The sequence below is a fragment of the Terriglobia bacterium genome (genome assembly GCA_020072565.1).
GTDB lineage: Bacteria > Acidobacteriota > UBA6911 > UBA6911 > UBA6911 > JAFNAG01.
In genome coordinates, this window is record JAIQGI010000023.1 from 1 (window position 1) to 57,671 (window position 57,671).

Below are 57,671 nucleotides of genomic sequence, written 5' to 3' on the forward strand. Positions count from 1 at the left end.
TCCAAATCACGTGATACTTGATGTCGTAGACCGCGTGCGCGCTGTGCCTGTATTCGACCATGCCCCCATTCTATTATATTTGAGCTGAAAGCTGACCGCCTGAAAGGCGGTGGGCTTAGACCTGGCGGACTGAGCTAAACCGCGAAGACGGCAGGAGAGCCTGTTTTGTTGGTTGTTTTGGTGTCTTTGCCGTCATTTTTTCTGCACAATGCCCGGGGTGGGGTGGGATTATTTGGCTTAAGCACTGCCGCGCCAGGCAGTTCGAAGCTAGTTTTTCGCGAGGGGTCATGAACGAGAGGGATCGCTTCCGGCGTTTGCTCTGCGGAGAAACAGTGGATCGGCCTCCGCTGCTGGAAGAAGGGGTACGTGACGAGGTATTGGAGTTGTGGCGCGACCAAGGCATGCCTGCGGGCCGAACACACCTGGAAGTCTTTGGATTGACACCTCATGAAAACGTGGGGCCGGACCTGACTTTTCATCCGAACTACTTCGGCCGGATCATGAGCCTTTCCGTTCAGGATTACCGCCGCGCCTTCCATATCTCGCGTAAGCGATTTCCTGAGGATTGGACCGAAACTGTGCGGCGACTCGAAAATCGCGACCACATAGTCTGCGTCTGGGCATATCGGGGCTTCTTCCAGGCGTTGGGGGTGGAGGACTGGCCGACGCTCAAACAGGTTCTGCACGCTGTGATCAAGAATCCGGCCGGAGTGCGGGACCGGATGGAAATGTACGGCGACTTCTGCGCGCGCATGCTGGATATGGCCCTGCGCGGGATCGACCCGGAGTTCATTTACTTGAGCGAGCCGATCTCGGACAACAAGGGACCGCTGATTTCGCCTGCCATGTTTGAAGAGTTCGTGATGCCTGCCTTAGCAAGGATAATCGCTGTTGCCAGAGAGCACCGATGCGAGCACTTCCTCGCCAGCACCTACGGGAACACATCCAGACTGTTTCCCTCTATGCTCGAAGCCGGTGTCACCATGCTGTGGATTTCAGAGGCAGCCGAGATTCCAGAGCTTGACTACCGCAACCTCCGGCATCAATTCGGCCCGCGCCTCGGGCTGATCGGCGGCATCCCACTGAGCATTCTCCGGTCTGCCGCTTCTGAACCAATGAAAGATCGTTTGCGTGAAATCGTCATTCCTTTGATGCAATCCGGCCGCTACATCCCTCTTGCCGGCGGACGGATCCGCGAAGATATCCCCTGGGCAGTTTATCAATCCTATCGCGAGTGTCTGGCCGAATGTATGCAGTGCGGCATGGATAAGGAGCGTGGATCGGCCGCCGAGACGCGAAGAGGCCAAGAAGCCGACAAAGCATAGATTTTTTGGCATCTTCGCGTATTGGCGGCTCGGCTTTTACGATGTATGCTGGGCGCACTTGGCATCGGTGCCTGTAGACGCAAACCTGAATTACGGTAGGAGGTGTGATGCAATTTGCCCCGGAAGCCACCGAAACCAACGCCCTCCCTGAAAACGCCTACACCCCGCTGAAAGCAGGCGCGGTTTACGAACCCATGGTCCCGGCGAAGGCTCTGCTCCACGAAATAACCTGGCGCTCCGCCGGATGGGGAGTCTTCTTCTGTGTAGTCTTTACCGTTGCCTCCGCGTATTCCGGCCTCAAAGTGGGACAGGTCATGGAGGCCGCCATTCCCATCTCCATCCTGGCCATCGGGCTTGCCCGTGTGTACCGGCGCCGCTCAAGCGTGCTGGAGAACGTGATCGTGACCGGAATCGGCGGTGTTTCCGGCAGCGTCGTGGCGGGTGCGATCTTTACGCTCCCGGCGCTCTACATCCTCAAGCTGGATCCCCATCCGGTGCAGACGATCTTCATCTGCCTCGCCGGCGGCTGCCTGGGTGTGCTTTTCCTGATCCCTCTCCGGCGCTACTTCGTTCGCGAAATGCACGGGCAGTTTCCCTATCCGGAAGCCACGGCCATCACCGAGGTGCTCGTCACCGGCGAAAAAGGCGGCTCACAGGCGCGCCTGCTGCTCGAAGCCACCGCCATTTCCGCCGTTTATGATTTTTTTGTGACCACGTTCCAGGTCTGGAAAGAGTATGTGAATTTTCAGTTCATCGGTACGGTGCGCACCCTGGCCGAGCGCGCCAAGATGGTCTTCAGCTTCGACGCCATCAGCTTTATTCTCGGGCTCGGTTATGTCATGGGGCTGCGCTCCTCGATGGTGCTTTGTGCCGGGGGCGTATTGGCCAATTTTGTCCTGGTGCCCCTGATATGGATGATCGGCCGGGAATTCCCGGAGATCGCCGTCTATCCGGCAACCACCCCGATCGCCCAGATGACGGCGACTCAGATTTTCCGCGGCTATGTCCGGTTCGTCGGCGTGGGGGCGATTGCCACGGCAGGCATATTCGGCATCATCAAGTCTCTGAAAGTCGTCGCTGGTTCGTTTGCCATCGCGGTGCGCGCCTTTCGCCGCGGCGAGGAGAGAGCGCTGCAGAGAACGGACCGGGACATCACGGTCATGACCATTCTCATCGGGATTGTTCTGAGCGCACTCGCCGAAGCCGTTTTCCTGGGCAACCTCGGCACTTCGATTCCGATCGTCGTCGCCGGCCTGATCCTGTCTCTGGTCTTTTCTTTCTTTTTTGCATCGGTGGCTGCCAATGCCATTGCCACGACCGCCAGGAATCCGGTTTCCGGCATGACCATGCTGACGATCATCATCTCGTCGGTGGTCCTTTTGAAGTTCGGGCTCTCCGGCGCCACCGGCATGTTTTTTGTAATGGCGATTGCGGGCATGGTCTGCACGGCGCTGTCCGTGTCGGGCCAGACGATTACAGACCTCAAAACCGGCTACTGGCTCGGGTCAACACCTGCGGCGCAGGAGAAGGTGAAGTTCCTCGGCGTCATCGCCGCCTCGGTTGCCGCGGGCCTGACCATCGTTCTGCTGGCACGGGCCTATCAGTTTGGCGAGGCGGCAACCGGTGACGCTCGTGCGGTGCTGGCATCGCCCCAGGCTTCCATCATGAAAGCACTCGTGGAGGGATTCATGAGCCGCCAGCCTGTGGCCTACCTCCTGTTCGGCGCGGGCGCCATGACGGCGCTCCTGATGGAAATGCTGGGCGCGCCCGCCCTCGTGTTTGCTCTCGGAATGTACCTGCCGCTCGAGTTGAATACCCCGGCCCTCGTAGGAGGTTTTCTTGCGCACTGGGTCGGAAAGAGATCCGAGAGGATCGGTGGTCGTCGTGGTTCCACCATCCGCGAGCGGGGCGTGATCATCGCTTCGGGCCTCATGGCCGGAGGCGCCCTCGGAGGCGTTTTCGGTGCCGCCTTCCGCCTCTTCCCCTGGTACGCGGAGGATAAGATCAAGACACCGTTCTACGACAATGAGATCTGGTCGCAGTGCATTTCGGCGCTTCTGTTTGTCGGTCTGTGCCTCTACCTGTGGTTCAATTCAATGCGCCGCATGAAGGAAGAATAGGAACCTATAAAGAGATTGAAGACACCTCAACTCTCCGCGGTCTCAGCGAACTCTGCGTTGAGGTTTTTCGACAGCCCTGTGCAATTACTGCTGATTGCCGGACTGAATCGGATCCAGGCGGACCGTTACCGTACCGACGCTGGTCTTCCCGTTCACGGTCAGTTTTACCGCGTATGTTCCCGGCTCCGCCATGGGCGACCCGGCGCCTACAAAACCACCGAAACCGCCGCCGAAGCCTCCGCCCCGGCCCCCTCCTCCCAAGAGCGGGCCGACACTGCGCTGAACCTCCATTACCTTTCTGTAGTTCGTCCCGAACTTGTCAAGTCGCGTCAGGGATCTCATCAGCAGATCTCTTTGTTCCGGTGTCAGGTCTTTCCTCTGGCTGGCCGCCTCCAGTTGTTTCCGGAGAGGGCCCGCAATTTGCTGCACTGACGTCTGGGATGGATCGAAGCGGAAATCCCAGGCAATGCGGGTAATCCCAGGCCCTTCCTCATCCAGGATATATGTCGTCTTGCGTTGCCCTGAGATATCGGTGATCTCAACGGTGGCTGGGCTTTCCGGCTTGTTTTTCAAATAAAAGTGAACCAGGGCACCCTGAGGCGGATTCTCACCTCTGAAGAACAGATCCCCGCGGCCATAGCCTCCCCGTCGGATGGTGAGCCAGCGCGTGCCGGAGCGCTTGTTGTCAAAGAGATAGGAATCGGAATCGGCGACCTTGTCCATTTGCTCGAGGGCGGAGATGTCATCCATGACCCAGATGCCACGTCCGTGGGTCGCGGCAATCAAGTCATTGTCCCTCGGGTGGATCAGGAGGTCATGAAACGCGACGGTGGGCATGTTCAGGGAGAGATTGGTCCAGGTCTTGCCGCCGTCGATCGAGAAAAAGACGGCGAACTCGGTGCCGAGGAAAAGCAGGTTCTTATTCTTCGGGTCCTCACGGATTACGTAAACCGGGCCGTGGTCGGGCAGGTTCCCGGCAATGTTTGTCCAGGTTTTGCCGTAGTCGGCCGTTTTGAAAACATAGGGTTTGAAATCGTCGCTGCGGTGGCCATCGAAGGTCAGATAGCAGGTTCCTTCATTGAAATGAGAGGATTCGACGCTGCTTACCCAAAGGCCTTTGGGGACACCCGTAACGTTATCCCGCACATTGGACCAAGTGGCCCCGCTGGTGCGCGTCAGCTGGACGTTGCCGTCATCGGTGCCCACCCAGATGAGCCCCGGTGTGAGCGGAGATTCAGAGACAGTGATGATCGTGCAATGCGTTTCAGCGCCGGTAGTTTCCGAAGTCAATCCTCCATTCGGCCTGCCGTATTTTTCGGAATCATTGGTGGTCAGATCGGGGCTGACAATCTGCCAGTGATCCCCCCTGTCATAGGACCGGAAAAGATGATTTCCGCCGATATAGATCGTCCGGGGATTATGTGGGGAAATCAGAATCGGCGTGCTCCAGTTGAAACGAAGAGGCGATCCGCCCCTCCCGCCCCGGCCGCCCTGCACTTGCGCGGGAGCTCCTGCCGGGTAGTAGTCATTATAGTTTACGATGTTGTTCGTTCCTCTCGGGCTGATGCCTCGCGATTCGCGTGTTTCCACGTTGGTTCTCTGGGCGCTTCCGCCCTGGCTTTCGCCGTAGACCGTACGCCAATCGATCGGGTCGTTTTGAGTATGAAACCCATCGCCGCCGCCGATGTTGAACCAGAAATCGCTCAGAATCACCCCTTCCCGGGACATGGATGGCCCGCCCCAGGTGCCGTTGTCCTGCAGTCCGCCATAGACATAGTAAGGATCCCTCATGTCGGCGCTGACGGCGTAAAACTGACCCAGGCAGAGATTGTCATAAAACACCCAGGTCTTGCCGTGATCATAGGTCAGTGCCGCACCTCCATCCTGCCCCACATAGAAACGGTTCTTGTTCGTCGGATCAAACCACATGGTGTGGAAATCAGGATGCAGGCCTTCTATGGGTTTGAATGTTTTGCCTTTGTCTTCGGAATAAGAAAGGCTCGTGGCCGCCACATAGACAAGCTTGTCGTCCAATGGATTGAGGTAAATATGGCTGTAATAAAACGGGCGGCTGTTCATCCGGTTCATGAACACCCAGGATTCACCACCGTCCTCGGAGCGGTAGATTCCGGAGCCGAGCTTGGTCATGTCGGCATAGTCGGGATTGTCTTGCGCCTGACCATCCTGGGAACGAGTCCGGGGCGGCTGGAAACTGTGTTCCAAAATGATTTCCAGCACCTTGGAATTAGCACGGGCAATGGCGATACCGATCCTTCCGATATCACCCGTGGGGAGGCCCTTGGTGAGTTTTTTCCAGGTCTTTCCCCCATCGATGGTCTTGAAGATGCCCCCGTTCGGCCCGCCGGAATCGAACCTCCAGGGCTGGCGCAACCTCTGCCAGTGAGCGACATAAAGAACGTTAGGATTGGAGGAATCCATGGCCAGGTCTATCGCACCCGTCTTGCCATCGTCGGGCAGACCGCCGGTCAGTTTCTGCCAGGTCTTGCCGCCGTCGAGGGTCTTGAACAGACCGCGTTCCCCCGTATACCCCCAGAGGTGACCGACAGCCGCCACATAAACAACATTCGGATCCGTGGGATGAGTGACGATCCGTCCGATGGTTTGCGTGGTTTCCAGCCCCATGCGGGTAAACGTCTTGCCGCCATCAGTGGACTTGTACACGCCGTCTCCCCAGGCGACGCTGTTCCTGGGGCATTCCTCGCCGGTGCCAACCCAGATGATGTTCGGATCTTTCTGAAAAAAGGCGGTGTCGCCGATCGATGCCGAGCCATACCTGTCGAAAATCGGCTCCCAGGTCGTGCCGGCATTGGTCGACTTCCAGACCCCGCCGGAGGCCCCAGCCAGCAGAACCGTGGCAAAATCATTGTCCAACGCCTTGATATCTGAAATGCGACCCTGCATGTTGGACGGCCCGATGTTGCGCCACTTGAAGCCATTAGTCAGATTCTGGTCTTGGATTTGGCCGCCTACGGAACCTGACAGGACGACCACAATGACCGTGGCCAACATGATCGGGACAATATTCCTGCCGTTGATCTTCATCGATAGTCTCCATCCAAAGATTATGAGGTCGATGCCCCGTTTGCCGGGCGGTGGAGCAACTGGAGATTCTTGCAGGGGCTGCCATCCTCACCTGGAGCGAGAATCGCCGGAACGTCCACGATCTTCGCCGGCAACCGGATCAGGCGCCATTATTGAAAGGGTCGTTGCGGCAATTCAATCAAAAAATGGCACGCCGCATGAAAACTGCCTCGGGCCTTAACAGCTTGACGCAGGCTATTTGAGAATGAGCCGTCACCAGACCGTCCAAAACAAGCCTCCGAAAATCAGGATGGCGACAAGTGCCACACCGGTTTCCAGCCCATCACGCCAGAGGATCGTCCGACGGATCTTCTCCAGCCGCATCCTTACCGTGGTGTGCGCACGGGTACTTTCTTCCCGACGACGAGCCTGTCGAGGCTTTCTTTTCCGTCGTCAGTGGGATCGTACTTGTGGGCGATTTCGCTGGTATCGAGATGAAGTGGTGGCGGGCTTCACCCGTCCCCGCCAGTTTCGGCGAAGATAGCGGTCGAGTCGCGAGCAGTGCTCCCCGACGTGCTCCTGCGCTTTCTGTTGTCACCCGGGCATCCAGCAGAGCCGGGCCCCGGGAGCTATGGGGCGGTCTTCTTTGCTTCAAGGCGTGTGATGTCTCCTCCCTCCCGTTTGCTCTGCCACACTGCCCAGCCGATGGCGGCAGCGCAGACCAATATGACAACGAGACCGATGAGGCGATGGACGAAGGGATTCCCTGCCGGTGAAGCATGGGGTACCGATACGTTGTAAGCCAGGATGAGTCCCAATGCCAGCAGGCTGACCATATTCATCACTTTGATCAGCGGGTTGATGGCGGGCCCGGCGGTGTCTTTCAGGGGATCACCGACGGTGTCACCGGTCACGGCTGCTTTGTGCGCATCCGAGCCTTTGCCGCCGTAAATCCCATCCTCAATCATCTTTTTCGCATTATCCCAGGCTCCGCCGGCATCTGCCATGAACACCGCGAGCAGTTGTCCCACGAGAATCATGCCGCCCAGGAACCCGCCAAGCGCATACGGGCCAAGCAGGAAGCCCACCAGGATTGGGGTGAGAATTGCCAGCAGACCCGGACCGATGAGTTCCTTCTGCGCCGTGTTGGTGCAGATATTGACGACACGGCCATAGTCGGGTTTCTTGGTGCCCGCCCAGATTGCAGCGTCACGGAACTGCTCCCGGCACTCCTTGACGATGTAATAGGCTGCCCGGCCCACGGCCCGGATCAGCATGCTGCTGAACAGAAACGGCACCGCGCCGCCAATCAGGAACCCGATAAAGACCATTGGCTCTGCAACCGTAAGCTTGCCGGCTACAGCGAAATACTGGTCGACGCGCATCTGGCTGATCTTATCTTCGCTGCCGACGGCGATCACCGCGATGAAACTGGCGAAAAGCGACACAGCGGCAATGACCGCCGAGCCGATCGCGATTCCCTTGGTCTCCGCCTTGGTGGTGTTGCCGACAGCATCAAGGTCGGCAAGAATCTGCCGCGCGCGCTTGTAGCTGCCGGGGCTGCGGCGGTCCATCTCCTGGGCGTCGTACCCCATTTCTCCGATGCCGTTGGCGTTATCCGCGACGGGGCCGAACACATCCATCGAAATGGTGTTGCCGGTGAGGGTCAGCATCCCGATGCCGGCCATCGCAACTCCATAGGCGACGAAGAGAGGAGGGGTGCCGACATAGCAGAGCACCGAAAGCAGGATGGCGCCCGCGATGACGAGGATCATCGCCACTGTGGCCTCATAACCGACGGCAAAACCCTGAATGATGTTGGTGGCGTGCCCGGTCTGGCACGACTTGGCAAGACTCTTGACGGGGGCATGAGTCGTGTGTGTGTAGTAGCTCGTCACCTTGTTGAGGACGATCGCAAGAAAAACGCCGATGAGGCACGTCAATGCCGGACGCAAATCTAGGCCTGCGATGCCGAGATTCGCAAAATAACGGAGCTGCAAGGGGTCGCCGTTTGGAAATCCCGCCTTGGCCATCGGGTTCATCGCCAGATAACTGCTGTCGAAGTGAAGATACATGAAACCGAGGCCGCAGAATCCGAGCACACTGATCATGGAACCGATCCAGAACCCCCGGTGCACGCTGCGGAGAGCAGTGTCGGAGGTATCGTGCGGACCTGCTTTTACCGTATAGGTGCTGATGATGGAGCCGAGGACGCCGATACCGCGCACGAGCAACGGGAAAATGACTCCTTTGTGCCCGAAGCTCGCCATGCCCAGGATCATGGCGGCGACGATCGTCACCTCATAGCTCTCGAAAATGTCCGCGGCCATACCGGCACAATCGCCGACATTGTCACCCACGTTGTCCGCAATGGTCGCGGCATTGCGCGGGTCGTCTTCGGGAATGTCCTTCTCAATCTTCCCCACGAGATCCGCTCCGACATCGGCGGCTTTGGTGTAGATGCCGCCGCCGACGCGCATGAACAATGCGAGCAGGGTTCCGCCGAAGCCGAAGCCGAGGAGCGCTTCGTATGCTTTGTCACCGAAGATCAAGAATATCGTTGTGCCGCCGAGCAATCCCAACCCGTCGGTCAGCATGCCGGTGATCGTTCCCGTGCGGTAGCCCAGCTGCATTGCTTCGCCGTAGCTGCGTGTGGCGGCAGCGGCGACACGCAGGTTTCCGGTTGTCGCCAGTCGCATCCCGACAAACCCCACCGTCCAACTGAACAGGGCACCGACGAGAAACGCGCAGGCTCTTCCCCACCGGAAAGCATTTTCAGCGCCGGGATAGGTAATGAAAAGCAGGATGGTCAAAAGGATGATCAATGGACCGATACGGCGAAACTGGGCCGCAAGATAGGCATTCGCTCCTTCGCGCACCGCAGCGGTAATCTCCTGCATCTTCGGCGTGCCGCGATCCGCGCGCGTGACCTGTTTGACGAGAAGCACCGCATAGAGCAACCCGGAAATCGCAATCGCCAGAACCGTCATCAAACACGCGATTTCCATCGGGGAGTACTTTGGATCGGTGAAGAGGGAAAATGGAATGAACCGTTTCACCTCATCTGGCGCTGAAGCCGAGGTCTGGGCCGAAACCGACCGCCAGACGTAGGCGGCGGCGAAAATAACCATCATCGCCAGGAGATAGCTTCTCCGAAGCCGCGACTGTGGGAGAAAGAGCTGTTTCAGACTTTTCATAGGAATTTTCAGACTCCAGTGCTGTGGATAGAAGCTTGCGCTCTCATTGAGCGATGATGTGTCCCACGCCCACGTAACGCCCCAATAACTTCGGTTCCAACCGTGATCCTCTGAGAGATTCGGACCGGTAACAGAGCAAATAAGATTGTGCGTCCTGAATAATCTGATCAGTCCGGCAGCCTCGGGATTTCCGGCCGCCGGCAGTCAGTATCGGTTTGAAGTTACCCATTCCCATAAATATCTGTGATTACCGGGTATCAAGACCACCCTATCGGCATCTCCACATCAAAAAAATGCTTCATTTTATGAAAAGGTCAAGGCCCTTGTCAATCCGACCTTATTGCAGCCTGCGATTTGGACGGTGAGAAAAAGCAAGCCACGAATGACCCGAAGAAGACGAATGGGGTCCGGGCAAGCGCATCCGCCGTCGCTGCGGAGTCGCATGTCGAGGCACGTTCGCGATGCGTTGACGAATTTGACCTTGCGGTGAGCGGCCTGAAGGGCGGTTACGGAGGCCTATGCGGAAGATTTGCCTGGTCGGGGAGGGGATCTGAGGAATAAGGCGGCTTTAGTCGACGCGGAACGCCCTCAAGGATTTGCGGAGTTTCGACTCGTGGGTTTCCAGAATGGACAATACTTCCCGGGGATCGCATCCAGATTGTGAAGCGATTTCCTCTACGCTCTTTCCCGCATAATGAACCTGCATAAAGATGCGCCTGGGGAGGTCAGCCCACGAGCGGATTTCTTCCATAATAGCCTCATACAAAAGGTAGCGCGTGTTGCCAAGACTCAATGCGTTGGCTGCCATATCGTCCCCCGATCCTGCCGGTCTTTCATCCTGCCTCCACACATTAGACGTAAGATGTCGGAAAAAAGTTGTCTGCCTCTGCTGCGAAAATAGACAAATCGGTATCGGAACCGGTTTCGGGATCGGGATCGGTCCCGATACCGACGCTCACCAACCGGATAACATGAGCTTTTTATTCGTCACAGGGTGCGCCCCGGCGCGTACGGGACTGGTCCCTAACAAGCAAATAGAGTCGACCATTTCCGGGCGCAGGATACTGGCAGATGCCGCCAGCTCCAAACCCGAATCCAGCAATCAGCATAAAACTGTTCTTGACAACAGTGAAATCATTATGATATCGTTTCAATATCATAGGAGGCTTTTCCATGATGCGGGAAAAGGAAATCAAGGGCATTAACGGTTTCTTGATGTTGTTGGTACTGCTGGTTGTACTGGCGCTTTCGATTGTGATGCTTGTGAGTGGGATACGGAATCTGGATACCCTCTCGATCATCCTGTCGCTTGCGGTGCTGGTAGCGACGGTCGTTTGCCTGTTCGGGTTGACGGCGGTAAATCCCAACGAGGCGAAGGTGGTCCAACTCTTTGGGAGATACAAGGGCTCGCTCAAACAGCAGGGCTTCTTGTGGGTAAATCCGCTCACCAACCGCCGCAAGGTGTCTTTGCGGGTGCGCAATTTCGAGAGCACCAAGCTGAAGGTAAACGATCATGACGGCAATCCGATCGAGATAGCGGCGGTTGTCGTCTGGCGTGTTGTGGAAACTGCAGAAGCGGTTTTTGAAGTAGACGACTATGAGCATTTTGTGCACGTGCAGAGCGAGGCGGCGGTACGCATCCTGGCCACATCGTATCCATACGATGCTCACCAGGACGGGCAGATTTCGTTGCGGATGTCAGTGGCGGAAATCTCCCACAAGCTCCGCGATGAAATCCACGAGCGCCTGGCAAAAGCCGGCGTGGAGGTGATCGAGGCGCGCATCAGTCATCTGGCCTATGCACCTGAGATCGCCAGTGCGATGCTGCGGCGGCAACAGGCGAGTGCGATCATCGCAGCGCGCCAGAAGATCGTCGAGGGCGCCGTGGGAATGGTCGAGATGGCGCTGGACCAGTTAAGTGCGAAGCAGGTCGTGCAGCTCGACGAGGAGCGGAAGGCAGCGATGGTGAGCAACCTGCTTGTTGTCCTGTGCAGCGATCGTGATGCGCAACCGGTTGTCAACACCGGCACGCTGTATCAATAGAGTCGGGAGTGGTTCTCCGGCTGGAAACAACATGGCACCACGAAAGACATTCCTGCTCCGGCTCGATCCGGCGACGCACGAAGCCTTGCAGCGCTGGGCCGATGCCGAGATGCGCAGCCTGAATGCGCAGATCGAGTTCCTGCTGCGCATTGCCCTTCGGCAGGCGGGACGATTGCGGCCGGAGATAGCAGTCCCGCCCGGCGGAGACGAACCGGAACGGCTTCACGGCCCTAAGGGGTAGGCGATATGAAATCTCAGATCCTGCTCATGCAGCCGCAGCACAACTGGACTCCTCCGAACGGGCTCGACCATGCGCGGCCGCGCGCGGTCGTGCTGACCGCCGGGGGCAAGGTGGTGCTGGTGCTTGCGGTCCTCCTTTTGGCAGGAGGCATCACGGCAGGTGTTGCCCTCGGCATTGCTGCAAGCCGGGGTGCGCAGGAAGCTCGCCTGCTGCAGCGGGAAGGGCAAATCGCCGATGGTGTGGTCACCAGGGTTTGGCGCGCAGGCGATGAGGACAGGCAACCTTGGATTTCGTACCGCTTTGACTTCCGGGGGCGGTACTATAACCGGAATGTCGAAGTCCCGCTTGGGATCTGGAAAGAGTTGCGGGCCGGCTCCCCTATCCGGATTCGGTTTGCTCCATCACGCCCCGATCTAAATCATCCTGCGAGACTGGGCCTGGAGCGGATACCGCCCGCGGTCCCGTTCTTGGTGGCTTGCTCGTTGATGATATCGAGCCCGCTCCTCCTGCTCCTAATCCGGCGCCAACGGCGTCTGCTGGCCGAAGGCCGGCCGGCGCCGGGTATTGTCACCAGACATGGCGAGATGCAGCGTGGATCACACGGGGAAAAGCGCGGCGTGAAGTACCACTACGAATTCAGCCTGCTGAGCGGGGCCATCGCCCGCGGATCCGCCGGGCCGGTGAAAATTCCACCCGCGGTCGGCAGCAGGATCACGGTCCTGTATGATCCGGAAAATCCACGCCGGAGCGTGCCGTACCCGTTCCCATCGCCTCTGGTCAAATTGATGCACTAACGCGCTATCATATAACCATGGAAAATAAACTGGTTGAAGCTTTGCGTGCGGGGAAGCTGGCGGCCGTAAGGGCAGCAATCAAGGAAAAAGTGGCGACAAGCAGGGCCGCACGCCGATCGGGATCGCCCGGAAATCAGAGCGGGAACAACTGGTCGACATGATGCTGGCATGAGAGATCGATATCTCGAGTTGCGCATACTTCGCCCCACCCTGCAAGCGCATATCCACCCATGACCGCGTATTCGATTTGAGCCACGACCGGGCCAGACTCCCTTAATCCCGCACGAAGTGCGGCACTTCCGCGGGGAGCTCAATGGAAAGCTCCACCACGCCGGAAAACTTCCCGCCGCGCTGCCACGGGATCTGGCAGATCATCTTTTTCACCCCCGCCTTTTCAATGGTGTAAACGCTGGCCTTCGGGTGCTGCAGCAATTGCTGCAGTTTGGTGCGAGAGGGCTCGGGGTGGCAGTCCAGCGCACTCTTTCCGACCAGCTTCATCCCACCGTCCGCGGCAAAGGTCGCAGCCGACTTATCGTTCATTTCCAGGATGACGCCTTTGGCATCCAGAACCGTAATCGCAACGGGGAACTCTTTCACCCAAGGATGGTTCGTCATTACTTGGCCTATCGGGAGGGCTCCCCGGGGTCGCCCCCGAGGCACCTCCAAAATAAAAAATTGATGTCTTCAAGAAATCCGCGGTAATTCTTGCTGTGCCCGGGCATAGTCCTCAGGCACGCCAATGTCGATGAAATAGCCGTCGTGGACAAATCCCGCGATGGTGATTTCATCGGCCATCTTTTCGAGAAAATCGGTCTCAAGGGAGAACTCTTCCGGAAATACAAAGCGCTCAATCCCCTGCCGATTCAGCAGATAGACGCCACCGTTTATCAACCCTGCGGCGGTTTTTTTCTTCTCCCGGAACCCTGTGATCCGGCCGTCGTCGAGAGCCACCGTGCCGTAGCGCTCGAAGTTCCGCAGCGGCTTGAGAGCCAAGGTGAGGTCAGCGCGCATGGACCGATGAAACTCATAGAAGCGTGGGAGATCGACGTCAAAAAATGTGTCTCCGTTAAACACGAACACGTCATTCCGGGAAGTCATCTTCAGAGCTTTCCACACTGCTCCGCCTGTCCCCAACGGGCGGTCTTCCACGCAATAGCGAATCGCCATCGTGCCCCGGCGTTCGCCGAAATGCTCTTTGATGAGCTCATGCAGGTGACCGGTTGCCAGGATCGTCCTGGCAACCCCGTTCTGCGCCATCCGGTCCAGGAGAATTTCCAGGAAAGGGCGGCCGCCCACATCCACCATGACCTTGGGCCGGTCCGACGCCACGGAACGGATCCTGGTTCCCAATCCTCCCGCAAGAACAATCGCTTCAAACTCCGGCATGCCGGCCAATTAGCTCCATGTCTGTCAGAATCTGCAAAAAGCAGTCATAAGTCACAAGCAATGAGTGATGAGTCAATGCCGCTTCTGACAGTTCGAATGAAAGATACTCATCACTCATGACTCAGTCAAAGGCGCCATTTCCGGTTCGCCAGGCCGTGACCCCCTCTTTGGTGAAATGAAAATCCATCACTTCACCGCCATTGCGGCCAAGGGCATTTACCAGAGCCAACCGCCGGCAGGGGGGGACTACGAACATCATGTAGCCGCCACCGCCTGCGCCGCTGACTTTGCCGGATACGGCTCCGGCCGCCAGAGCGCATTGTGCGATCTGCTCGATATGGTCGTTGGATATGCCATGGGCCATTCTCTTTTTCGCCTGCCAGGAGGTCCCGAGAATTTCGGCAAATCGCCGGATATCCCCGAAGAGAATGGCTTCCTTCATGCGCCGGACATCGGCTTTCATGGCATGCATGGCCTCAACTGAGGGTTCGGATCCGGTTTGGGTATTTTTTATCTGCTCGTCGATGATGCGGGCGCTCTCCCGGGATAATCCGGTAAAATATAGGACCAGCGATGCCTCCAATTCGTTGAGAATCCAGTCCTTGACACGCAACGGATTCACAATCACGCGGTCATCGGCGTAAAACTCGATCAGGTTGACTCCACCGAATGCGGCGGCATACTGGTCCTGTTTACCTCCGGCAAGAGCCAGATCCATCCGTTCGACGACGAAGGCGCAGTGGGCAATATCGTATTCGCCCAGCGGCAGGCGCAGCCACTCGGCGAAGGCGCCCACCATGGCAACAACCAGAGTAGAAGAGGCGCCGAGTCCCGACCCCGGCGGCGCATCCGACCAGGAGGTCAGTGAAAATGAGAGTGGATTCCCGGCATTGTGCTCCCTGACGATCCGATTGTAGACGCTCTTGTGCAATTTGAGGGGCCCCGTAGGGGCGAGGATCGATTCAGCATCCATGCTTTCCCGCACCTCCAAATCCATCGCCTCAATCGTGATCTTGCCGTCGTTGCGCGGTTCAATCGTGCAGTGGGCGTAACGATCGATGGTCGCGTTGAGCACGGCGCCGCCGAAGAGGTCACAATAGGGAGACACATCGGTTCCCCCTCCGGCAAGTCCTAAGCGAAGAGGAGCACGAGATCTAATTGCCACAATCATCCTCCCACGATCAATGTTGCTGCTGTTTCGAGAATAACTGGTGTAACCTGATTGGCTGAAGCCTGTCCCCACTGAATCCAACTCTCAGCCAAGGTTCAAACAAATGTGCATGCGGTTTGAACGCTCTAAAAGCCCTGTCACAGATTTCCCTGAACATCGGCGGTCTTGCGGAGTGCCGTTGCCTTGACAAATGAACTCTGTATGTTTTCGAGGGTGAAGTGGCGCGCCACATAAGTGCGCTCTCGCTTTGATATCTCCCTGAGGCGAAAGTCGTCGTTATACAGGCAGATAATCGCTTCCGCCAAAGGCACCCGGTGTTGGACTGGATCGAGGATTTCCTCTACCCCAGGCATTCCTTCCACACCCCATTCCGTGCTTACCACGGGGACTCCATGGGCCATGGCCTCCACGGTTTTCCCTTTTACGCCGGCACCATAGCGGAGCGGTATCACTACCAGCCTCGAGGTACGGTAGAGCTCTGTGAGTCGCTCGTCGCTGACGAATCCGAGCACTTTCACGTCGTCCGATGCCAGCGCCAGTATCTCCCGCGGAGGGCCTGACCCGGCAATGTTGAAGACCACGCCGGGCAACTGTTTTTGAACCGCCGGCCAGATCTCACCTACGAACCACAGCACCCCGTCTCCGTTGGGCGGGTGGGAGAAACCGCCGACAAATAGAATGCCGTTACGCTCCGAAGTGTTGAACTCCCACTCCGGGTCCACATCAACCGAATAAGGGGGAACATAGAGCACATCCACAGCCGGGCACAGGCCGCGGATGATGCCGACCTCGATGTCGCTGCAGGAGAAGATCGCATCCATCCGGTTCATGAGCCGCTGCTCTTCTGTCTTCCCTTTCTCGGCGCGCACCTTCAGGGAAGGATCGTTCTGCAGCCCAGCCAATTGCAGCTCGCGCAGGTAGTGCAGGTCGTGGACATAGTAGAAAATGCGCGCTTTGGTGTGGGCCCGGACGGCGCGAAGGTATTTGGGCGCTATATGGGGCCGGCTCAAGAAGACATAGTCCAACCAACGTCCGTTCTCGGCAAGCCACTCCGGCCAATGGTCGGCAAACCACGGGCCGGTCAACACCTCGACACCGGCTTGCTGGAGGATCTCGGTATAGGGCTGGTGCGGATAGAAGTTGTCTCCCATGAACTTCACGTTCATCCCCATTTTGAGGAATGCCTGCACAAAGGACCAGATGGTGCGACTCCCGGCATCCCTGTCGAAATGGGGGACGTAGTGATCGATGATCAGGATCGATTTGCGTCCGGCTGAGCGGTCGCGGGCCTGGAAAATGTTGGTCCCGTTCGGGAAATGTTTCGCCAGCACATCAGCCCACTTCTCTTTCAGAATCCCGGTGTTACTGATTTGATGCGCCTTGGTGCGCTGAGAGACATTAGTTCCGTGGGAAACGCCCTCGAAGTGGACCACCACCGACAGGGGTTGATAGACGACCTTGAAGCCCCGCTTCCGCACCTCGAAGGCCAAATCCGAGTCCTCGCAATAAGCCGGGACGTACTGATCATCGAATCCCCCGATCTCATTCCAGAGGTCGCGCCTGATCATGAAGCTTGCACCCGACACGTAATCGACTTCTTTGACATAGTTGAAGGCGGGCAGGGAGGCATCCTGGCCGCGGCCGAAGTTCCAGCCGGTGGCGTCGGCCCAGATGATCCCGCCGGCCTCCTGAATCCGGCCATCGGGGAAGATTAACTTCGAGCCGACCATACCGGCGGCGGGGTCCCGGTCGAGCACCGAAACCAGAGCCTGAATTGCGCCCGGCTGGAGTTCGGTGTCGTTGTTGAGGAAGTAGAGGTATCGGGCCCGGGCACGGCCGGCGGCCCAGTTGCAGTTACGCAAAAACCCGCGATTTTTCCCGTCGCGCAAAATGTCGATCCCGATCAGCAGTTCCTCAGCCTGCACGGTTGTATCCGTGGAGCCGTCATCTGCCAGGATTACTTCGCAGGCCACTCCGGCCATGGTCTGCTGGATACTCTTCAGGCATCGATAGGTGTGAACCCACTGGTTGAACGCCGGGATGATGACCGATACTTTGGGGTGTTCTTCCCTGATAAACTCGATGCGGGCAAATTCAGCGGGCCTGTCATTACCGAGGAGATCATCCCTGGAGGCCTGACTCCCGCTCTCCCGGGCAATTGCTGAACCATTTTCCCTATTGTGAGGCGCGCTCGGAGCTTTATCGACGGACCACGGCGATTTTCCTCGAATCAACTGCACCAGGGCCCTCACGCCGGCCTTCGACAAGCTGAAAATCCGCCTTAAAAACCGCCTGCGGCCGCTTCCAAGGGGCAACAGGGCGTCTCGTAATCGCCAATAGCGGGAGGCGACCTTCCAGAAGTCGCTCTGTTTGATGAGCTCCAGTTCCGTCCGCAACAAAGCCAGCTCGGCTTCCCTGCTTTTAATGATGTTTAACTGAGACTGATTCTGGGCATTGAGTATCGTGAGCCTTGCGTCGAAAGCCTCAGCCTCACCTTTGTAATAATTGAGTGCTTTGCCAATGCTGTCGATATGCTGTTCAAGCGACAGAGCCCACGAGTTCTTCGATGCCACCTCATCTTGAAGTTCGAGGATCCGTTCCCGCTTTCCTTCGAGGTCTTGTTCAAGCGACGAAGCCCATGAGTTCTTTGCCTCTACGTCCTGTTGAAGTTCGCGGATCCGCTCCCACAATCTCTCCAACTTCTGTTCCTGGTCAATTACGACCGAAGAAATATCAACTTTGTCCACAAACTCCGTGGACCCGCACACTGCCACGACATATTTGGGAGAGAAACGGGCACGGTCCGAAAGCCTCAGGTTCTCCAGACGCCGGGAGACGGGCTTTTGGAGAGCTGACGAGACGAACCAACTCTGCCCGAAAAGGATCACTCGCGGGAAAGTCCGACTGAGAAAGGACTGGAATTCATCGACATAGAATTCCTTTTTGTGATACCGGTTGTGCTGATTGGCATCGTCGGAATAAACGGCCTTGTTGGGGGTCGAGATGACAAGCAGTCCTTCTCTCTTCAGTACACGCTGCGCCTCACGCAAAAATGCGGCCTGAAGTTGTGGTTCCAGATGCTCGATCACCTCGAAGGAAACCACTACGTCGAAGGTGCCGTCTTCAAAAGGCAAAGCGTCCACCGATCCCACCTGAAATTCCAGATTCTGCCGCCCGTAGGTGGCGCGGGCATGTTCGACGGCATCTCGAGAGATATCGATGCCCACTACCCGGGCAGCGGTCTCAGCCATTAAGTGGACGCCGTACCCCTCGCCGCTTCCGGCGTCGAGTACGATTTTCCCCCGGACGAGGTCTGTGACAGAGTGGTATCTCTGCTGGTGCTCGACCGCAATCTCGTCGAGAGGATCGGCTTGTTGGGGAATAAACCGTTCACCGGAGCAATCCACTGCTGCCTCCAACAAACAAAAATCGCCCGACCCTTAACGCCCTCTATAGCATCCGCTGCCGCGGAATCACCAGCCAGCATGTCGGGGGCTTTTGTATTTCTATCCCCGAGGCGCAAGGGAAGCAAGGCGAAACTGGGGAGGGCGGAACCATATGTGCTTCCAGCCTTCTCACATCTTTGTTAAGATAATCCGCTCATGCAGCGATGCTGTCCCGTAGCTAAACGTCGGAGTTGAAGAATATGGCGAAAGTGGCAGTGACGGGCGGAGCCGGATTCATCGGTTCCAACCTCGCGGAACACCTCCTGAACCAGGGGCATCAGGTGGGGATCGTAGATGATTTCAGTACCGGGCGGGAACAGAATCTCGCCGGATGGGCGGATCGGGTCCCCGATCGAGTCCAGGTTTACCGGTTTGACATAAACAAGACCGGGCGTCTGCGGAAGGCATTCGAGGGCGTGCAATATGTCTTCCACCAGGCCGCAATCCCGTCGGTTCCCCGCTCCATTGCAGATCCTCAGGCGAGCAATCTGGCCAACATCAGCGGCACGCTCTCGGTGCTCGTCGCTGCACGTGACGCCGGCGTGAAACGCGTGGTCGTGGCTTCTTCCTCATCTATTTACGGGGATGACCAGGGCCTGCCCAAGACGGAGACGCGCACGGGGCGTGCTTTGTCCCCCTATGCGTTGAGCAAGGTCGTATCCGAGGAGTACTGCCGGCTCTTCCACGAGCTCTACGGACTCGAGACCGTCTGTCTTCGGTACTTCAACGTTTTCGGCCCACGCCAGGATCCGAAATCGGAATACGCTGCGGTGATTCCGCGTTTTGCCACACGGCTTCTTGCCGGTGTGCCGCCGGTCATTTACGGCGACGGCGAACAAACCAGGGACTTCACCTACGTCAGCAACGTGGTCGATGCCAACTGGGTCGCGGCAACGCATCCGAAAGCTCCAGGCGAGGTATTCAATATCGGGTGCGGAACGCGGACGAGCCTGAACCAGCTCGTGAACGAGATGAGCCGAATCCTGAACACCAGCTCTAAACCGACGTTCGAACCCGCACGGCAGGGCGACGTACGGCACTCCGTCGCGGATGTAGCCAAGGCGGAGAGGGTGCTCGATTACACGCCTGCCGTCTCGCTGAGGGAAGGCCTGGTCAAAGTCATTGACTGGTATCGTGTTCACAGAAAGCTCTGAAACTCAGCGGCCACCTTCGATGATGTCGTTTTTGTTTGTGGACACCGAACCCGTCTGGAGGGGCGGGCAGGATCAGCTGCTCACGCTTCTCCGGGGGCTGATCGTGCGTGGCCACCGGCTGCATCTGATCTGCCACCCGCAGACGCTCCTCGAGGAGCGCGCCCGCGAGGCCGGCGTCACCGTTCATCCCCTCACGATCCGGAGCGAGGCCGGTCTGGTATCCTTTGTTCCCTTGCTGGCCATTCTGACTCGTGTGCGTCCGGAGGTCCTGGCATTCAACACTCCGCGGCCCATTTTCCTGGGCAATCTGGCCTCGCGCTTTGCCGGGGTGAAGGCACGCATCATCTTTCGCCGCGTCAATTTCCCTCTCAGAAAGAACTTCATCTCGCGTCTTAAGTACAATTGGGGGATTGATTGTATTGTGACCGTCTCGGAGAGCATTCGACAGCAATTGCGGCTGGACGGCGTGCCCGGCTCCCGCATCCGGACCATCTATGAGGGGATAGATCTGACTCCCTACACCAAGCGGGAGTGCTCCAACGCGAAGCGTCCGGGTGAACCGACGGTGGTTGGTACGGTCGCACATTTCAGTGCAGAGAAGGGTCTCTGCTATCTTGTCGAGGCGGCTGCGCTGATCCCCAACGTGCACACGCGCATGCGCTTCGTTCTGGTGGGCGACGGGGCCTGCCGCCAGCACCTTGAAAATCAGGTGCGCGACCTCGGCCTCGAAGATTCTTTTCATTTCGCCGGATTCCAGAAGAAGCCCATTCCATACCTGGGATCATTCGATTGCTTCGTGTTGCCCAGCCTTTCGGAAGGGCTGTCGTCGGCTATCCTCTCCGCGATGGCAGCTTCATTGCCGGTGATCGCGACGGATGTAGGGGGCATCCCGGAGTTGATCCGGCATGAGGAGAATGGCCTGCTGGTCCCTCCGGCGGACCCGGTTGCCCTGGCTCAGGCAATCCAGCGGCTGGGGGACGATCCGGCCGAGGCTTTCCGCATGGGCAGGGAGGGCCGCTTGCGGGCCGAAAAACAGTTTGCTCTGCCGCGCATGATCCTGCAGATCGAGCAACTCTGCTGGTCCTTCATCCGCCGCGCGGCGCCTGCGTCAGGGGCTGTCCATGTTTAGGCTGAGGGCATATGGTTTCCCGCCGTCTTGCGAAGACTGGACGCAACGCCTGTGCTTCCTGCTTGTGGCAGGGGGTGTTTCATTGGTGCTGGTTTCGATCGCCGCTTCAGCCATACTCCTTGCCTTCACTATCCTTGCGGCCATTCTGCAGTGGCGGAAGTGGGATAAAGGTGCCGCTCTGCCGGCGGCGATTCGGTGGCCGCTACTGCTGCTGTTCCTTTGGACGGTTGCCGCGACGCTCCTGGCATCCGGCAGTCTGCGTGATGCCCTCGTCGTGAAGTTCTGGCTGTTTTCGCTCCTCTGGATCGTCCCAATCTATGCGCGGGGCGAGGACAGGATCCGGTGGATCTACCACGCCGCTTTCGCCGTCGCGGCGATCTCGGCTGCGGCAGGGGTGGCTCAATTCCTAGCTAATCCCAACCGGGGTGATCTGAACCGGATCCGGGGATTCATGAGCATCTGGATGACCTATGCCGGATCGCTCATGCTCGTGCTGGTCGCGCTGGCTGCCTATGCCGTCATCTTCGGCTGGAAAAGTCATCGATGGGTGATTCCGCTCGGCCTGGTGCTTGCGGCTGCACTCTATCTTTCCAGGACCCGAAGCGCCTGGCTGGGCGCTGCCCTGGGCATAGCGGTAATCTTCGTGCTGAAGCGTCCGCGCGCCATTCTCGGCCTCGCCGTCTTGCTCCTGGCAATCTATCTGATATCGCCGGCAAGCATCCAGCGGCGACTGCAAGGCGGTTTTAATCCTGAGGACATAAACACGCGGAACCGGATCGAGCTCATCGGCACTTCAATCCGCTTGATCCGCGCCCACCCCTGGACCGGTGTGGGGCAGAGGGTTAGCCTGGAGGCACCTCACTATCGGGGCACATCCGAATTCCCGGATTGGATGTACCTGCACATGCATAACAATATCCTCCAGATCGCCGCAGAGCGGGGCATCCCGGGCCTCATACTCTGGCTCTGGTTTATGTTTCAGTTGGTCTGGCAGGCGTTCCGGGTGTTTCGATCCTCGGGCCGCGCAGGACCGGCTGCCTTCGCGGGCGTGGCGGCGATCGGCGGCTGGGTTGCGTTGATGGCCGCCGGGATGTTCGAGTACAATATCGGCGACACCGAACCACTGACTCTGTTCCTCTTCATGATGAGCGCCCCTTTCGCGACAAGAGTCATGAGCGTTGAGTGATGAGTGACAGGCGCATTAGACTGAAAGTCCGCTTTCCACTCATTACCCATCACCGATCACGTGCGTCAGCATCTGCCAGGGTGATGGAGTGAAACCGCTGAATATCGGCATTCTGGGAACCAGGGGCATTCCTGCCAACTATGGGGGGTTTGAGACCTTTGCCGAAGAGTGCGGCGCCGGGCTGGCCGCCCGCGGCCACAGCGTCACCGTTTACGGCCGCTCTCACTACGTGCCACCCGGGCTGCGGCGCCACCGCAATGTCGCCCTCGTGGTCCTGCCGACGCTCCGCTGGAAATTCACCGACACCGTTGTCCACACTTTCGTGTCGGTCCTGCACGCGATCTTCCTGCAGTTTGATGTCATCCTCATCTGCAACGCAGCCAACAGCATTTATGCCTGGTTGCCCCGCGTCTTCGGCACGCCGGTCGTGGTGAACGTTGACGGCATCGAGCGCATGCGCCGGAAATGGAACTGGCTCGGCCGGAGCTACTACCGCCTGTGCGAGCACTTCTCCGTCTGGTTCCCGAGCACCATCGTCACCGATGCGCGGGTTATAGAACATTACTATCGCGAGAGGTACAACGCGGCATCGGTCTTCATACCCTATGGAGCCGTCACCGGAAAGCCGCATGGGCGGACGACGCTGGACGCCCTGGGCGTAGAGCCGGGAAAATACTATCTCTACGTAAGCCGTCTCGAACCTGAGAACAACGCACACCTGGTCGTCCGCGCTTTCGCAAAGGTGCTCACCGCCAAACGCCTGATTGTGGTCGGAGATGCCCCCTACGCACGCGACTATATCCGAGACCTCAAGCAGATCCAGGATCCACGCATCCTCTTCCCAGGCGCGATTTATGGCGAAGGCTATCGGGAGCTGCAGGCGCATGCCTTCTGCTACATCCATGCCACAGAGGTCGGAGGCACACACCCGGCGCTGATCGAAGCCATGGGACAGGGGAACCTTATCGTTGCCAACGGCACGCCGGAGAACTCCGAGGTGCTTGGTGACGCAGGCATCTTCTACCGTAAAAACGACATGGCAGACATGGCGCACTGCCTGCAGGACGTGGCGGACTTTCCCGACAAATATGCCGGCCTCAGGCAGGCAGCCCGCGACCGCGCCCTGAGGCTCTACTCGTGGGATAGCGTCGTTTCGCAGTACGAGGAGCTCTTCGCTTCGCTGGTGAAAACCAGGAGTCAGGAGTCAGGAGTCAGGAGTCAGAAGAAAAATCAGCTCTGAATACGGGCGTCTTGATTCTGACTCCTGGCTCCTGACTCCTGGTTGTCCAGGTCTGCTATAATGCGCGGCTTTAGGGAGGTTGAGCAATGGGAGCGGGCGCGAGAGTTCATCCGGTCCGGACGCCGTGGGTCATCCTCAGCAACTTCTTTTACAAGATTTATCTTCAGCACGATCTAATCCGCAATTTCGTGGTGCGCGACCTGAAGGGACGCTACATCGGATCGTTTATGGGTTTCTTCTGGAGTGTGATCCACCCGATCGTTCTGCTTACAAGCTATGCCTTTGTCTTCATGAAGATCTTCGGCGTGGGGGCGCCGCCCGACAGCGGCACGACCAACTTCCCGCTGTTTCTTTTTTGCAGCATCCTCCCCTGGCTCTTCTTCCAGGACACGCTGCAACGCTCGAGCACGGTCATAGTGGACAACGCCAACCTCGTAACCAAAACCCTGTTTCCGACTGAGATTCTGCCCTTGACCGTGCTGCTTGCTGGATTGGTCAATCACTTGATCGGCTTCGCAATCCTGCTGGGCATAATTTTCTCTGTCTTGGGCAAGGTGAGTATTTTCATCCTGCTGGTTCCGATCTATCTCGTCATCCTGATGCTTTTCACACTCGGGTTAGCCTGGTTTATCTCCAGTCTGAACGTCTTTGTTCGGGACATTTCCCAGGTGCTTACCGTAATCCTGACTTTCTGGTTCTGGCTTACGCCGATTTTCTATACCGGGATTAAGGTTCCTGCGAAGTATTCCTTTGTCGTCCGTTGGAATCCGCTGGCTCATGTGGTGACCGGCTACCGAGACTGCCTGCTGCGCATGAGGATGCCGGATCTTCAGTCGCTGGCGCTGCTCGCATTGGCATCCCTGGCCGTGTTTGTGGCCGGCGGTCTGTTTTTCCGCCATATCAAACGTGAATTCGTGGATGTGCTCTAATGCCCGTCATCCAGGTCCAACACCTGTCCAAGAAGTACGCGATCTACGACCGGCCCTGGGACAAGCTGCGCGAAGTGCTTCACCTGGCGCGCGGGCCGCGGCACCGGGAATTCTGGGCGCTCGAGGACGTCTCCTTCGAAGTCGAAAAAGGCCAGACTCTCGGCATCATCGGCCAGAACGGTTCGGGGAAAAGCACGCTCCTGCAAATCCTGGCGGGAATCATGCGCCAGACCCGGGGTGATTGCTTCGTTACCGGAAAGGTCTCTGCCCTGCTGGAGCTGGGCTCGGGATTTAATCCGGAGTTCACGGGTCGGGAAAACGTCTTCATGAACGGCGCCATCCTGGGAATGGACAAACGCCAGATGCAGCAACGCTTTGATGCGATCGCCAGGTTTGCCGAGATCGGCGACTTCATGGAGCAGCCGGTCAAGACTTACTCGAGCGGCATGTTCATGCGGCTGGCATTCGCGGTGGCGGTCAATGTCGATCCCGAGATCCTGCTGGTGGACGAGGCCCTCGCCGTCGGCGACCTGATCTTCCAGCATCGCTGCATGCACCGGATGAATCAGTTGCGCTCCAGCGGAAAAACAACCGTTCTGGTAACGCATGATCTGGCAGCCGTGACCAAGTTCTGTGATCGGGCGCTGCTCCTCGATGCCGGCCGCCTGCTCGAGGCCGGGCCGCCCGAAAAGGTCGTGAACAAGTATCGAGTCCTGATCTTCGAGCGCATGCGCCGCTACGGTGGCTCGGAGGGTGATGGAAGAGAATCGACGGAAGGGGCCGTTATCACCGCGAGCGGAGAAATGCCGGTCGTGCGCACGATTCCGAACATCGATCACCGGTTCGGAAATGGAAAGGCCAGGGTGATCGGCATTGAGCTGCTTGATGCGAAAGGGAGCCCGACCAGGGAGGTTTTCGGCGGCGAAACCGTCCTGCTGCGGATCTCGGCGGAATTCCTGCAGGATGTTCCGCGGCCCATTCTGGGCTACACCTTGCGCGACCGGCTCGGCGTCGAGATCTCCGCCTGCAACACAAGCTATGCGGGTACCCTTCTGCCTGCCGCACGCGGAGGCCAGATCTATACGAGCGACTTTCAGATCCGTCTGCCACGCATGGCCGCCGGAGGCTACTCCTTTGCCCCCGCTGTCGCCGAGGGGGACATCCAGAAGCACGACATGTGCGATTGGATCGACAACGCCCTTGTGTTCAGTTTGCAGGGCGATGAACTGGTCTACGGCATGCTCAAGATGGACGTCGACGTGCGCACTTACTCCTCAGACGCAACGGAGAGCGGAGAGTGAACGAAAAACCACGAAACGCACAAAACGCACGAGGAACTTTTCGTGTGTTTCGTGGTTTGATCCTTGCCGTTATGACTTTGCTGCTGACGCCCTTGCTCGCGTTGCTGGCAGCAGCTTTGCTTTTGCTCAATCTCATCGGGCGGACCGCACGCGCCGGCAGGAAACCGGAGCCCGCCGATGCCAAGCCGTTGTCCGGGCTCGCTTCCATCGTCATCCTCAACTGGAACGGGAGGGATCTGCTCGCGCAAGGGCTCCCTTCCATTGTTGAGGCGGTGCGGCGTGACGGACGACCGCATGAAATCCTGGTCGTGGATAACGGCAGCAGCGATGGCTCGCGAGAGTACATCCATGCCTCATTCCCGCAGGTGCGCCTCCTCGAGCTGCCTGAAAACCTGGGATTTGCGCGCGGGAACAATGCCGGCGTGCGGGCCGCGCGTCACGACATCGTCGTCCTGCTCAACAACGACATGGTGGTCGACCCCGGATTTCTCCGCCCGCTGCTCGACGGCTTCGGGCCGGACACTTTCGCGGTATCGAGCCTCATCCATCACCAGGACCCATCGACGCGGCGGGAAGAGACCGGCATGACCACCGCGGTATTCCGCCGGGGCTTCATCGATTTCGCCCACCGCGATGTCGATGAGCAGGAACTGCTCCGGCCCTGCTATCCTGCCTTCTGGGCAGGCGGCGGATCCTCTGCCTTCCACCGCGAGCGCTTCCTGATGCTGGGCGGATTTCAGGAAATCTTCTCGCCCGCCTACGTGGAAGACACCGACCTCTCCTTTCGGGCATGGAAGGCCGGCTGGGAGGTGCTGTTTGCTCCCGGCTCCATCGTCTATCACAAACACCGCGCCACCAGCAGCCGGCGCTTTGCCCCGGCGGAGCTGCAAACCCTGATCCAGCGCAATCAGTTCCTCTTCCTCTGGAAGAACATTCAAAGCTGGCCGCTGCTGCTTGCTCACTCCACATTTCTCCCCTGGAACTGCTATCGCCTGGCTCGCGATCACGGCCTGATTGTGTGGCGCAGCCTGCTCCAGGCCGTTGTCAGGCTCCCGGCGCTGGTCCGTGCCAGGCTGCGCGCAGCCTTCCGCGAGGCGCGCGCGGACACGGAGGTGTTTAAGCTCCTGGCTATGCCCGCGCTCTATTTCGCCCGCTTGCGCTCCGCGCACCGGATTCAGCCGCGGGAGCCGTCACGCGTTCTTTGGATGACCGCCTATCTCCCGTATCTGGGACGGCATGCCGGCGCCGGCCGCATGTATCATCTGCTCCGGCGCATCACACGGCGTTACCGCGTCACGTTGCTCACCTTCATCGAGGGAGAAGAGGAAAAGCAGTTCCTGCCGGAGCTGGAGTCCATGTGCGAAATGGTGATCGCCATGCCGCGCCTCGCGCCGCCGCGTTGGCAGCCTTTCGCCTATGAGCCTTTCAGAGAGTTCCTCATCCCGCAGATGGAGCAGGCCATGCAGCTTTGCCTCGAGAGCCGGGACTTCGACCTGATCCAGCTGGAATACACGCAGATGGCTGGATACGCACAAAAGGCACTCGGTATTCCTACGCTGCTGACCAAGCACGAAGTTGATTTCGCCGCCTGGGCGCGGCGCGCGCGAGTGGAATCGAATCCGCTGCTCAAGCTGCGCTGGTTTTACAACTACCTTCAGGTTCTCGACCGCGAGGTGGCGCTGCAGCACCGCGTCGACGCTGCGATCTGCATGACCGATCCCGACATGCAGGAGCTGAGACGATTCTGCCCGTCGGCCCCGGTCCATGTGATCAATACCGGCGTCGACCTGGACTACTTCCAGCCTCCCGAACAGCCGGCATCGGGGGGCCGGCTGGTGTTTGTCGGCGCCTTCCAGCATGAGCCCAATACCGATGCCATGGTTTACTTTTGCAGCCAGGTTCTGCCTTTGCTGCGAGCGAAGGTCTCGGGCACCGAACTTTTCATCATCGGCAGCAATCCATCTCCGCGAATCCTCTCCTTGGCAGATATCCCTGGAGTTCGAGTAACCGGCTTTGTGCCGGACATCAGGCCGTTCATGGCGTCCGGTTCAGTTTATGTCGTACCCCTGCGCCTGGGCGTGGGCATTCGCGGCAAGATCCTGGAGGCCTGGGGCATGGCACTGCCGGTGGTGGCCACATCGGTTGCATGTGCCGGCCTGCGTTATCGGGATGGAGAGAACCTCATGGTCGCCGACACCGCCGAGGACTTCGCCGCGCGTGTGGCTGCACTGCTCAAGGACCCTGCCCGTCGCGAACGCATGGGACGCGAGGGCCGGAAAGTTGCCGAGCAGTTCTATGGTTGGGATGCCGTCGCCTCCCAGCTTGACGGCCTTTATCAGACTTACATGGCGCAGGCGCCGCAAAACGGCATTGAAGTGCGGCGTCCTGGCGCCGCTTTATAATGCGCCAGAGCGGTTTTTCCCCTGGCGATCCAACGTCCCGGGGGCTAGAATTCCTACTTCCCTGATCGGCGTTCAGCAGAAATGGGCTTTTTAATGAATTCGACGACTGCGTCCGAATCTCGTGGAGTGCATGGTTTTCGCCGCATGTGCATCCCGTTTCTCCAGCTGATCAAACTCCTGGTACTTCCCTTCCGCTTCGCATGGCTGCTGGTCGTCTGGCTCAGGCTTCGCAGAGGTGCCATGAAGGTTTCGAGCTAGCGCCATGATTGCTCACTATGACTGCCGGCACTTCCTGGGGCACAAACCCTGCATCTACCGCCGCCCATGTGAGGATTGCCCGCACTACGCGCCCTTCGGGAAACGCATCCTGATCATCAAACTCGCCGCCGTGGGCGACGTCCTGCGCACGACCCCCCTGCTGCGCGGCTTGAGGCGCGCTTATCCGGACTCGCACATCACATGGCTGACCGAGTCTGATGCTGTGCCTTTGCTGCAGGGGGTGGGGGAGATCGACCGGCTGGTACCGTACAGCTTCGAAAGCGTCCTCCAGATCGGCCGCGAAACTTTCGACCAGCTTTACTGTCTTGACAAAGAGCCGAAAGCGATCGCGATGGCCATGGGCGTTCAGGCGAGCGATCGCATCGGTTTTGGCATGAGCAGGTACGGCAATGTCAAGCCGCTGAGCCCCAACTCTGAGTACATGTTCGAGCTCGGCATCGACGATCTGCTGAAATTCCGCCTCAACTCCAAGACTTACCCGGAGCTGCTATTTGAGTGCGCCGGGCTCCCCTATCCCAAACCACAGGAGTATCTGCTGCCGGACTTGGTGGCCGAGATCGCCGCGGGACGGGAGTTGCTGCGCACATTGGGAATCGCGCCCGGGGGCTTGAAAGTCGGCCTGAATACGGGTGCGAGCGATCTCTTTGCCACCAAGAAATGGACCGAAGAGGGTTACGCCGAGCTGGCCGATCTGCTAGCACGCCAACTCGGAGCTACGGCCTTGCTCCTTGGGGGACCCGCGGAAGCGGAACGCAACGCCCGCATCGCGGCCGCTGCGGCTCATGCGCCGGTGAACGCAGGGACGCATCACTCTCTGCGCAGCTTTGCCGGAATCATCGGAAACCTCGATCTGATTGTCACCGGCGACACGCTCGCCATGCATATCGCCATCGGGTTGGGGGTACCCGCGCTCGTCATTCTCGGCGCCACCTGTCACAAGGAGATCGAACTCTACGGCCGGGGGGCGATGATCGTTTCCGACTTCGAGTGCAGCCCCTGTTATCTGAGCGCATGCCCGAAAAAGACAACGTGCATGCGGGCCATCCCGGCACAGAGGGTGTTCGGTGCCGCTGCCCGGCTGCTGCGCCGCTGACAGCGGCCATGAAATACGCGAAAGAGAACTTTTCGTGTATTTCGTGTATTTCGCGGTTGCTATAATCCGCTGATGATATTGATCTCGGTCGTCATTCCGAATTACAGCGGCGCCGCCTGCCTTGAGCCCTGCCTGCAATCACTGATGCGGCAGACCTACCTCCAGATGGAAGTAGTGGTGGTCGACAACGCTTCTCAGGATCACTCGGTCGAACTGGTACGGCGGGTGGCACCTCATGCCAGGATTCTGTCCCTGCAAGGCAATCTGGGCTTCGCTGCGGCAGTCAACCGTGGCGTCAAGGCTGCGCGCGGAGAATGGATCGCGGTTCTGAACAACGACACCGAGGCCGCAAACGATTGGCTCGCGGAGTGCGCCGCCGCAATCGGGCGGCATCCCGATGCTTCCTTCCTGGCGTGCCGCATCCTGGACTACAGCAACCGCAAGCGCATTTACAGCGCCGGAGATTGCTTTCTGCGCGCCGGCATCGGCTACCGCCGCGGGCAGGAAAAGCCGGACGGCGAGGAGTACGGCCGCGAGACCCAGGTTTTTTCCGCCTGCGGCTGCGCGGCGCTTTATCGCAGGACTGCGCTGGAAGCCGCGGGGGGGTACGATGAGCAGTTCTTCGCCTATCTGGAGGACGTTGACCTTGGGCTGCGTTTGCAGGCCGCAGGCGCACGCGGCTACTACGTGCCCGGTGCCGTGGTCTTTCATCTCGGGGGCGCCACCAGCGGCGGCGAGTTCGCCCCACTGGCGGTGCGCCTGCGCACGCGTAATGCGGTCCTGCTCTTGCTGAAAAGTGTGCCGGGGCGCATTCTGTGGCGCTGCAGCCCCATGATTCTCGCCGGGCAGGCGTTCTGGTTCGGTCGCGTGCTGGTCCGCGGCCGGCTGTGGAGCTACCTGCGCGGGCTGGCTGGAGCGATCACGCTGGCGCCGGCCATGCTCAGGCATCGCCGCGGCATGTGTGGTCTCTGGAAAAGTTCGGGGGAACAGCTCTGGCGCTCGATCCTGGAATCGGAAAACCTGGCGCGCCGCGACTACTCGCGCCGGGACGCGGGAAGATCACACTTTTTGGCCTGGTACTTCCGGCTGTTTTAGGCGGCAGGCAGAATGGTATCCATCGTCATCGTCAACTGGAACTCAGGTCCGCTTCTGGAGCACTGTGTCTGTTCGCTTCGTGAGCACGCAGCCGGTTGTGAGATCATCGTCGTCGACAATGCTTCCAGAGATTCCAGTCTCGAGTTCATTGGCCGGGCCGGCAGCCCCCTGCTACTGCTGCGGAACGATCAGAACGCTGGTTTTGCAACGGCCTGCAATCAGGGCTGGCACCGAGGGCAGGGGGAGAAGATCCTGTTCCTGAATCCCGATGCCGAAAGCCTGGCGGGCGGAGTTGAAGGCCTGGCTCAGCGACTCGAGAGTGAACCGGTCGTCTGGGCCGTCGGCGGGCGCCTGCTCGACGCTGCGGGCGCGCATCAGGCGGGCTTTAATGTGCGCGCCTTTCCCAGCATCGGGGCAGTAGCAGCAGAAATGCTGCTGCTCGAAGAACTCTGGCCTCGGAATCCCTGGACACGTCGCTACCGCATGACCGATTGGGATTACAGTTCACCCGGAGACGTGGATCAGCCTGCAGCAGCCTGCCTGATGGTGCGGCGTGCGGCGCTCGAATCCTTGGGCGGCTTCGACGAACGCTTCCGGCCTGCCTGGTTTGAAGACGTCGATTTGTGCAAGCGCATCCGCGATGCGGGCGGCCGGATCGTATTCGAGCCGCGCGCGCGTTTCCTGCATCACGGCGCCGTCAGCTTGCGCAATCTCACCCGCGAAGAATTCCTGAGATGCTATCACGCCAACCAGATCCGCTACTTCGAAAAACACCACGGCAGCGCGGCATCGGCGCGCGTGCGACGGTTAGTCGTTGCGGGCCTGTACCTGCGCGCCCTGCTGGCGGCGCCGGCAGCCCCGTTTCGGGGCCGCTCCGCCGCCACGCCCGCACGCGCTTATTGGAGAGTTGCACGTGACCTCGCCGGCGCGCGGGAGGCACGCGCATGACCCCGCGCGTGCTCATCAGCATCGTCACTCACAACTCGGCGCATTATCTGAAGCGCTGCCTCGAGAGCCTGAGGGCACAGACCTGGCGCGACTGCGTCGTCTGCCTCGCAGACAACGCTTCCACCGACGGGTCGCTCGGAATCGCCGCGGAGTACGCGGATTTCCTGGGAACGATCCACCGCCTGAAGAGAAACGTCGGTTTCTGTGCCGCCCAAAACCAGCTGATCGCAGCGACGCCGTCGGACTATGTCCTGGTGCTGAATCCGGATGTAGTGCTCGAACCCCCCTTTCTGGCGATCCTGGTCAGCGCACTGGAGCAGGACGCCAGGGCTGGATCGGCGACCGGAAAGCTCTGGCGCTGGCAGCCCGGAGCAGAGACCGGCACAGCTGCCGCTCCGCCACTCTCGGAGCAGGTGCTTGATACGACGGGGATGTACCTGACTCCCAACCAGCGTCATCTCGATCGCGGCTCCGGCGAGCCGGACCGGGGTCAATATGAGAGCCGCGAATATGTCTTCGGAGCTTCAGGCGCCGCTGCGCTCTATCGCCGCGCCATGCTCGAGGAGGCCAAGGCCGGCGAGGAGTATTTCGACGAGGCGTTCTTCGCCTACCGCGAAGACGCCGATCTGGCCTGGCGCGCCCAGTGGTTGGGTTGGCGCTGCCTTTATGTGCCGGAAGCGCACGGCTTCCACGTGCGCAGAGTGTTGCCGGAACGGCGCGCCGCGCTGCCCGCCGACATCAACATGCACTCCTTTAAGAACCGCTTTCTCCTGCGTATCAAGAACATGGATGCCGGCACCTATGCGCGCTTCCTGTTGCCCATCACCGCGCGCGATGCCGCGGCGCTCGGTTACGTCCTCGTGCGCGAGCCCTCGTCATTACGGGCCTTCCCCCTGCTCTGCAAAGCCTTGCCGCGCGCGTGGGCGCAGCGCAAAGCTCTGCGCGGGCGGCGCCGCGTGGCACCGCGCGAACTCCGCTCCTGGTTCTCGAAGTGCCCGGTCTCAAAGCCTCACAGAGTGGGGTCGGGAAGCGGGCATCCTGATCCGGGTGTCAGGAACGGTCCGGGGTTTGCCCGCAACCGGAAGCCGTAAGTATTGCGTTGAAAATGGTTAGCATTATGTCTGTAAAGGGATCTTACATGCATCCAGGTACGTTAACTCACGCCCGTACAACACCTTAATGCAATAATTTATCAATTTGCCGAGTTGAGTGTAAGAGAACTTACATTCTCACGTGCAGTGCGGCAGTCATTTCCTGAACAGTTTTCAAGTTGGCGCGACGCAAGATCCACGATTTCAGTAATTTACGTTTGTTGTCATTGTTGTCCTCGACATTTGGACCTGAAAATGCTTTTAGGCGCATGAGAGGAATTGCATCCTCGAGTTGTCGAGAAAGGGTCATAAGCATGAAACGAATCCTAGCTCTCATGTCGCTGTTGATGCTGATGATAGCTGCGCATGCGACAGCGGACACGATCTATCTTGATCCAGCGACTCTACATCTGGGGCCCGGAGCAGGCACCCATTGTGCCCAAGGATGTGCCGGAGATCCCAATTCAATCGGCTTGAACCGCTTGGACATTTTTCAGAATCAGGGTGGCGCGGATTTCCTGGTAAATCCGCTCTTGTTGATCCTGGCAGTGCCCAACGCGACAAATCCGAATCTGTTCAGCTCCAGCTCGATCTCCAGCGTAAGTGCGTACAATCCTTATAGCAGCTATCCGGGTGGATTCTCCTCCGGAAGCGCCACGTTTGGATACGCCGGCGGGGCTTATGGATGGTCTGGGAGCGGATATAACGGGAGCATGACCACAGGGGAGGTCTATGGCTTCCTGGGCTTGAATTCACCGCACGATAACTCGAACAACTTTGGCAACTTTGCGGGCACCGATTCAAGTCTGTTCGGCATTACTGCCACCGGATACGGGATCTATGTATTTGGTTTAACCACGGCTCTTGGCGCACAGGGCATAGTAGATGTGCAATTCTCCTCCAATTTGCCGCTTGGTACGATCGCAGCCGCATACGGCGAGAGCATTAAGAAAAATAACAGCATCACAATCTACGACAATCCCTACACGGAAGCCGGAGTCGTCGGTGGGCCACCGCAGTTGCCGGAACCGAGCACTCTTTTGCTGCTTGGTACCGGCCTCGCCACGCTCGGCCTCTGGCGCTGGAAGAGAACGCGCTGAACCTATCGCGGGGCAGGGCGTGCCTCCTGCCCCGTCTCTCCCCGCCTTCCTCGCTCTTTTCTTCATCATTATTCCCGTTCGCTGGAAAGAAAAACCGTGCCGGCTTTCCTTGTTTCGCGACGTCACCGACAGGAAGCGGGCTGACCGCGCACCGGTCGTCACGGCCGATGAACTTGCGCACAAGGTACGTGAAATGATTGTTTCAGCCACCTCCATCAAAAAACGAGGCTTCCCGCGCGGCGGCCGCGACCTTCCTGTTTCTCGATCGCACAGATCCTTCTCATCATCTTCTCATCCTCCCTTTTGTAGCATGGCGCTGGTTCGAATAGTCCGGTATCCCAGGGGCCGGGCTCGATTGGCTGCAGCAGAAAGCGGTCGCAAGGAGATCAGGGCGAATCCTCACAATCGGAAGGAACCCGGCTGCGCGCGTGACATCTGGGGGGATTCGTTCCATCACGCACGGCTTCATTCATGCATGATCAACGCGGCCCGTAAGGGTCTGCAATCCGTGCGACAGGCATCTCGGAACGAGGAATTGCCCAATGTGGTCATTGGTGGCTGGTGTGTTAGGCATCCTGTCGTTGCTCGCGGCTGATCCAGGCTCAGCCGATGAGCAGCTGGTACAAAAGTGGTCCCTATCCAAAGCGGTGGAGGTCCTGAACTCTTCCCCATGGGCGCGGCACGAGACATTCACACGGTTGATCAGCGGCGTGGGGAGTGGAGTTTCAGGGGAAAAGGAGATTTTCGATACCTTCTATGTGAGGTTTCTCTCGGCAAAACCAATCCGAGAAGCGATCGCGCGCATCCAGCAGATTCAATATGGCTACGACAAGCTCAGCGCGGAGGAGAGGCGCCGCTTCGACACGTTGATCGAGCCCGGATTGCAGCTTGACGTCGAGCGCTGGATCGTGGTTGCGGTCAGCTTCCGTTCCAACGATCCGAACGAGGAGAGCGCGGCCAGAAGGTTTTTCCAGAAGGAGACGGCTGAAACTCTAAAGAACAAGGCCTTCCTTTCCACCGAGCAGTTCCCGCAGATTCCGCTCGCCACATATTTCCTGCCGCGCGAAGAGGGGGTAGGAGCCAAGTTCGTCTTCCCGAGAGCGATCGCCGGCGTGCCGGTCGTATCCAAAGCAGCCCGGAAGATTGTTTTTGAGCTCCTGGAAGTACCCGGCGCCACTCCGCGTCTCCGGGCATCGTTTGCGGTCAAGGACATGTGGATCAACGGAGAACTCATCATCTAATACATGTCTACAGCAGAGGGATTACACAATGGGCTTATGGGCCGAGAAGCTGTGCATGACAATCCTGTTTTCGACACTGACAGCTTGGACCGCAGCGGCCGGGCAGGATCCCGTAAAGAAGCCGGATCAATCATCGGACACCGCCAAGCAAGGGGCCGTAGTCGCACCCGATCCTTCCCTGGTCAAGGTCGACGAGTTCAAGATCCAACTGGGGGAGGAAGCGGCAGCCTTCCGTCGCAGCCAGTCGGGTTCTATTGCTGAAATCGTGAATCCTTTTTCGGTGCGAAAACGAGGACGGATTTACGGGTCGCTCTACGAATTTCACAGGAACGATAATTTCGATGCCCGCAATTTTTTCGATCCGGTGGGGCAGAATCTTCCTGAGTACAAGCGGAATCAGTTCGGTGGAAGTTTTGGTGTTCTCGCATCCGATCGTTTGACTCTGTTCGGCACTTACGACGGATTGCGCATCAATAAGGGATCGACCATCATTTCGCATGTCCCCACTCTGGAAATGAAGAAAGGTGATTTCAGCGCGCTCCCGGAAACGCTCGTCGACCCTTTCACCGGGGATCCATTCCTCAATAATCAGATTCCCAAAGAGCGGATCCATCCGGTGAGCGCCAAACTGCTGGGTGTCATTCCCGATCCCAACCGCAGCGATCCATCTCGAAATTTCGTAAACAGCCTCCCTCAGGTCCAGAACGACGACACGTTCACCGGACGGGTGGATTACGAGTTCAGCGAGAACTCAAAGCTGTTTGCCAGCTACAGCCTTCGCAACGGCAATGAGATCGAGGTCAACTCGCTCCCGATCTTCGGCGCTACTACGAAGGGGCGAAATCAAAGTATCTCGATTGAATACAACCACGATTTCAGTGAGAACATGGTGGCGTCACTGGGACTTAAATTCTCCCGCGAAACGGAGCAGCAGCTTTCCGCTCAAGCGGGTCAACATGGCCTCCTGGCATCCTTAGGCATTACGGGCCTGTCTCCTCTGGACGATCTTGATGAGGGGTATCCGAGCTTCGACATCTCCGGCTACGCGGGGCTTGGCGGCGACACCGACTGGCCCAATACCGTTTTTCTTAATAATCTCGAGATCAGCCCTGCATTCACCTATGTACGTGGACGCCACAACATGGAATTCGGCGTCGAGATTGGCGCTTACCAGATCAACAACACTCGAACCGGAGGCACCCGGCGGGGCAGTTTCGAGTTCACCGGCGATTATACAGGCGATGCATTTGCCGATTTCCTGCTCGGCATTCCCGTTGTGGCCGAGCGCGGCATCGGCTCTGACCGGGCCGACTTAAGGCGCAGGACCTGGATGCTGTTTGCCCGGAATGACTGGAAAATCAACCGCAAGTTCAGCCTCTCGCTGTCGCTGGCTTACAACTACTTCCCCTTTTATCGATCCCAGCGCGACAATGTCGCCACGTTTGCACCGCTCCTCTTTGAGCCGCCGCGCAACGGCACGATCGTCGTCACAGGCAGCACAGAAGCGTCCCGGCTTGGATTGAGCGGGCTCTCGAGCGGGCAGGCGGTTTACAATGACCGTAACGACTGGGCGCCTGACATCGGTCTGGCATTCAGTCCTCTGGGCAACAACCGGTTGGTGATCCGGAGTTCTTACCAGCTTCATTACGATCCTCTGGAGGAGGACCATGCTCTCGAATATGTAGGGCGCAATTACCCCTTCTTTTACACCGAGCGAGCGGAGGCCTCCGAAGACAGTCCGGATTTGAATCTCGGCAATCCGTTCCAGACGGCGATCCCGACCGAACTCAACATTCGTGCGATCGAGCCGCACATCCGCAACAGTTATATCCAGGAGTGGCACATGTCGATTCAATACGAGTTCCTACGCAACTGGAATGCCGAGGTCTCGTATGTGGGAGCTAAATCCAGCCGCTCGCCCAGGAACCTGGTTGCCAATGTTCCGCTGCCGGGGCCGGGCACTCTGCAGGATCGTCGCCCGAATCCTGCTTATGGACGTTTCAGCATCCTCACAGGAAGCGGTTCTTCGTCGGAGAACTCTCTGCAACTCGACCTGATGAAGCGCGTGTCCAACGGCTTTTCTTTGCAGTCAAGCTACCGCTGGAACCGGGTATTCAGCAACGACGGTGACGAGCCCTCCAACCCGCGCAACCTCCGGGCAGAACGAGCGCCGGAGGGTCAGGAACACCAGTTTTTTCTGGACTATATTCTTGATCTGCCCCTCGGTCGGGGCCAGGCGTTTCCTCTCGAGTGGACAGGCAGGCTGCGCAGGATATTTGAAGGATGGCGGCTCTCCGGCAAAACAACTTTTTCAAGCGGCAGCCGCTTCACCCCACGCCTTTCCGGGGATCCGAACAACGATGGCGTCAGGGGCGATCGACCCGACCGGATAGGGTCAGGTCTCCTGGACTCCTCGCTGCGCACGATCGATCACTGGTTCGACACCAGTGCGTTTGTTACCCCGCGGCAGCAATATGGCTTCGGCAACAGCGGCCGAAACGTCCTGCTGGCGCCGGGCAGCCGCAACTGGGACATCAGCTTCATCAAGCGGACGAGAATCACCGACAGCGGGAATCTCCTGGAGTTCCGCGTGCAGCTGTTTAATGCCTTCAACAATACCAATTTCTCCAAACCAAATTCGACCTTTGGGATTCCCGATTTCGGCAAGATTTTTGGCGCAGGGCGCGCGCGGGAAATCGAGATCGCCCTGAAATATTCATTCTAGCTTTATCAGCAAAGGAGGCTTGGCATGGTGCGAGTACGTTGCCTTTGGTTGGGTGGAGCAGTGCTCATGGCTTGGTCTCTCGGGTTGGCCGCTCAGGGGACGAAGAACGCGGGAAAACCGCAATCCGGCAAGCAGGCGTGGCGCGAATCTTTCACGGTAAACAAAGCCAACCTGGTGGACACGGGCAGGAATATCTACTTCATTCTGGAACCGGGCTACCGCCTCACGTTTGAGCATGGGAAAGATACTCTGACGGTCACGGTTCTCGACGAAACGAAAATCGTCGACGGCGTCAAGACACGCGTTGTCGAAGAACGGGAGACTTCTGGCGAGCAGTTGGCCGAGGTGTCGAAGAATTACTTCGCGATCGACAAGACCACCAATGACCTCTACTATTTCGGCGAGGACGTCGACGAATACAAGGATGGTAAGATAGTAGGGCATGAAGGCGCCTGGCTGGCCGGCGTGAACGGCGCCAGATTCGGCCTGATGATGCCGGCCCATCCCAAGGTCGGTGACAGATACTACCAGGAACAGGCGCCCAAGGTAGCCATGGACCGGGCGGAGATCCTGAGCGTGACGGAGACCGCCAAAGTGCCCGCGGGAACATTCACAAATGCCCTGCACACTCGTGAGTCGAGCGCGCTCGAGGGCGGTAGTGAAGATAAATGGTATGCCCCCGATATAGGGCTGATCAAGGATGCCGACTTCGTACTTGCGAAGGTGGAGAAGGCCAAGAAATAGCCGGGCAAAGGGGGCCCGAACTGTATGGGCTCCCTGATACAATGCCTGGCTCCGGAGCCAGCAGGACGCTGGTGCAGACATGCGTGTGCTTCTCGTCGAGGACTATCTGCCCATCCAAAAAGCTGTCGCCAAGGGTCTGCGTGAGGCCGGCTTCGCCGTCGACGTCACCGGCGACGGCAAAGAAGGCCTCTGGTTTGCCACCAGCAACGACTATGACGTAATCATCCTCGACTTGATGCTGCCCGAAGTGGATGGATTGACCATTCTGAAGCGCCTCAGGTCCGCGGGTCGTGCCGCCCATGTGCTTATCCTCACGGCGAAAGACACGGTGCCGGATCGGGTCAAGGGGCTTGATCTTGGGGCCGACGATTATCTGCCGAAACCCTTTGCTTTTGAGGAACTGCTGGCGCGTGTGCGCGCGCTGGCCCGCCGCGCGTACTGCGCAAAGAATCCGTGCCTCAGCGTCAGTGATTTGCGCATCGAGACCACGTTGCAGCGAGTCTGGCGCGGCCAGGAGGAGGTGAGCCTGACACCCCGCGAATATGCGCTCCTCGAATACCTGGCGATGCGTGCCGGCCAGGTCGTCAGCCGGACTGAGATCTGGGATCACGTTTATGAGTTCAATTCCGAAGCCGACTCCAACGTCGTGGACGTGTACATCGGGTATCTTCGGAAAAAGATCGAGCGCCCCGGCAAGCCCGTCTTGATCCGCACGCTCCGGGGCCGGGGCTACTCATTGGGAGTTGCGCAATGATGCGGTCCATCCGAGTACGCCTGCTTGTCTGGACGGTCTGCGGTATGGCGATCCTTCTGGCGGTTTTCGCCGTCGCCGTGTACGAAGTCATCTGCCGGTCGCTGCTGGCGGGTTACGACGAAGTCCTGATCTCCACGGCACGAACGATCCGCGGTTTCGTTGAGCAGAACAAGGCGGAGATCAAGGTCGAGATCGATGAGCACCAGGTGCCCGAATTCAATCGATCCTACCGGCCCGACTACTTCCAGTTGTGGCGCGAAGACGGGAGAACTCTGGCCCGTTCACAGTCGATCACAGCCGCGGAGCTGGCGCGCATCGAGGGCCCTTTGGATACGCCTGTTTTCCAGCCCATTCGTCTGCCGGATGGCCGCACCGGGCGCGCAGTCGGCTTCTCTTTTGTGCCTAAAGTCGACGAGGACACACACGAACCCATACCGCCTCGCAAGGTCACCCTGGTCGTGGCGCGGGAGACCACTGCACTGGATGCCGAAATCCGATATTTGCGCTGGCTGCTGGCGACGGCAACCGGCGGGACGATTATCCTCGCGCTTGTTGTCGGTGCTGTCGTCGTTCGTCAGGGGTTGAGGCCACTTGATGCCTTGGCTTCCCAAATTGCTGCGATCCAGTATGACGACCTCTCTGCGCAGGTTCCCGTGGATGGCATACCGGCGGAAATGGCCGCAGTGGTCAAGCGGCTTAACGACCTGCTACGGCGTCTTGAGGAGGCATTTCGCCGCGAGCGAGCTTTCTCGGCGGATGTCGCGCACGAATTGCGCACGCCGCTCGCCGGCATGCGCTGCACTCTGGAGGTGGCCCTCACGCGGCCGCGCGCGGGTATCGACTACCGGCAGGCAATCGAGGAATGTCTCGATATTATCCGCCGCACGCAGAAGATGGTCGACAACCTGCTGGCGCTCGCGCGCCTGGAGGATGGAAAAACGATGCTCCATCCGGAATCCGTTCGCCTGGCAGAGCTCATCGAGCATGCCTGGCGGCCGCTTTGTGATGGAGTCAGGGCACGCGGCATCACAATCGAGAGTCGTGTCCCCGACCACCTGGCATGCATGGCGGACCGCGAAAGCCTCCGGATGATTCTTACCAGCCTGTTTGAGAACGCTGCGGAGTACGCGAACGACGGCGGCCACATCGAAGTCGCGGGCGCTCAGGCCGGGGATTCGGCTGAAGTCTCGATCGCCAACACGGGCTGCCGCCTGTCCGAGGAGGACACGCGACATGTCTTCGATCGGTTCTGGCGCAGCGACGCAGCGCGCACCAATACGGGCATCCACTGCGGACTCGGTCTGGCATTGGTGCAACGAGCTACTACTTCATTGCGCGGCACGGTTTCGGCCAGTGCAGCCAATGGTACGTTCACCGTTCGCCTCAAGTTTCCGGCAGCAGCATAGACCAAGGCCGATGCGGAGCTGCGCTCCTGGCCTTAAATGTCACCACAACACAGAGCCCGCAAAAACCGAGCATGTGATTTCTCCGCGCCCACCCCAAAACAAAGAGGCAAATCTCAATATTTCTGACACAATTCACCGCGTTGAGATGTTTCAGCAGAGCGGGAGGTCCGCATAGGCGTTGAGGTTCAAGTCGGCTGAGGCGCCCTTGCGCAGCTTCGGCGTGCCCGCTGCGGCGATCATTGCGGCGTTGTCGGTTGTAAGAATCGGGCTCGGGTAGTAGACGCGGCAGCCCTCCCCTGGCTCGTCGAAAGCTTCGGTGAAGATCCGACGCAGCAGGCTGTTGCAGGCCACGCCGCCAACCAGCAGGATGGACTGCGGGCTGTGCCGCCGCGCCGCCTTGCGTGTCTGTGCCACGAGAGTATCGATAATTGCCTGCTGATAGCTAGCAACCAGATCCAGCACTTTCTGCGGCACCTTTTTGGGGGACCGGCAAGGCCGGATGCCGGCCTGCTCGATGTGCCGCAGCGCCGCAGTCTTGAAGCCGCTGAAGCTGAAATCCAGGCTGCCGTCGCTGATTTTGGGGATGGAGAAATGAAAGCCATGCGTATCGCCCGACCGAGCCAGGCGATCGATGATGGGGCCGCCGGGGTAGCCCAGCCCCAGAAACTTCGCAAGCTTGTCAAGCGCCTCCCCCGCCGCATCGTCGCGAGTACGCGCGATGCGTTGGTAGCGGTCCGGCTCCGGTGAAAGAATCAGCGAGGTGTGGCCGCCGGAGACCACCAGCGCCAGCAGGGGATAAGAGATCTCGGGATGTTCGATGAATGCCGAATAGATGTGGCCTTCGAGATGATTTATGGGCACCAGAGGCTTTTTCAGAGTAAAGGCCATGGCCTTGGCAAAAGACAGTCCCACGAGAAGCGACCCAATCAGCCCCGGCCCCTGGGTGACCGCGATGCCGTCAATCCGGCCGTAGCTCATGCCGGCGTCGGCGAATGCCTGGCGCACCACGAAGCCGATGTTGCGCAAGTGCTCGCGGCTGGCCAGTTCCGGCACCACGCCGCCGAAGCTGCGGTGAGTTTCGATTTGCGAGGCTACCACGTTGGCATGGACGACACGCCCGTCCTCAACCAGGGCGGCGGCAGTTTCATCGCACGACGACTCAATGCCCAAAACCAGCATGTTACGATCTCCAACCAGAGGATCATGAGCTTTTCGTGTGCGCGGGAGCGCCCCCGGTGCACAGGGGACTGTTAAGTCCGGCGGGCAGAGCTTCGTTGTTCATTCGTCCCTCGTCATTTAGAAACGAGCGCGCGCAGGCTCTCGATATAGGGAGGCCGAGCCACGCCAAGCTCTGTAATGATGGCGGCTACGTAACGGTACGGGGTCACATCAAACGCCGGATTGGCGACTTCCGTGTGGGCGGGAACAATGGTGATACCCTGGAGCTGTCGCACCTCTTCCGGATCGCGTTCTTCGATCGGGATATGGCTCCCGTCCGGAATCGTCAGATCGAATGTAGATGTCGGCGCAGCCACAAAAAAAGGCACGCCGTTCTCCTTGGCGAGCACGGCTACCGCATAAGTGCCGATCTTATTGGCCACATCACCATTGGCTGCGATGCGGTCGGCACCCACGATGACGCAATCAATGCGGCCCAGCCGCATGAAATGGCCTGCCATACCGTCCGTTATGACCGTGACCGGAATGTTGTCCTCCTGCAGCTCCCATGCAGTCAGGCGGGCCCCCTGCAGAAACGGACGGGTCTCGTCAGCGAAGACCTGGATGTGTTTGCCGGCCTCGACTGCGGCACGGAGGACCCCCAGCGCCGTGCCGTAGCCGGCTGTTGCCAGCGCACCGGCGTTGCAGTGAGTCAAAACCCTGGCGCCGTCGGCGATCAGGGACTGGCCCATTCGTCCCATCGCGCGATTGGCGCGGATGTCCTCGTCGTGGATGGCCTGGGCCTCATGCACGAGAGCCGCGCGCACCGCCTCAATCCCACCCGCCCGCACGCGTCGATAGACACCCTTCATCCGCTCGACCGCCCAGCACAGGTTGATGGCCGTGGGACGCGCCCCCGCAATCACGCCGCAGATCCTCTCGAATTCCGTGTCCAACTCTTCCAGGGTGCTTGCGGTCGCTTTCTTCGCCCCGATCGCCACACCCATGGCAGCGGCAACGCCGATCGCGGGTGCACCGCGGACCACCATCGCACGGATCGCTTCGGCGACTTCCTGGAAGCCGGTGCAGGTTTGATAGACCTCCTGCAAAGGGAGCAGGCGCTGGTCGAGCATCACCACCCCGGTTTCTTTCCATTCAATGGTCCGTATCATGCCGAACAGTCTAGCCTACCAGAGAACGTTTTTGAAGGAAGGTCCGCTCAATTTGACCATAGGCGATTGACGACTGGAAACCGGGCAGCAAATGCAAAGAGAGATATTCACTGTGCTGGAGGACCACTCCACCCTCACTCGATTGTCCTTTTTCATTGGTCAATCTTCAATCGTCATTCAGATTGACTTTGTCTGAACCATAGTGATATTGATTGTCGGGTAACGTCGTTCTTTCCAAATCGGATTGAGGTGCCCCGGACCGGGGGTAAAAGGGAAGTGGGTGTGAGTCCCACACGGTCCCGCCACTGTATTCGGAGAGCCGGCTTCTTCGGCCTGCAGCAGCATTCAGAGTAGTCCGCCACTCGTTGATCCAGACGGGGAAGGTGAGAAGCCCGGCGACGACCCGAGAGTCAGGAAACCTGCCTCATCCCCTTTTTCAGCCAACTCTTCGCGAGAAAGAGACCTGAAATGCCTCGCATACTTCACGGTTCTTCCCTCTTAGCACGCTGCGCCGGCTTTGCTTTGTTCGCCCTGCTGGCCTGCTGTTCGCGAACCTTGCCTGACAGTAACCACCGGAGCGCCGGTGTCCCGACTGCGACCGTAGAATACACCGACGGCATCGGCAGGCCCATCGTACTGCCTCGGCATCCGCAGCGGGTTATCTCCCTGGCGCCGAGCGTGACTGAGGTTTTATATCTTCTCGGAGCCGACGACCGGCTGATCGGAGTCACCACGCACTGCGACTGGCCTGAAGACGCTAAAGGCAAGCCGAAGATCGGAACCCTCCTCAATCCCAACTTCGAGACCATTCTCGCCGCACGCCCCGACCTCATCATCGCGTCGACCGCGGGGAACGATCAGGCAGCCGTGTACAAACTCGCGGGGTTTGGGCTCCCCGTATTTGTAACCGCGCCACGATCCGTCGATGGGATTTTTGAGACCACGCTCGCAATCGGCCGGATTACGGACCGCGGCGCGCAGGGCGAGCAACTCGTGGCCCGGATGAAAGGCCGTCTGCAGGAGGTCAAGCGCCGCCTCGCCGGGCTCCCGCCCACGCGCGCCTTCTTCATCACCTGGTTCGATCCCCTGCTGGCGCCGGGCCGCAAGACGTTCGAAAACGACGTGCTGGGGCTGGCGGACGTGGTCTCCATCTCCGCTGCAAGCGAGGAATTCTATCCGCGCTACAGCCTCGAGCAGGTACTGGCACAGAATCCCGATGTCATTCTGACGGTCTATCACGAGGGCAAACCTATACCCGATCTCAGGAATATCGCGGGCTGGCGTTCCTTGAGGGCGGTGCAGCGGGGCCGGATTTACGTCTTGAGCGAAGTCCTGCAACATCCCTCGCCGCGGTTTGTTGACGGCGTCGAGGAACTGGCGCGCAAACTTCATCCGGAGCGTTTCCAATGAAGCGTCTTTCCCGCAGGCGCATTGCCGTCGTATGCCTCTCATTGTTGTTCGCCTGGAGCTGTGCCGCGCTGTTCGCTCTTGCCGTCGGAAGCGTCGCCATTCCGCCTGGAAGAGTGGTATGGCTGGTGGCGCACCACGTGTCCGGCACTCCGGAAGCGGACGACCCGCTGGCGACTATACTGTTCTCGATTCGCCTGCCGCGCATATTCCTCAGCTCGCTGGTCGGCGCCGCGCTCGCCGTCGCGGGTGCGGCTTTTCAGTCGCTGCTGCGCAATCCTCTTGCCGATCCCTTCGTCCTGGGAGTTTCGACGGGCGCCTCGCTCGGGACGATCCTGTATTCCATCTTCGCCGCATCCTGGGGAACGGCCGAGGCCGCGGCGGGCCTCGCTTATGGCCGTCCGTTGGCGGCGTTTGCCGGAGCCGCACTCGTAGTTGCCGCGGTCTACTTCCTTGCGGGAGGCGGCACCCGCTCGGGAGAAGGTTCGCAGCGTCTGCTGCTGGCAGGGATCGTGCTGGCCTCGTTTATTTCGTCGATCAACGTCATTCTGCTCACCAGCACCAGCCAGGCTGATCTGCGCGGCATCTTTTACTGGCTCATCGGCGACCTCAGCCGTCCGGTCGACGCATCGATCTACGTCGTTACCGCTTTAGTCCTGGCAGGATTCCTCCTGCTTTATCTGTTTTCCCGCAGCTTGAACCTGATTTCGCTGGGAGAGGAGGATGCCCTGATCCTGGGCGTCGAGGTCCCGCGCGTGAAGGTCGGCGTATATCTCATCGCATCGCTCATCACCGGCGCGGTGGTTTCCGTCGGCGGCCCGATCGCCTACATCGGCCTCATCTGCCCCCATCTCGGACGCATGATGTTCGGCAGCGACAACCGCATCCTGTTCCCTACCGTCTTCCTGTTCGGCGCCATCTTCACTCTGCTGGCGGATACCATGGCACGCACGCTGCTGTCACCCGCTGAATTGCCGGTAGGCGTCATCACGGCGCTTATCGGAGCGCCGCTGTTCATTTACCTTTCGCGACGGAGGAGCAGGCTATGAGGCCGAACGCTTCGTCCCCCGCACTGGAAGCGTGTGAGGTGAGCTTCGCATACCGGAATCCGGTGGTGCGAAACCTCACAATCGAATTGATGCCCGGCACAGTCACCGGAATCATCGGGCCCAACGGTTCGGGAAAGACCACGGTGCTGCGCCTCCTGGGTGGCATATTGCGGCCGGCATCAGGAAGCATCCTGCTGAACGGAGAGATGCCTCTGGCCGAGCTGCCTCGCAAGCAGGTCGCTCGGCGCATCGCGATGGTGCCTCAGAGCGCCGGCGACGGTTCCCAACTGACAGTCCTGCAGTTCGCCCTTCAGGGTCGTTCTCCCCACATGTCCCTGTTCGGGTTCGAGAGCGCGCACGACGAAGAGGTCACACTGGCGGCGCTGGAGATGACGCAGTTGACGCGATATCGCGATGTGCGGGTCTGCGAGCTTTCCGGCGGGGAGAAGCAGCGTCTCCTGCTGGCGCGAGCGTTGGTCCAGGAGTCGTTGATCCTGCTGCTCGACGAACTCACCGCCAATTTGGACATCAACTATCAAGTCGAATTGATGCGCCTGGTTCGCCGCCTCACGCGGGAACGGAGGCTCGCTACGCTCGTTGTCTCACATGAGATCCATCTCTTAGGCAGTTTTTCCGACCGTATCGCCCTGATGTCGGAAGGCACAATTCGTTGTCAGGGCACCGTGTCGGAAGTAATCACCCGGGAGAATCTGAGCCGGATCTTCGGCCTGGATTTCCAGGTCCGGCGGGCAGCAGACGGCTTGCCCGAGGTCTTGCCAGTCATAGAAGAACGGAGATAGATATGAATAGCACTCCAGCCCCAGACAAACCACCATTAGCGCGCAAGTACATCAGCGACATGCCATTGCTGACGCCCCATCCTCGTGACAGAAAAAAAAGAAACCGCCCGGACACCAGGACGCCGGGACGCCAAGAAAACTCGGCCCTCCTGGGGTGTCGGCACCCCGACCTCCTGACGTTCAGCCCGTCCGGCTCGTCCTTGTTATCGTTGTCGCTACGCTGCGCCTGGCATTTCGGATATTCCCTGGTTTTAGTGATTCTTGCTTCCTCAATCGCCTGGGCGCAGCAGGACGGAATGCGCCGGGTTACGGGAACAGTAGTCGATCAGAGCGGCGCGCCGGTTCCGCGTGTGCTCGTCGAGGTCCGCGGGCCATCGGGGCAGAATGCCGCGTCTGCTTTGACTGATACTCAGGGCAGGTTTGCCCTCGATCTGCCGGATGGCGCATACACCTTGGATGCCACAGCCGCCGGGCTTGCCCCGATTCGGCACCAGTCACTGGAGGTCGGCGCCGCCACCCCCCCGCTGAGTTTGACCTTGGAGATACCGGCCATCAAAGAATCGATTGTGGTGACCGCTACCCGAACGGAGGCGCCTCTGGCCCAGATCGGCAGCAGTACCACCGTCATCCGCGGGGATGACCTGGAGAGCGCCGGCATCGATTCGATGGCGGAGGCGCTGCGCAGGGTCGCCGGCCTCACGCTGGTTCAGAACGGAGCCGTCGGACAGTTGGCCTCTGTCTTTATCCGAGGCGGCGAATCGGACTACACCAAGGTGCTGATCGACGGCATTCCTGTAAACGATCCCGGGGGAAGCTTCAACTTTGCAAACCTGTCGGCCGCGAGCATCGACCGCATCGAGATCGTGCGCGGCCCGCAGAGTGCCCTCTTCGGATCCGACGCCATGGCCGGCGTCATTCAGATCTTTACACGCCGGGGAACCAGCGAAGGCTTGGAGCCCAAGCCGCGTATCGCGGTCGAAGGGGGCAGCTTCGCAACATTCCGCTATGAAGCCGGCATCGGAGGTAAAGGGGAGCGATTCGATTATGCGGCCTCGTTCGCACGTCTCGACACTGACAACCACGTCCTCAACGGTTCCTTCAACGACGCGACCGCCACTGCCAACTTCGGATTCCGCCCATCCCCGAAGAGCCTGCTGCGAGCCGTCTTCCGCAGCGATGCCGGACGCGCAGGCGTGCCGGGCCAGTGGGCATTCGCACGTCCCGATTCGGATCAGTTCTACCGCCACCGTGACCTGGCCGGTGGAGTCACTTTCACACATTTCATCACCCCCTCCTGGACGCAGACATTTTCTTATTCCATCAACGATTCCCGGCAGTTTTCCGAGGACAGCGTCGATTCCGGCAGCTTTGTCGCACGATACCAGGGCCGGACCTCCCCCTTCACTTCTTTTGACTTCTCCTATCAGACATTCAACCAGAGTCTGCGCCAGAAGATCGGCTACCAGAGCGAGTTGTCCCTTCCTCATGCCCATCTTCTCACCGCAGGCGCCGAATTTGAACGCGAGACCGGAACGGCGGGTGATCCTCGCTTTGATCCGCTGGCTGCAGTTCGCAGAAACTTCGGCGCCTTCGTGCAGGATCAGTGGTTTCTGCATAAACGCCTCTTCGTCGCAGCGGGAGTGCGCCTGGAGCACAACGCGAGCTTCGGTTTCTCGGCCGCACCGCGTCTTTCGCTGGCATGGCAGCTGCACCAGCCGGTGCCGGGCGGGCCGCTGGGCCTGACCAAAATCAAGGCCAATTTCGGTTTGGGGATCAAGGAGCCCACCCTGGTTGAGTCGTTCAGCAGATCTCCATTTTTTCTCGGCAACCCCGATCTCAAGGCAGAAAAATCTACGAGCTGTGATGTCGGCATCGAACAACAATTCGGCGCCGGCAAAGGGGCTATGGAGGTTACATTTTTCGAAAACCGGTTCCGCAATCAGATCGATTTCATAACCACGGACTTCACTACCTTTGCGGGAACATTTTTCAACATCGGCAAAACCCGTTCCCGGGGCGTCGAGACCAGCTTCCGGCAGATTCTTGGTCTGGGGCTGGAGGTCGCCGGATCTTACACGTTCCTTGATTCTCTGATTCTGGAAAATTCTGCTGCGCCGGGCTCGGTCTTTGCGCCCGGCCAGGCGCTCTTCCGGCGCCCGCGGCACTCCGGCTTTCTCGACCTGAAGTGGAAGCCGGGACGCTGGACGTTTGGTGCTACCGGCACTCTGATCGGCAGCCGGCTCGATTCAGACTTCCTCGGCCTCGGGCTAAGCCGGAATCCAGGGTATGGAGTGCTGGATCTGCTCGTCAGCTTCCGCCTGCTGTCGGGAGTGACCCTGTTTGCCGTCGTGAACAATGCGCTGGACAAAAGTTACATGGAAGCATTTGGGTACCCGGCGCTGCCCGCCCGATTCCGCATTGGCCTCAGCACAAGCTTTTAAAATCCCAACCCAGAGAGCGCAGAAGTAGCAGAGAAAAACAACCATTCCGCGGCCTCTGCGCTCTCTGCGTTGGGGATTTAGGAGTAGAATGAGCGGCACAAGCTGAGGAGAGATCGATGGCAATCGATAAGAAGCGGTGGCTCCTGTCTGTGATCCCGCTGGTCTGCATTCTCTGGCCGGCGGCCGGCTGCAGGCGCAATCCCCCTGCAGAGCAGACCGCGCAGCCTGCAGCTGAGAGCCAGGCGGGCACGGCCAGGGACGCGCCGCCCGCCACCTATGTGCAGCTGGGCGAAGCTTCGCTTCGGGCATTTGAAACGGGTACCGAGTATCTATTGAGCGGCAGAGTCACTTCCGAACTCATGGAGGCTCTGCCTGGGGCCACGGTCTCGGTATACGGGTCCGCGCCTCTTTGGTCGCCGCCGACGTTCGAACAGCCTGCCCCCTTGGATACTCAGACCTGCGATCAGGACGGGCGCTACCAGATCCGCTTGAATGCGCCTGCCAATTTGTGGATCAGCATCCGCATGGAGGGATATGCGCAGATAGAAGGCTTCGTTCCGGTCCGGGATCCAAAAACGGCTGCAAGGGACTACCAGCTGAGGCCAGCCCAATCAACGATTGCGGGATTTGTCTATGATAAGAAAGATATGCCGATCGCGGGTGCTTTGGTAATCGCCAACTCTCCGCCATTCTCACTTCTGGGGGACAGCCCGGTGCCATCCCCCATAGGCCGAGTCACCGATTCCTCCGGAAAGTACACGATCGAGGGCCTTCCCGACGGTGATGTGAGCGTTATTGCTTACGCTCGGGGATATGGCCTGGACGAAGAATTGAGCCCATTGAGGGCGGGCCAAACCCAGCAGGTCAATTTCAACCTGGCAGCTGCCCCCCCCATCTCGTTCGTGGTGAAAAACAGCCGGGGCGAAGCGCTTCCCTATGCAACGGCTGCGGCCCCCGCTCATTTCAAAATCGCCGGTGGCGACAGGCGCGGGGTGATCGAGTTTTCTGTGCCGGCGGAACTGCCTCCCTTCGAATGCACTGTAGCTGCGGACGGCTACAAAACAAACACCATCCTGCTGGATCCGAAGGCTCCGCCTGCGGCAGTAGTGCTTGAAGACAGGCCGGTTTTCAGGGGCCGGGTCGTCACTGAAGCAGGCAAGGCATTGGAGGGGGCGCTGGTCATTGTCTTCGGGACCGGCGGGATGCAAGGGAAGTTTGACGGAGCCATAAGGACCGACAAGATGGGCCGATTCTCTCTGCCATTGTCGTATCCGCCGGTGCGCGAGATCAGGATCTCCAGTCCCGGCTACCTCGACCAACGGCTCGCGTTCGATAGCAACAAGCCGGTGCCTGCCGAGACCGTCGTACGCGTGAAGAGCGTAGAAGCGGGTCTGTACGGGCGTGTGATCGATTACAGGGGTATCCCCGTGAAACGCTTCATTGTTCATCTGCGGGACACCGCCGCGAAGCCCGGCAGTCGTGAGTATCAAAGATCCTTTAGCAGTGAGAACGGCCGGTACATGATGACCGACGTCGCTCCTGGCGTTTACACTTTTATTATTCAGTCTGTGCCGAACTCGACGGCAGAAGATGTACAGCTCTTGCGCGTGGAAAAAATGGAAATCCGGAAGGGTTTTTTCTTTGGGGAAGTCCTGTCACAGTTTCCCAAGCCCACGTATGCAAAATAGACCTCCGCCATCCGACCTTCGATCCGGTCAACGGATGTCCGAGGTCGGAATCCGGAGGTCGGAGGTCCGATCATGACTCGCTTGCACCGCGTTCTCCAGGAGCAGGGGAAGGGTCCGCTGCTTGGCGCAGGGACTTATTTTTACGATCCGGTTTTTCTGGAGATTGCGGCAGGCCTGGGATTCCGGATCGCATGGTTTGACATGGAGCATTGTTTCATCACATTCGCGGAAGCATGCGACCTTTGCCGGATCACTTCAGGGCTCGGCATGCTCAGCATGATCCGCATTCCCAACTCCCACCGAGAGAACGTTCAGCGCGCTGCCGAATGCGGCCCCGACATTATCGATGTGCCGATGGCGAACTCGCCCGAGATACTGCGCGAGCTCATCCGCTATGCCCGCTTCCGCCCGGAGGGCGAACGAGGCTGCTTTCCTAATTCCCGAGCCGTCCACTACGGCCTTGCCGAGGGCGTAGCTGAACAGCAGCGGGTCAACCGGGACCTGTGTTTGATGGCGCAGATTGAGACCGGGGAGGCTGTGGCGCGCGCAGACGAACTATGCGCTGTCCCCGGCATCGATATTCTCATTGGTCCCGCCGACCTGTCCGCGAGCCTGGGCGTTCCTTATCAAACCGGCCATGCCAAGGTCAGGGCAGCCGCCGGGCAGATCATGAGCGCCGTAAGGAAGCATGGGAAACACGTGGCCGTGGCATCGCCTGCTGCGGATTTTGCCTTCTGGATCAGCCAGGGTGTAGACATCCTCCTTTGTGCGAGTGACGTGAACTGCATGAAAGCCGGGGCCCAGGCAGCTCTCCTGCAAGTGCAGGCGGCCCTCTCCGCACCAGAGCAGCAACCGTAGTAAATAGCCTGCCCGGCCTCAGACATCCGACCTCCGTCCTTTCTGGCCGTAGAGGGAAGGCAAAGGCGTTTGGCCGCCCCACAAGCTCTCGAGTTACCTCCGGGCCTTAACTCAAAACCCCCTCAACGCGATTGCGAGGTCGGAGGTCGGACGTCGGAGGTCTTCAGCTGCAGGTTGACAGTCAGCAAAACGGGTTATAGTTTATTAGCATGGCATCCTGATCGGGTCAGGATGCCGACGGAGCCGCTTGCGGCAATGACGAGAGACAGCCCCCAGAGACCGAGCCCTCAAATGGGCTTGCACTCCGGGCAAATCGTAGGGAGGGGGAATTGATGGAAGGAGTCAAAGCAAAAACCAACGCCGGGGATGACATTGTTTTGAAGCAGCCGGTGGTCGCACAATTCAAGGACCGGTTGCGAGGTGAACTTCTCACCTCTGCAGACGCAGGCTATGACCGGGCCCGCAAGGTCTACAACGGCATGATCGATCGTCACCCCAGCCTCATCGCGCGCTGCGCTGGTGTGGCCGATGTCATGGCCGCAGTCGACTTTGCGCGAGACAACCAACTTGTGGTCGCAGTGCGTGGCGGCGGGCACAACGTCGGTGGTTTTGGCACTTGTGATGCAGGACTGGTGATCGATCTATCGCCTATGAAGGGCATCCGGGTGGATCCCAAAAAACAGCGGGCTCGCGCTGAAGGGGGTTGCACCTGGGGAGATCTCGACCATGCTACCCACGTCTTCGGCCTGGCGGCTCCCGGCGGAATCATCTCCACGACGGGGATAGCCGGCCTTACGCTGGGAGGCGGCATCGGCCATCTTACCCGCAAGTGCGGCCTTTCCTGCGACAACCTGGTTTCCGTTGACGTGGTGACTGCGGATGGACGCTTTGTCACGGCGGGCGCCGGCGAAAATCCGGACCTCTTCTGGGGTCTCCGTGGCGGCGGGGGGAACTTTGGCATCGTGACTTCATTCGAGTTCAAGCTCCATCCCGTGCACACGGTGTGCGCCGGGCCGGTCCTGTACAGACTCGAGCAGGCCAAAGATGCGATGCGCTTTTATCGGGACTACATGGCCGGGGCACCGGAAGAAATGAATGGATTTTTTGCTTTTCTGATTGTGCCGCCCGGGCCCCCATTCCCCGAGCGCCTTCACAACAAGACGCTGTGCGGGATCGCAGCCTGTTACAGCGGCCCGCTCGACCGGGCGGAAAAGGTGGTCGCACCCATCCGCAAATTCGGTCCGCCCGAAGTCGATCTGCTCGGCCCTCTGCCTTTCCCGAGGCTTCAGCGAATGTTCGACGCACTCGTCCCCCCGGGGCTGCAGCATTATTGGAAAGCGGATTTCGTCCATGAGCTCAGCGAGGAGATTATCGATGCTCATGTGCGATTCGGCCCCCGCATCCCTACGGTATCATCGGCCATGCACATCTACCCTGTCAGCGGTGCGGCACAGCGGATCGGCAAGGAAGATACGGCTTTCAGCTATCGGGATGCGAATTTCGTGCACGTAATCGCCGCCATGTATCCCGATCCCGCCGACACGCCCAAGAACAGGGCATGGGTGCGCGAATACTGGGAGGCCCTCCACCCGCACTCTGCCGGCGGGGCTTATGTCAATTTCCTGATGGCGGATGAAGGTCAGGATCGGATCGCCGCGACGTATCGCGGCAACTACAGCCGGCTGGCGGCGCTGAAGAAGAAATACGATCCGGGGAACTTGTTCCGGCTCAACCAGAATATTGAGCCCTTGGCCTGAGGGCCGGATCGTGTGAATTCGGATTTTGGATTGCGGATTTTGGGGTTTTGGAACTGTACCGTTGCTTCGCCCGATCCGAAACCCGAAATCAGGAGAGTAGTTCCGCCGCGGCGCTGCGGGCGGGTTCACGCCGGTCCCAGGCGCCGCGGTCGATGAAAACGAAGAATTTCCACAGGGCTTTGTGTTTTTGCTTGAGAACCCGGATTTCTTCGTTGTTGCTGCCGGCAAGAGGCACGATGCGGCCGTTTTCGAGCCCGACGAGAACTTCCGCCTCCGGAAGGGACATGCCGATCGAAGGGCAATAGACAATAACCTGGTGAGCCTCGAGCCCCGCGGCACCCGCGATGCGCGCTTCAAGCTGTTCGCGGTCGGCCGGGCTGAAGTGATATCGGTCAACGATCTCTTTCTGCCGGTCTTCTCCTACATCGACCGTGAGAACGAAGCATGCCCGGTACAGTTGCCGGGATTCCAGGCAATTGAGGATGTGGGCGATAGCCGGGTTTGTGCCGTTGCGCTCCCTGAGGATCCATATCAGCGTCTCATCCTTGAGCTTGTGCATCTCCTTGAGCTGCAGGCCGGAACTGATCGCCAGCTCCACTGCCTTGGAGATCATCGCGCCCGAGGCGATCTTGGTGTGGTGAAAGTAGACCCGCTCGGAGAGGGTGTACCGGATGCGAAGCAAATTGACTAATTCAGACAGGGCGTCGCGCCGCAGCATGCCGTGCTTCTCCAGGTTGACGACGAAGCGTCCCCGGTCCAGGATGAATGACTGGAACACCCGCGGATCGTAATATTGAGAGAAACCGACAAAGTAGGTGTCCCGTCGCAGGTAGTCGAGAAGGTCCGCGGTGATCGCGCCGGTGATGATTTCGGAAGCAAAGCCGGCTTCACCCCGAAGGATGCGCAGGACCTGATCCTGATATCCCGATGTTTGCAGGCGCTTGGCGAGAGAGGATTCCAGGAGGAAATGCGCAAAACGCGTTTCATCCTTATCGTGACGCGGGAGGACGCGGCGCTCATCCTCAAGCGTATGGCCGAACGGTATGTGCGTGACGTCGTGCAGCAGTGCCGCCACACAGATCGCTGTGGCTTCGTCCGGGGAAATGGAACCGGTGCGCCGCAGAGCTTCGATCATCCGCCGTGCCATCCATGAAGTTCCCAGACTGTGCTCAAATCGGGTATGGGTTGCTGAGGGATAAACCAGGTATGCCGTCCCCAGCTGTTTGATCCCTCTCAGGCGCTGGAATTCTGGGGTATCGACCAGTTCCACCTCAAGCGGTTCAAGTTCGATGTCGCCGTGAGCCGCATCCCGCAGAAGCTTACCCTTCATGCGTCAAGCCTCCTATCATTCTTGAACCGTTTCAGACCACGCACGTTCCCTTCCGGAGGCGCCGCCCGGGACGTGGCATGACCCTGGCAAGCTCCTGAGGCAGAGTGCCCGTTATTGCGAAAGGGGCGCGGGTGCGCGTCCCTGATCTCTCTGAACCCCAGCCACACAGCTTTGTCCCGTCTGCCCGTACGCCATGGCATTGTACAATAGTATAATTGTCCATTGTGATTGAACTGATTGACGATTTGTCGCGAATCGTTCGCATCAATGCTCCGGCGCAGCGCATTGTTTGCCTGGTGCCGAGCATCACGGAGACGCTCTTCGCCCTGGGCGCCGGTGAACGAATCGTCGGTATCACCGACTACTGTATCCATCCTGAGGCCAAGGTCCGCATCAAACCCAGAGTCGGCGGTACCAAGAACTTCGTGGTCGACAAGGTCCTCCAGCTCAAGCCTGATCTGATCATCGCTAACGCGGAGGAAAACCGGAGACACCAGGTCGACAAGCTGGAGCATGCCGGGCTGACTGTATTTGTCACTTTCCCCAAGACCGTCGACGGCTGCCTCAAGATGATCGCCGACATGGCGGCTTTGACCGACAGCACACCCGCGGCGCAACCCGTGCTGACCTCCATCGAACAGGCTCGGGCCGACGCACGCTCGCACGCAAGCAACCCTCCACGACGTGTGCTCTGCCCCATCTGGAAAGACCCCTACATGACGATCAATCGCGATACCTTCGTCGACAGCGTGATCCGAAACTGCGGTGGCATGAACATCTTCGAGGGCAGCACCGAGCGCTACCCGCAGTTTACGCTGGAAGAGGCCGCCCGAGGCCGCCCCGAGGTCGTGATTCTTCCGACGGAACCCTACCATTTCACCAAAACGGACCTGGCCGAATTCGGGATGATGGGTGAGAAAGTTCCTGCAGTGCGGAACCGACGCATACACATCGTCGAAGGGGAACTGCTCAGCTGGTACGGCCCGCGCCTCTCCAGAGCTCTGATCGAAGTCGCCGCTCTTCTGCGCTCATGAGTGAAGAGTCATGACCCATCACTCTCATTTAAGGGCGATGAGCTCGAGTTTAAGAAGTTTGTCGAGGATTTGCAGGATTTCGAGTTCACGCAGGGGTGAGAGCATTACGATCGAATTCACGTCGCAATCGCCATTGATGCGCGAAGCGACGAAGCCTTCCTGGTGCGACAGGCTGAAACGGGTGAGAGCGTACTCGGGAACAATGAAATGGGGCGTCTTCTCGCCTGGGATGGAGTTCTTATAGATCTCCTGGCACAACGCTTTTTCGGCGCCCTCGATGAGCTCGTCAGCCCTGGCGTTCTGGGGATCCAGCCGCAACACTTCCTGAAGGACGGCGATAGCTTCCTGATACCGCTTGGCGTTCAGAAGCTCCTCGCCGCGGTTGAGAAGCACTTCCGGGTCGTCGCGCGGCGGCGGCGTTTCGCGGACTTCCTTTACTTCCACGACATTCATGTCGTAGAGCTGAAACAGTTCGAAGTTGACCTGAAAGTCCGAGCCGTGGAGTTCCAGGATCATCTCGGAAATGGCCTTCCCCTGGTTGACCTGGAACAACAGCTTCTTCTGCAGGGGTTTCAGAGCCAGGTTCTTGAGATCGGCTCCCGGCCGTATGGCGAGCACAACATTGTTGCTGGGAAAAACTTCACGGATGCGCGCCCACTCGTCCTTGCGGCGCACGCCCTCGAAAATGATGGTGTTGATGTCGATGTTGATCAGTATGAGTTCGTCGAGGCTGAAACCGTTCGCCGTGAAATGAAAATAGCCCTCCTCCCAGAGGAAAAGGTCGTAGATCACCTCCTGGGTGCGGCCCACGAGAGCCCTTTCCGCTTCCTCCTTCGTGATATGCCCCTCCTGAACCAGGATCTTGCCCAGATTCGATCGGGTCTGCAGCTGGATTTGCAGAGCGCGCTTGAGTTGCGCCTCCGTAATCTTTCCCTGGAAAAGGAGATAGTGCCCGAGCTGTCTCGTAGGCTCGTTGGACTTCGAGGAAATGATCTTGCCGTCCTTGAAAAAAACGTAGTTCTTCGTCTTGTTGCGCACAAATGTCAGCGATCCGGTCTTTCTTCCCAGCGTAACCCACTGGAGAAGCTCAGCCAGATCCATCGTTTTCAAGTTTCCGGAAAGTGACATCTGCCCGCTCGATCGATACAATAGTATGTGCTGTCAGACACTCTTAGGCCCTGTGTCCCTTGCTTCTTATCGGATCGGCAGTGCCTTTTGCTGAGAGGTCATTGGAGGCTCTTTGTGGGGAAAAGCGCTCCACTTGTCGGAGCGCGGAAATCAGGGTGCAGTAACCCTCAATCTGCCGGGATTTTGAGTATTTCTATTTGTCGCGGCTGCGGTTATCGTGGTCTGCATAGATTTTGATGGTGAAGGAATCCTAGGAATCTGCTAAAAGTTCGGCTGAGGAGCGTGACCGGTGTTGCTGACCTATGCCAATCAACTGACGATTCTTCGGATGATCTTCGTCCCCTGCTTCGTCCTTCTGCTCATTTACGGCCATCCCAGGAGCGCAATGCTGGTTTTCGTCATAGCCGGTTTCACGGACGGACTGGATGGTCTCCTGGCTCGTAAGCTTCAGCAAAAAACGGTGTTAGGGTCATTCCTGGACCCGATGGCCGACAAGTTGTTGCTGACAGCGGCCTTCATTACGCTTACCGTTCCGTCTGTGCCGGTGGCCTTCCACATCCCCGTTTGGCTCACCGTCACTTCCATAAGCCGCGACCTGCTGATCGCCCTCGCGGCCCTTATCATCCATTTGCAGACCGGGCACACCGAATTTTCCCCGAGCTTTCTAGGGAAGTGCACCACGGCGGGTCAGCTCATCACGGTGGCACTCGTACTGCTGGCGAACCTCACCCCCAGGGTGGAACCGATCCTCGATCCGCTGGTGATTGCCACCCTGCTGGTCACGGTGGCATCGGGATTGCACTATTTTTATCGCTCGGTGAAGCTCATCGATTCTTACCAGAGGGCGGAAGCAGGCAGTGCCAAGAAGGGGAATTAAAATCCGCTCAGTCGAACCGGATTCCCCGGCCCACATGGCCGGACTCGCGCCGGGTGATGAAATCCTGGCGGCGAACGGACGCCCGGTCGCAGATGAGCTGGCGCTCAGGTTCTATCTTGCGGAAGATGCATTTGTCGAGCTCGAGGTAAGTAAGGCCGGCGGGGCTGAAGTGCGGATCGAGGCGGATATGACCGGCGGCCGGGGTCTGGGAATCGAGGTCGAGGATTTCCGTACCCGGACCTGCAACAACGCCTGCCTGTTCTGTTTCATCAACCAGCTGCCTCCGGGCGCGCGACAAGCGCTGAAGATCAAAGACGACGATTATCGCCTGTCCTTTCTGCACGGCAACTACATTACCCTTACCAACCTCCCCGGCAAGGAGCTGGATCG

General features: G+C 59.0%; 42 protein-coding genes, 1 pseudogene and 1 riboswitch (1 of these 44 running past the window's edge). Of the genes and pseudogenes, 32 read left to right on the top strand and 11 right to left on the bottom strand.

The genetic code is table 11. The features are described 5' to 3' along the window. Positions 1–287 precede the first annotated feature (287 nt). Together LAP85_15760 and LAP85_15765 are read left to right on the top strand one after the other, a co-directional pair. On the top strand, positions 288–1,325 hold the full coding sequence (locus LAP85_15760; GenBank protein MBZ5497860.1) for a hypothetical protein: 1,038 nt from the start codon (positions 288–290) through the stop codon (positions 1,323–1,325). 107 nt (positions 1,326–1,432) lie between these two features. Continuing rightward, the gene (locus LAP85_15765) at positions 1,433–3,445 is read left to right on the top strand and encodes an oligopeptide transporter, OPT family (GenBank protein MBZ5497861.1); all 2,013 of its coding nucleotides are present in this window, start codon (positions 1,433–1,435) and stop codon (positions 3,443–3,445) included. Positions 3,446–3,529: 84 nt separating this feature from the next. Here the strand turns inward: LAP85_15765 and LAP85_15770 are convergent, their stop codons facing one another. From LAP85_15770 to LAP85_15780, 3 genes are all read right to left on the bottom strand, one after another. After that, positions 3,530–6,508 carry a hypothetical protein gene (locus tag LAP85_15770; GenBank protein MBZ5497862.1) on the bottom strand — a complete coding sequence of 993 codons (2,979 nt, stop codon included), beginning with the start codon at positions 6,506–6,508 and terminating at the stop codon, positions 3,530–3,532. Positions 6,509–7,116: 608 nt separating this feature from the next. Beyond that, the gene (locus LAP85_15775) at positions 7,117–9,621 is read right to left on the bottom strand and encodes a sodium-translocating pyrophosphatase (GenBank protein MBZ5497863.1); all 2,505 of its coding nucleotides are present in this window, start codon (positions 9,619–9,621) and stop codon (positions 7,117–7,119) included. 631 nt (positions 9,622–10,252) lie between these two features. Then, entirely contained in the window at positions 10,253–10,492 is a 240-nt protein-coding gene (locus LAP85_15780; GenBank protein ID MBZ5497864.1) for a hypothetical protein, read from the bottom strand. A 368-nt stretch (positions 10,493–10,860) separates the two neighbouring features. On the opposite strand from LAP85_15780, the gene LAP85_15785 reads away from it, so the two are divergent. The 3 genes and pseudogenes from LAP85_15785 to LAP85_15795 all read left to right on the top strand — a co-directional run bounded on the left by LAP85_15785 (position 10,861) and on the right by LAP85_15795 (position 12,762). After that, entirely contained in the window at positions 10,861–11,727 is an 867-nt protein-coding gene (locus LAP85_15785) for an SPFH domain-containing protein (GenBank protein ID MBZ5497865.1), read from the top strand. 31 nt (positions 11,728–11,758) lie between these two features. Beyond that, a pseudogene (locus LAP85_15790) lies at positions 11,759–11,902 on the top strand (toxin-antitoxin system HicB family antitoxin). Positions 11,903–11,973: 71 nt separating this feature from the next. Beyond that, positions 11,974–12,762 (top strand): DUF3592 domain-containing protein, encoded by a 789-nt coding sequence (locus tag LAP85_15795; protein ID MBZ5497866.1) that lies wholly within the window; start codon positions 11,974–11,976, stop codon positions 12,760–12,762. A gap of 273 nt (positions 12,763–13,035) precedes the next feature. Here the strand turns inward: LAP85_15795 and LAP85_15800 are convergent, their stop codons facing one another. From LAP85_15800 to LAP85_15815, 4 genes are all read right to left on the bottom strand, one after another. Continuing rightward, positions 13,036–13,377, bottom strand: a complete 342-nt coding sequence (locus LAP85_15800) for a PAS domain-containing protein (protein ID MBZ5497867.1) — start codon at positions 13,375–13,377, stop codon at positions 13,036–13,038. Between the two features lie 69 nt (positions 13,378–13,446). Then, on the bottom strand, positions 13,447–14,148 hold the full coding sequence (locus LAP85_15805; GenBank protein ID MBZ5497868.1) for a nucleotidyltransferase family protein: 702 nt from the start codon (positions 14,146–14,148) through the stop codon (positions 13,447–13,449). A gap of 121 nt (positions 14,149–14,269) precedes the next feature. Next, a complete protein-coding gene (locus LAP85_15810; protein ID MBZ5497869.1) occupies positions 14,270–15,316 on the bottom strand; it encodes a dehydrogenase in 1,047 nt (348 codons plus the stop codon). A gap of 140 nt (positions 15,317–15,456) precedes the next feature. Continuing rightward, on the bottom strand, positions 15,457–18,726 hold the full coding sequence (locus LAP85_15815; protein MBZ5497870.1) for a glycosyltransferase: 3,270 nt from the start codon (positions 18,724–18,726) through the stop codon (positions 15,457–15,459). A 239-nt stretch (positions 18,727–18,965) separates the two neighbouring features. Here LAP85_15815 and LAP85_15820 point away from each other — a divergent pair, with 239 nt between their 5' ends. The 17 genes from LAP85_15820 (at position 18,966) to LAP85_15900 (ending at position 40,582) form a co-directional block, all read left to right on the top strand. Beyond that, a complete protein-coding gene (locus LAP85_15820) occupies positions 18,966–19,919 on the top strand; it encodes an SDR family oxidoreductase (protein MBZ5497871.1) in 954 nt (317 codons plus the stop codon). A 31-nt stretch (positions 19,920–19,950) separates the two neighbouring features. Beyond that, the gene (locus tag LAP85_15825; protein ID MBZ5497872.1) at positions 19,951–21,048 is read left to right on the top strand and encodes a glycosyltransferase; all 1,098 of its coding nucleotides are present in this window, start codon (positions 19,951–19,953) and stop codon (positions 21,046–21,048) included. Further along, the gene (locus LAP85_15830; protein ID MBZ5497873.1) at positions 21,041–22,234 is read left to right on the top strand and encodes an O-antigen ligase family protein; all 1,194 of its coding nucleotides are present in this window, start codon (positions 21,041–21,043) and stop codon (positions 22,232–22,234) included. The genes LAP85_15825 and LAP85_15830 overlap by 8 nt, the downstream gene beginning before the upstream one ends. A 97-nt stretch (positions 22,235–22,331) precedes the next feature. Continuing rightward, positions 22,332–23,474 (top strand): DUF1972 domain-containing protein, encoded by a 1,143-nt coding sequence (locus LAP85_15835; protein ID MBZ5497874.1) that lies wholly within the window; start codon positions 22,332–22,334, stop codon positions 23,472–23,474. A gap of 86 nt (positions 23,475–23,560) precedes the next feature. Next, a complete protein-coding gene (locus tag LAP85_15840) occupies positions 23,561–24,403 on the top strand; it encodes an ABC transporter permease (protein MBZ5497875.1) in 843 nt (280 codons plus the stop codon). Further along, entirely contained in the window at positions 24,403–25,704 is a 1,302-nt protein-coding gene (locus tag LAP85_15845; GenBank protein ID MBZ5497876.1) for an ABC transporter ATP-binding protein, read from the top strand. The genes LAP85_15840 and LAP85_15845 overlap by 1 nt, the downstream gene beginning before the upstream one ends. After that, positions 25,701–28,106: a glycosyltransferase gene (locus tag LAP85_15850; GenBank protein MBZ5497877.1), complete on the top strand. Its 2,406-nt coding sequence runs from the start codon at positions 25,701–25,703 to the stop codon at positions 28,104–28,106. The genes LAP85_15845 and LAP85_15850 overlap by 4 nt, the downstream gene beginning before the upstream one ends. Before the next feature lie 262 nt (positions 28,107–28,368). Next, positions 28,369–29,478: a glycosyltransferase family 9 protein gene (locus LAP85_15855; GenBank protein MBZ5497878.1), complete on the top strand. Its 1,110-nt coding sequence runs from the start codon at positions 28,369–28,371 to the stop codon at positions 29,476–29,478. Between the two features lie 72 nt (positions 29,479–29,550). Then, the gene (locus tag LAP85_15860) at positions 29,551–30,573 is read left to right on the top strand and encodes a glycosyltransferase family 2 protein (protein MBZ5497879.1); all 1,023 of its coding nucleotides are present in this window, start codon (positions 29,551–29,553) and stop codon (positions 30,571–30,573) included. A 12-nt stretch (positions 30,574–30,585) separates the two neighbouring features. Further along, positions 30,586–31,521: a glycosyltransferase family 2 protein gene (locus LAP85_15865; GenBank protein ID MBZ5497880.1), complete on the top strand. Its 936-nt coding sequence runs from the start codon at positions 30,586–30,588 to the stop codon at positions 31,519–31,521. After that, positions 31,518–32,612, top strand: coding sequence for a glycosyltransferase family 2 protein (locus LAP85_15870; protein MBZ5497881.1), 1,095 nt, complete (start codon positions 31,518–31,520; stop codon positions 32,610–32,612). The genes LAP85_15865 and LAP85_15870 overlap by 4 nt, the downstream gene beginning before the upstream one ends. A 314-nt stretch (positions 32,613–32,926) precedes the next feature. Then, the gene (locus tag LAP85_15875; protein ID MBZ5497882.1) at positions 32,927–33,712 is read left to right on the top strand and encodes a PEP-CTERM sorting domain-containing protein; all 786 of its coding nucleotides are present in this window, start codon (positions 32,927–32,929) and stop codon (positions 33,710–33,712) included. A 542-nt stretch (positions 33,713–34,254) separates the two neighbouring features. After that, a complete protein-coding gene (locus tag LAP85_15880) occupies positions 34,255–34,953 on the top strand; it encodes a hypothetical protein (protein ID MBZ5497883.1) in 699 nt (232 codons plus the stop codon). A gap of 55 nt (positions 34,954–35,008) precedes the next feature. Next, positions 35,009–37,678, top strand: a complete 2,670-nt coding sequence (locus tag LAP85_15885) for a hypothetical protein (protein ID MBZ5497884.1) — start codon at positions 35,009–35,011, stop codon at positions 37,676–37,678. 24 nt (positions 37,679–37,702) lie between these two features. After that, on the top strand, positions 37,703–38,422 hold the full coding sequence (locus LAP85_15890; protein ID MBZ5497885.1) for a hypothetical protein: 720 nt from the start codon (positions 37,703–37,705) through the stop codon (positions 38,420–38,422). Between the two features lie 79 nt (positions 38,423–38,501). After that, positions 38,502–39,176: a response regulator transcription factor gene (locus LAP85_15895; protein MBZ5497886.1), complete on the top strand. Its 675-nt coding sequence runs from the start codon at positions 38,502–38,504 to the stop codon at positions 39,174–39,176. Beyond that, a complete protein-coding gene (locus tag LAP85_15900) occupies positions 39,173–40,582 on the top strand; it encodes a sensor histidine kinase N-terminal domain-containing protein (protein ID MBZ5497887.1) in 1,410 nt (469 codons plus the stop codon). Before LAP85_15895 ends, LAP85_15900 begins: the two co-directional genes overlap by 4 nt. A 150-nt stretch (positions 40,583–40,732) precedes the next feature. Here LAP85_15900 and tsaD read toward each other — a convergent pair whose 3' ends face one another. Continuing rightward, positions 40,733–41,761 carry a tRNA (adenosine(37)-N6)-threonylcarbamoyltransferase complex transferase subunit TsaD gene (tsaD, locus tag LAP85_15905; GenBank protein MBZ5497888.1) on the bottom strand — a complete coding sequence of 343 codons (1,029 nt, stop codon included), beginning with the start codon at positions 41,759–41,761 and terminating at the stop codon, positions 40,733–40,735. A 113-nt stretch (positions 41,762–41,874) separates the two neighbouring features. Further along, the gene (gene mtnA, locus LAP85_15910) at positions 41,875–42,912 is read right to left on the bottom strand and encodes an S-methyl-5-thioribose-1-phosphate isomerase (GenBank protein ID MBZ5497889.1); all 1,038 of its coding nucleotides are present in this window, start codon (positions 42,910–42,912) and stop codon (positions 41,875–41,877) included. A gap of 230 nt (positions 42,913–43,142) precedes the next feature. After that, positions 43,143–43,354: riboswitch (cobalamin riboswitch) on the top strand. Positions 43,355–43,380: 26 nt separating this feature from the next. Between mtnA and LAP85_15915 the strand changes: the two genes are divergently transcribed. The 7 genes from LAP85_15915 (at position 43,381) to LAP85_15945 (ending at position 52,912) form a co-directional block, all read left to right on the top strand. Further along, positions 43,381–44,322 (top strand): cobalamin-binding protein, encoded by a 942-nt coding sequence (locus LAP85_15915; protein MBZ5497890.1) that lies wholly within the window; start codon positions 43,381–43,383, stop codon positions 44,320–44,322. Next, the gene (locus LAP85_15920; protein ID MBZ5497891.1) at positions 44,319–45,368 is read left to right on the top strand and encodes an iron ABC transporter permease; all 1,050 of its coding nucleotides are present in this window, start codon (positions 44,319–44,321) and stop codon (positions 45,366–45,368) included. The genes LAP85_15915 and LAP85_15920 overlap by 4 nt, the downstream gene beginning before the upstream one ends. Further along, on the top strand, positions 45,365–46,168 hold the full coding sequence (locus LAP85_15925) for an ABC transporter ATP-binding protein (GenBank protein MBZ5497892.1): 804 nt from the start codon (positions 45,365–45,367) through the stop codon (positions 46,166–46,168). The genes LAP85_15920 and LAP85_15925 overlap by 4 nt, the downstream gene beginning before the upstream one ends. Positions 46,169–46,170: 2 nt before the next feature. Next, positions 46,171–48,609 carry a TonB-dependent receptor gene (locus LAP85_15930; protein MBZ5497893.1) on the top strand — a complete coding sequence of 813 codons (2,439 nt, stop codon included), beginning with the start codon at positions 46,171–46,173 and terminating at the stop codon, positions 48,607–48,609. A gap of 116 nt (positions 48,610–48,725) precedes the next feature. Then, positions 48,726–50,297, top strand: coding sequence for a carboxypeptidase-like regulatory domain-containing protein (locus LAP85_15935; GenBank protein MBZ5497894.1), 1,572 nt, complete (start codon positions 48,726–48,728; stop codon positions 50,295–50,297). 72 nt (positions 50,298–50,369) lie between these two features. Then, on the top strand, positions 50,370–51,155 hold the full coding sequence (locus LAP85_15940) for a hypothetical protein (protein MBZ5497895.1): 786 nt from the start codon (positions 50,370–50,372) through the stop codon (positions 51,153–51,155). Between the two features lie 332 nt (positions 51,156–51,487). Then, complete coding sequence (locus tag LAP85_15945) at positions 51,488–52,912, top strand: FAD-binding oxidoreductase (GenBank protein ID MBZ5497896.1); 1,425 nt, start codon at positions 51,488–51,490, stop codon at positions 52,910–52,912. A gap of 88 nt (positions 52,913–53,000) precedes the next feature. Here the strand turns inward: LAP85_15945 and LAP85_15950 are convergent, their stop codons facing one another. Then, positions 53,001–54,242 carry an HD domain-containing protein gene (locus tag LAP85_15950; protein MBZ5497897.1) on the bottom strand — a complete coding sequence of 414 codons (1,242 nt, stop codon included), beginning with the start codon at positions 54,240–54,242 and terminating at the stop codon, positions 53,001–53,003. Between the two features lie 224 nt (positions 54,243–54,466). Between LAP85_15950 and LAP85_15955 the strand changes: the two genes are divergently transcribed. Continuing rightward, positions 54,467–55,276, top strand: a complete 810-nt coding sequence (locus LAP85_15955) for a cobalamin-binding protein (GenBank protein MBZ5497898.1) — start codon at positions 54,467–54,469, stop codon at positions 55,274–55,276. Between the two features lie 24 nt (positions 55,277–55,300). On the opposite strand, the gene LAP85_15960 is transcribed toward LAP85_15955, so the two are convergent. Next, positions 55,301–56,404: a DUF4388 domain-containing protein gene (locus LAP85_15960; protein ID MBZ5497899.1), complete on the bottom strand. Its 1,104-nt coding sequence runs from the start codon at positions 56,402–56,404 to the stop codon at positions 55,301–55,303. A gap of 289 nt (positions 56,405–56,693) precedes the next feature. On the opposite strand from LAP85_15960, the gene LAP85_15965 reads away from it, so the two are divergent. Next, positions 56,694–57,281, top strand: coding sequence for a CDP-alcohol phosphatidyltransferase family protein (locus LAP85_15965; GenBank protein ID MBZ5497900.1), 588 nt, complete (start codon positions 56,694–56,696; stop codon positions 57,279–57,281). Continuing rightward, positions 57,262–57,671, top strand: partial view of a DUF512 domain-containing protein gene (locus tag LAP85_15970; GenBank protein MBZ5497901.1) — the 5' portion only. Its footprint extends 898 nt past the window's final position; the window shows 410 of its 1,308 coding nt (coding positions 1–410); its start codon is at positions 57,262–57,264; its stop codon lies beyond the right edge, outside the window. The genes LAP85_15965 and LAP85_15970 overlap by 20 nt, the downstream gene beginning before the upstream one ends.

Excerpts from the sequence above, each read along its gene's own strand:
- LAP85_15760 (MBZ5497860.1), top strand. The coding sequence starts at position 288 with ATGAACGAGAGGGATCGCTTCCGGCGTTTGCTCTGCGGAGAAACAGTG.
- LAP85_15765 (MBZ5497861.1), top strand. The coding sequence starts at position 1,433 with ATGCAATTTGCCCCGGAAGCCACCGAAACCAACGCCCTCCCTGAAAAC.
- LAP85_15770 (MBZ5497862.1), bottom strand. The coding sequence starts at position 6,508 with ATGAAGATCAACGGCAGGAATATTGTCCCGATCATGTTGGCCACGGTC.
- LAP85_15775 (MBZ5497863.1), bottom strand. The coding sequence starts at position 9,621 with ATGATGGTTATTTTCGCCGCCGCCTACGTCTGGCGGTCGGTTTCGGCC.
- LAP85_15780 (MBZ5497864.1), bottom strand. The coding sequence starts at position 10,492 with ATGGCAGCCAACGCATTGAGTCTTGGCAACACGCGCTACCTTTTGTAT.
- LAP85_15785 (MBZ5497865.1), top strand. The coding sequence starts at position 10,861 with ATGCGGGAAAAGGAAATCAAGGGCATTAACGGTTTCTTGATGTTGTTG.
- LAP85_15795 (MBZ5497866.1), top strand. The coding sequence starts at position 11,974 with ATGAAATCTCAGATCCTGCTCATGCAGCCGCAGCACAACTGGACTCCT.
- LAP85_15800 (MBZ5497867.1), bottom strand. The coding sequence starts at position 13,377 with ATGACGAACCATCCTTGGGTGAAAGAGTTCCCCGTTGCGATTACGGTT.
- LAP85_15805 (MBZ5497868.1), bottom strand. The coding sequence starts at position 14,148 with ATGCCGGAGTTTGAAGCGATTGTTCTTGCGGGAGGATTGGGAACCAGG.
- LAP85_15820 (MBZ5497871.1), top strand. The coding sequence starts at position 18,966 with ATGGCGAAAGTGGCAGTGACGGGCGGAGCCGGATTCATCGGTTCCAAC.
- LAP85_15830 (MBZ5497873.1), top strand. The coding sequence starts at position 21,041 with ATGTTTAGGCTGAGGGCATATGGTTTCCCGCCGTCTTGCGAAGACTGG.
- LAP85_15840 (MBZ5497875.1), top strand. The coding sequence starts at position 23,561 with ATGGGAGCGGGCGCGAGAGTTCATCCGGTCCGGACGCCGTGGGTCATC.
- LAP85_15845 (MBZ5497876.1), top strand. The coding sequence starts at position 24,403 with ATGCCCGTCATCCAGGTCCAACACCTGTCCAAGAAGTACGCGATCTAC.
- LAP85_15855 (MBZ5497878.1), top strand. The coding sequence starts at position 28,369 with ATGATTGCTCACTATGACTGCCGGCACTTCCTGGGGCACAAACCCTGC.
- LAP85_15860 (MBZ5497879.1), top strand. The coding sequence starts at position 29,551 with ATGATATTGATCTCGGTCGTCATTCCGAATTACAGCGGCGCCGCCTGC.
- LAP85_15865 (MBZ5497880.1), top strand. The coding sequence starts at position 30,586 with ATGGTATCCATCGTCATCGTCAACTGGAACTCAGGTCCGCTTCTGGAG.
- LAP85_15870 (MBZ5497881.1), top strand. The coding sequence starts at position 31,518 with ATGACCCCGCGCGTGCTCATCAGCATCGTCACTCACAACTCGGCGCAT.
- LAP85_15875 (MBZ5497882.1), top strand. The coding sequence starts at position 32,927 with ATGAAACGAATCCTAGCTCTCATGTCGCTGTTGATGCTGATGATAGCT.
- LAP85_15880 (MBZ5497883.1), top strand. The coding sequence starts at position 34,255 with ATGTGGTCATTGGTGGCTGGTGTGTTAGGCATCCTGTCGTTGCTCGCG.
- LAP85_15885 (MBZ5497884.1), top strand. The coding sequence starts at position 35,009 with ATGACAATCCTGTTTTCGACACTGACAGCTTGGACCGCAGCGGCCGGG.
- LAP85_15890 (MBZ5497885.1), top strand. The coding sequence starts at position 37,703 with ATGGTGCGAGTACGTTGCCTTTGGTTGGGTGGAGCAGTGCTCATGGCT.
- LAP85_15895 (MBZ5497886.1), top strand. The coding sequence starts at position 38,502 with ATGCGTGTGCTTCTCGTCGAGGACTATCTGCCCATCCAAAAAGCTGTC.
- LAP85_15900 (MBZ5497887.1), top strand. The coding sequence starts at position 39,173 with ATGATGCGGTCCATCCGAGTACGCCTGCTTGTCTGGACGGTCTGCGGT.
- tsaD (MBZ5497888.1), bottom strand. The coding sequence starts at position 41,761 with ATGCTGGTTTTGGGCATTGAGTCGTCGTGCGATGAAACTGCCGCCGCC.
- mtnA (MBZ5497889.1), bottom strand. The coding sequence starts at position 42,912 with ATGATACGGACCATTGAATGGAAAGAAACCGGGGTGGTGATGCTCGAC.
- LAP85_15915 (MBZ5497890.1), top strand. The coding sequence starts at position 43,381 with ATGCCTCGCATACTTCACGGTTCTTCCCTCTTAGCACGCTGCGCCGGC.
- LAP85_15920 (MBZ5497891.1), top strand. The coding sequence starts at position 44,319 with ATGAAGCGTCTTTCCCGCAGGCGCATTGCCGTCGTATGCCTCTCATTG.
- LAP85_15925 (MBZ5497892.1), top strand. The coding sequence starts at position 45,365 with ATGAGGCCGAACGCTTCGTCCCCCGCACTGGAAGCGTGTGAGGTGAGC.
- LAP85_15930 (MBZ5497893.1), top strand. The coding sequence starts at position 46,171 with ATGAATAGCACTCCAGCCCCAGACAAACCACCATTAGCGCGCAAGTAC.
- LAP85_15935 (MBZ5497894.1), top strand. The coding sequence starts at position 48,726 with ATGGCAATCGATAAGAAGCGGTGGCTCCTGTCTGTGATCCCGCTGGTC.
- LAP85_15940 (MBZ5497895.1), top strand. The coding sequence starts at position 50,370 with ATGACTCGCTTGCACCGCGTTCTCCAGGAGCAGGGGAAGGGTCCGCTG.
- LAP85_15945 (MBZ5497896.1), top strand. The coding sequence starts at position 51,488 with ATGGAAGGAGTCAAAGCAAAAACCAACGCCGGGGATGACATTGTTTTG.
- LAP85_15950 (MBZ5497897.1), bottom strand. The coding sequence starts at position 54,242 with ATGAAGGGTAAGCTTCTGCGGGATGCGGCTCACGGCGACATCGAACTT.
- LAP85_15960 (MBZ5497899.1), bottom strand. The coding sequence starts at position 56,404 with ATGTCACTTTCCGGAAACTTGAAAACGATGGATCTGGCTGAGCTTCTC.